49 protein-coding genes and 1 pseudogene (1 of these 50 running past the window's edge) are annotated in these 56,837 nt (G+C 64.1%); 23 read left to right on the forward strand and 27 right to left on the reverse strand.

All coding sequences use genetic code 11. The features are described from left to right. Positions 1-190: 190 nt before the first annotated feature. The 4 genes from QM467_RS15310 to QM467_RS15325 all read left to right on the forward strand — a co-directional run bounded on the left by QM467_RS15310 (position 191) and on the right by QM467_RS15325 (position 7,215). Positions 191-2,503 (forward strand): NADP-dependent malic enzyme, encoded by a 2,313-nt coding sequence (locus QM467_RS15310; RefSeq protein ID WP_283367210.1) that lies wholly within the window; start codon positions 191-193, stop codon positions 2,501-2,503. A gap of 28 nt (positions 2,504-2,531) precedes the next feature. Continuing rightward, entirely contained in the window at positions 2,532-3,866 is a 1,335-nt protein-coding gene (locus QM467_RS15315) for an NAD(P)/FAD-dependent oxidoreductase (RefSeq protein ID WP_283367211.1), read from the forward strand. Between the two features lie 167 nt (positions 3,867-4,033). Next, on the forward strand, positions 4,034-5,854 hold the full coding sequence (locus QM467_RS15320) for a sensor histidine kinase (protein WP_283367212.1): 1,821 nt from the start codon (positions 4,034-4,036) through the stop codon (positions 5,852-5,854). Then, a complete protein-coding gene (locus QM467_RS15325; protein ID WP_283367213.1) occupies positions 5,854-7,215 on the forward strand; it encodes a sigma-54-dependent transcriptional regulator in 1,362 nt (453 codons plus the stop codon). Before QM467_RS15320 ends, QM467_RS15325 begins: the two co-directional genes overlap by 1 nt. Before the next feature lie 148 nt (positions 7,216-7,363). On the opposite strand, the gene QM467_RS15330 is transcribed toward QM467_RS15325, so the two are convergent. Next, positions 7,364-7,666, reverse strand: coding sequence for a hypothetical protein (locus tag QM467_RS15330; RefSeq protein WP_283367214.1), 303 nt, complete (start codon positions 7,664-7,666; stop codon positions 7,364-7,366). A 354-nt stretch (positions 7,667-8,020) separates the two neighbouring features. Here QM467_RS15330 and QM467_RS15335 point away from each other — a divergent pair, with 354 nt between their 5' ends. Beyond that, positions 8,021-8,254 (forward strand): hypothetical protein, encoded by a 234-nt coding sequence (locus QM467_RS15335; RefSeq protein ID WP_283367215.1) that lies wholly within the window; start codon positions 8,021-8,023, stop codon positions 8,252-8,254. Between the two features lie 145 nt (positions 8,255-8,399). Here the strand turns inward: QM467_RS15335 and QM467_RS15340 are convergent, their stop codons facing one another. The 4 genes from QM467_RS15340 to QM467_RS15355 form a co-directional block, all read right to left on the reverse strand. After that, a complete protein-coding gene (locus tag QM467_RS15340) occupies positions 8,400-9,932 on the reverse strand; it encodes an AIPR family protein (RefSeq protein WP_283367216.1) in 1,533 nt (510 codons plus the stop codon). Positions 9,933-10,218: 286 nt separating this feature from the next. After that, the gene (locus QM467_RS15345) at positions 10,219-13,926 is read right to left on the reverse strand and encodes a vitamin B12-dependent ribonucleotide reductase (protein WP_283367217.1); all 3,708 of its coding nucleotides are present in this window, start codon (positions 13,924-13,926) and stop codon (positions 10,219-10,221) included. 436 nt (positions 13,927-14,362) lie between these two features. Next, the gene (locus QM467_RS15350; RefSeq protein ID WP_283367218.1) at positions 14,363-15,103 is read right to left on the reverse strand and encodes an LrgB family protein; all 741 of its coding nucleotides are present in this window, start codon (positions 15,101-15,103) and stop codon (positions 14,363-14,365) included. Next, positions 15,100-15,474: a CidA/LrgA family protein gene (locus QM467_RS15355; RefSeq protein WP_283367219.1), complete on the reverse strand. Its 375-nt coding sequence runs from the start codon at positions 15,472-15,474 to the stop codon at positions 15,100-15,102. Before QM467_RS15355 ends, QM467_RS15350 begins: the two co-directional genes overlap by 4 nt. A 137-nt stretch (positions 15,475-15,611) precedes the next feature. On the opposite strand from QM467_RS15355, the gene QM467_RS15360 reads away from it, so the two are divergent. Together QM467_RS15360 and QM467_RS19930 are read left to right on the forward strand one after the other, a co-directional pair. Continuing rightward, the gene (locus tag QM467_RS15360; protein ID WP_283367220.1) at positions 15,612-16,019 is read left to right on the forward strand and encodes an NADH:ubiquinone oxidoreductase subunit NDUFA12; all 408 of its coding nucleotides are present in this window, start codon (positions 15,612-15,614) and stop codon (positions 16,017-16,019) included. Beyond that, positions 16,019-16,948 (forward strand): DUF2155 domain-containing protein, encoded by a 930-nt coding sequence (locus QM467_RS19930; RefSeq protein ID WP_446737786.1) that lies wholly within the window; start codon positions 16,019-16,021, stop codon positions 16,946-16,948. The genes QM467_RS15360 and QM467_RS19930 overlap by 1 nt, the downstream gene beginning before the upstream one ends. Positions 16,949-16,961: 13 nt before the next feature. On the opposite strand, the gene aat is transcribed toward QM467_RS19930, so the two are convergent. The 4 genes from aat to accB form a co-directional block, all read right to left on the reverse strand. Continuing rightward, positions 16,962-17,633 (reverse strand): leucyl/phenylalanyl-tRNA--protein transferase, encoded by a 672-nt coding sequence (gene aat, locus QM467_RS15370; RefSeq protein WP_283367221.1) that lies wholly within the window; start codon positions 17,631-17,633, stop codon positions 16,962-16,964. A gap of 429 nt (positions 17,634-18,062) precedes the next feature. Further along, positions 18,063-18,494, reverse strand: coding sequence for a hypothetical protein (locus tag QM467_RS15375; protein ID WP_283367222.1), 432 nt, complete (start codon positions 18,492-18,494; stop codon positions 18,063-18,065). Next, on the reverse strand, positions 18,495-19,856 hold the full coding sequence (gene accC, locus QM467_RS15380) for an acetyl-CoA carboxylase biotin carboxylase subunit (RefSeq protein ID WP_283367223.1): 1,362 nt from the start codon (positions 19,854-19,856) through the stop codon (positions 18,495-18,497). It abuts the gene before it with no gap. A 100-nt stretch (positions 19,857-19,956) separates the two neighbouring features. Continuing rightward, positions 19,957-20,472 (reverse strand): acetyl-CoA carboxylase biotin carboxyl carrier protein, encoded by a 516-nt coding sequence (accB, locus tag QM467_RS15385; protein WP_283367224.1) that lies wholly within the window; start codon positions 20,470-20,472, stop codon positions 19,957-19,959. Between the two features lie 326 nt (positions 20,473-20,798). Here accB and QM467_RS15390 point away from each other — a divergent pair, with 326 nt between their 5' ends. The 7 genes from QM467_RS15390 to QM467_RS15420 all read left to right on the forward strand — a co-directional run bounded on the left by QM467_RS15390 (position 20,799) and on the right by QM467_RS15420 (position 27,136). After that, entirely contained in the window at positions 20,799-21,035 is a 237-nt protein-coding gene (locus QM467_RS15390; RefSeq protein ID WP_283367225.1) for a twin-arginine translocase TatA/TatE family subunit, read from the forward strand. Between the two features lie 124 nt (positions 21,036-21,159). Further along, positions 21,160-21,612 (forward strand): Sec-independent protein translocase protein TatB, encoded by a 453-nt coding sequence (tatB, locus tag QM467_RS15395; RefSeq protein ID WP_283367226.1) that lies wholly within the window; start codon positions 21,160-21,162, stop codon positions 21,610-21,612. Beyond that, positions 21,609-22,379: a twin-arginine translocase subunit TatC gene (gene tatC / locus QM467_RS15400; RefSeq protein WP_283367227.1), complete on the forward strand. Its 771-nt coding sequence runs from the start codon at positions 21,609-21,611 to the stop codon at positions 22,377-22,379. The genes tatB and tatC overlap by 4 nt, the downstream gene beginning before the upstream one ends. Before the next feature lie 28 nt (positions 22,380-22,407). Continuing rightward, on the forward strand, positions 22,408-23,829 hold the full coding sequence (gene serS / locus QM467_RS15405) for a serine--tRNA ligase (protein ID WP_283367228.1): 1,422 nt from the start codon (positions 22,408-22,410) through the stop codon (positions 23,827-23,829). 76 nt (positions 23,830-23,905) lie between these two features. After that, the gene (gene surE / locus QM467_RS15410) at positions 23,906-24,658 is read left to right on the forward strand and encodes a 5'/3'-nucleotidase SurE (protein ID WP_283367229.1); all 753 of its coding nucleotides are present in this window, start codon (positions 23,906-23,908) and stop codon (positions 24,656-24,658) included. A 7-nt stretch (positions 24,659-24,665) separates the two neighbouring features. After that, a complete protein-coding gene (locus tag QM467_RS15415) occupies positions 24,666-25,358 on the forward strand; it encodes a protein-L-isoaspartate O-methyltransferase family protein (RefSeq protein WP_283367230.1) in 693 nt (230 codons plus the stop codon). Between the two features lie 179 nt (positions 25,359-25,537). Further along, complete coding sequence (locus tag QM467_RS15420; RefSeq protein WP_283367231.1) at positions 25,538-27,136, forward strand: LysM peptidoglycan-binding domain-containing M23 family metallopeptidase; 1,599 nt, start codon at positions 25,538-25,540, stop codon at positions 27,134-27,136. 165 nt (positions 27,137-27,301) lie between these two features. Here QM467_RS15420 and QM467_RS15425 read toward each other — a convergent pair whose 3' ends face one another. The 5 genes from QM467_RS15425 to QM467_RS15445 are packed head-to-tail and all read right to left on the reverse strand — an operon-like array spanning position 27,302 to position 31,514. Then, positions 27,302-28,525 carry a molybdopterin molybdotransferase MoeA gene (locus QM467_RS15425; RefSeq protein ID WP_283367232.1) on the reverse strand — a complete coding sequence of 408 codons (1,224 nt, stop codon included), beginning with the start codon at positions 28,523-28,525 and terminating at the stop codon, positions 27,302-27,304. 11 nt (positions 28,526-28,536) lie between these two features. Continuing rightward, the gene (gene moaC, locus QM467_RS15430) at positions 28,537-29,028 is read right to left on the reverse strand and encodes a cyclic pyranopterin monophosphate synthase MoaC (RefSeq protein WP_283367233.1); all 492 of its coding nucleotides are present in this window, start codon (positions 29,026-29,028) and stop codon (positions 28,537-28,539) included. After that, positions 29,025-29,837 (reverse strand): indole-3-glycerol phosphate synthase TrpC, encoded by an 813-nt coding sequence (trpC, locus tag QM467_RS15435; protein ID WP_283367234.1) that lies wholly within the window; start codon positions 29,835-29,837, stop codon positions 29,025-29,027. Before trpC ends, moaC begins: the two co-directional genes overlap by 4 nt. Before the next feature lie 16 nt (positions 29,838-29,853). After that, complete coding sequence (trpD, locus tag QM467_RS15440; protein WP_283367235.1) at positions 29,854-30,906, reverse strand: anthranilate phosphoribosyltransferase; 1,053 nt, start codon at positions 30,904-30,906, stop codon at positions 29,854-29,856. 5 nt (positions 30,907-30,911) lie between these two features. Then, positions 30,912-31,514, reverse strand: a complete 603-nt coding sequence (locus tag QM467_RS15445) for an anthranilate synthase component II (RefSeq protein WP_283367236.1) — start codon at positions 31,512-31,514, stop codon at positions 30,912-30,914. Positions 31,515-31,682: 168 nt separating this feature from the next. Here QM467_RS15445 and QM467_RS15450 point away from each other — a divergent pair, with 168 nt between their 5' ends. Next, complete coding sequence (locus QM467_RS15450) at positions 31,683-32,060, forward strand: HesB/IscA family protein (RefSeq protein ID WP_283367237.1); 378 nt, start codon at positions 31,683-31,685, stop codon at positions 32,058-32,060. An 82-nt stretch (positions 32,061-32,142) separates the two neighbouring features. After that, the gene (locus QM467_RS15455; RefSeq protein WP_283367238.1) at positions 32,143-33,024 is read left to right on the forward strand and encodes a Dyp-type peroxidase; all 882 of its coding nucleotides are present in this window, start codon (positions 32,143-32,145) and stop codon (positions 33,022-33,024) included. Here QM467_RS15455 and QM467_RS15460 read toward each other — a convergent pair. Genes QM467_RS15460 through QM467_RS15470 form a run of 3 tightly spaced genes read right to left on the reverse strand, consistent with a single transcriptional unit; the run spans position 33,021 to position 35,570 of the window. Beyond that, entirely contained in the window at positions 33,021-33,761 is a 741-nt protein-coding gene (locus QM467_RS15460) for a methyltransferase domain-containing protein (RefSeq protein WP_283367239.1), read from the reverse strand. The genes QM467_RS15455 and QM467_RS15460 overlap by 4 nt on opposite strands. Then, positions 33,751-34,380, reverse strand: coding sequence for an alpha/beta fold hydrolase (locus QM467_RS15465; RefSeq protein ID WP_283367240.1), 630 nt, complete (start codon positions 34,378-34,380; stop codon positions 33,751-33,753). Before QM467_RS15465 ends, QM467_RS15460 begins: the two co-directional genes overlap by 11 nt. Next, on the reverse strand, positions 34,377-35,570 hold the full coding sequence (locus QM467_RS15470; protein WP_283367241.1) for an aminotransferase class I/II-fold pyridoxal phosphate-dependent enzyme: 1,194 nt from the start codon (positions 35,568-35,570) through the stop codon (positions 34,377-34,379). Before QM467_RS15470 ends, QM467_RS15465 begins: the two co-directional genes overlap by 4 nt. A gap of 49 nt (positions 35,571-35,619) precedes the next feature. Here QM467_RS15470 and bioB point away from each other — a divergent pair. After that, positions 35,620-36,615 (forward strand): annotated as a pseudogene (gene bioB / locus QM467_RS15475) (biotin synthase BioB); the annotation flags it as partial. A gap of 14 nt (positions 36,616-36,629) precedes the next feature. Here the strand turns inward: bioB and QM467_RS15480 are convergent. After that, positions 36,630-37,907: an adenosylmethionine--8-amino-7-oxononanoate transaminase gene (locus tag QM467_RS15480; protein ID WP_283367242.1), complete on the reverse strand. Its 1,278-nt coding sequence runs from the start codon at positions 37,905-37,907 to the stop codon at positions 36,630-36,632. Here QM467_RS15480 and bioD point away from each other — a divergent pair. Further along, on the forward strand, positions 37,900-38,562 hold the full coding sequence (gene bioD, locus QM467_RS15485) for a dethiobiotin synthase (RefSeq protein ID WP_283367243.1): 663 nt from the start codon (positions 37,900-37,902) through the stop codon (positions 38,560-38,562). The genes QM467_RS15480 and bioD overlap by 8 nt on opposite strands. 186 nt (positions 38,563-38,748) lie before the next feature. Here the strand turns inward: bioD and QM467_RS15490 are convergent, their stop codons facing one another. The 4 genes from QM467_RS15490 to QM467_RS15505 all read right to left on the reverse strand — a co-directional run bounded on the left by QM467_RS15490 (position 38,749) and on the right by QM467_RS15505 (position 44,167). Continuing rightward, the gene (locus QM467_RS15490) at positions 38,749-38,892 is read right to left on the reverse strand and encodes a hypothetical protein (protein ID WP_283367244.1); all 144 of its coding nucleotides are present in this window, start codon (positions 38,890-38,892) and stop codon (positions 38,749-38,751) included. A gap of 227 nt (positions 38,893-39,119) precedes the next feature. Then, positions 39,120-40,251 (reverse strand): peptide chain release factor 2 gene (prfB, locus tag QM467_RS15495; RefSeq protein WP_283367245.1). Its coding sequence is split into 2 segments (ribosomal slippage): positions 39,120-40,181 and positions 40,183-40,251, totalling 1,131 coding nucleotides; the frame shifts between segments, so codons are not numbered across the junction. Between the two features lie 122 nt (positions 40,252-40,373). Further along, a complete protein-coding gene (locus tag QM467_RS15500; RefSeq protein WP_283367246.1) occupies positions 40,374-42,770 on the reverse strand; it encodes a penicillin-binding protein 1A in 2,397 nt (798 codons plus the stop codon). A gap of 164 nt (positions 42,771-42,934) precedes the next feature. Further along, the gene (locus QM467_RS15505; RefSeq protein ID WP_283367247.1) at positions 42,935-44,167 is read right to left on the reverse strand and encodes an N-acetylmuramoyl-L-alanine amidase family protein; all 1,233 of its coding nucleotides are present in this window, start codon (positions 44,165-44,167) and stop codon (positions 42,935-42,937) included. Between the two features lie 9 nt (positions 44,168-44,176). On the opposite strand from QM467_RS15505, the gene QM467_RS15510 reads away from it, so the two are divergent. Next, positions 44,177-44,485 (forward strand): hypothetical protein, encoded by a 309-nt coding sequence (locus QM467_RS15510; protein ID WP_283367248.1) that lies wholly within the window; start codon positions 44,177-44,179, stop codon positions 44,483-44,485. 588 nt (positions 44,486-45,073) lie between these two features. Continuing rightward, positions 45,074-48,211, forward strand: coding sequence for an Rne/Rng family ribonuclease (locus QM467_RS15515; RefSeq protein WP_283367249.1), 3,138 nt, complete (start codon positions 45,074-45,076; stop codon positions 48,209-48,211). A 47-nt stretch (positions 48,212-48,258) separates the two neighbouring features. Here the strand turns inward: QM467_RS15515 and QM467_RS15520 are convergent, their stop codons facing one another. From QM467_RS15520 to QM467_RS15530, 3 genes are all read right to left on the reverse strand, one after another. Continuing rightward, positions 48,259-49,128, reverse strand: coding sequence for a LuxR C-terminal-related transcriptional regulator (locus QM467_RS15520; RefSeq protein WP_283367250.1), 870 nt, complete (start codon positions 49,126-49,128; stop codon positions 48,259-48,261). A 327-nt stretch (positions 49,129-49,455) separates the two neighbouring features. After that, complete coding sequence (locus QM467_RS15525; protein ID WP_283367251.1) at positions 49,456-51,759, reverse strand: NADP-dependent malic enzyme; 2,304 nt, start codon at positions 51,757-51,759, stop codon at positions 49,456-49,458. A gap of 126 nt (positions 51,760-51,885) precedes the next feature. Next, positions 51,886-53,157 (reverse strand): hypothetical protein, encoded by a 1,272-nt coding sequence (locus tag QM467_RS15530; RefSeq protein WP_283367252.1) that lies wholly within the window; start codon positions 53,155-53,157, stop codon positions 51,886-51,888. Between the two features lie 206 nt (positions 53,158-53,363). Between QM467_RS15530 and QM467_RS15535 the strand changes: the two genes are divergently transcribed. Next, complete coding sequence (locus QM467_RS15535; RefSeq protein ID WP_283367253.1) at positions 53,364-53,678, forward strand: rhodanese-like domain-containing protein; 315 nt, start codon at positions 53,364-53,366, stop codon at positions 53,676-53,678. Between the two features lie 6 nt (positions 53,679-53,684). Here the strand turns inward: QM467_RS15535 and QM467_RS15540 are convergent, their stop codons facing one another. Further along, positions 53,685-54,554, reverse strand: coding sequence for a UDP-2,3-diacylglucosamine diphosphatase (locus QM467_RS15540; protein ID WP_283367254.1), 870 nt, complete (start codon positions 54,552-54,554; stop codon positions 53,685-53,687). A 104-nt stretch (positions 54,555-54,658) separates the two neighbouring features. Between QM467_RS15540 and QM467_RS15545 the strand changes: the two genes are divergently transcribed. After that, positions 54,659-55,585, forward strand: a complete 927-nt coding sequence (locus tag QM467_RS15545) for a DMT family transporter (RefSeq protein ID WP_283367255.1) — start codon at positions 54,659-54,661, stop codon at positions 55,583-55,585. 70 nt (positions 55,586-55,655) lie between these two features. Then, positions 55,656-56,273 (forward strand): helix-turn-helix domain-containing protein, encoded by a 618-nt coding sequence (locus QM467_RS15550; RefSeq protein WP_283367256.1) that lies wholly within the window; start codon positions 55,656-55,658, stop codon positions 56,271-56,273. 357 nt (positions 56,274-56,630) lie between these two features. Here the strand turns inward: QM467_RS15550 and QM467_RS15555 are convergent, their stop codons facing one another. Beyond that, on the reverse strand, positions 56,631-56,837 hold the end of the coding sequence (locus tag QM467_RS15555) for a hypothetical protein (protein WP_283367257.1). The gene runs 1,206 nt beyond the window's last position; the window shows 207 of its 1,413 coding nt (coding positions 1,207-1,413); its start codon lies beyond the right edge, outside the window — the gene reads right to left on this strand; it ends in the stop codon at positions 56,631-56,633.

Consider the following 56,837-nt stretch of genomic DNA (forward strand, 5'->3'; position numbering starts at 1 on the left):
TCGCGACAAGATGAAGGCGGTGCTGTCGGGCCAGTCCGACTCGGAAATGATCCTCGAGGAAGCCTCGCTGGAAACATCGAAAGAAGAGGTCGCCGCCGCCTGAACCCGATCAGGTCCACACGGCGCGGAATAAGCCGCGCGGGGGCCGCAGTCGCGATCTGACTGAATCATCACGAAGGAAAAGGCGGCCATGTCGCAGAATCTCAAGGACGCAGCCCTGGACTATCACCGCTATCCGACGCCCGGAAAGATTTCCGTCGTGCCGACGAAAGCCATGGCGAACCAGCGCGACCTCGCGCTCGCCTATTCCCCCGGCGTGGCGGAAGCTTGCCTTGCGATTGTCGAGGATCCGGACCAGGCCGACGAGATGACCTCGCGGTCCAATCTCGTCGCGGTGGTCACGAATGGCACGGCGGTGCTCGGCCTCGGCAATATCGGCCCGCTCGCGGGCAAGCCTGTCATGGAGGGCAAGGGCTGCCTCTTCAAGAAATTCGCGGGCATCGACGTGTTCGATATCGAACTGGCGGAGAATGATCCCGACGCGCTGATCGAGACCGTCGCCCGCATGGAGCCGACCTTCGGCGGCATCAATCTCGAAGACATCAAGTCGCCGGAATGCTTCTACATCGAGAAAAAGCTGCGCGAGCGCATGAAGATTCCGGTGTTCCATGACGACCAGCACGGAACGGCGATTGTCGCGGCGGCCGCGATCCTGAACGGCCTCCAGCTGGTGGGCAAGGACCTCGACAAGGTGAAGCTGGTCGCCTCCGGCGCGGGCGCGGCGGCGCTGGCCTGCCTCGACCTCATCGTCAGCCTCGGCCTGCGGCGGGAGAACATCACCGTGACCGACGCGAAAGGCGTGGTCTATGTCGGACGCGGGGACGCCATGGACGAGAACAAGGCGCGCTACGCTGTTGAAACCAACGCGCGCACGCTGGCTGACGTCATGGAAGGAGCCGATGTTTTCCTCGGCCTTTCGGCGGGCGGCGTGCTCAAGCCGGAAATGGTCCAGAAAATGGGTCCCGATCCGCTGATCTTCGCCATGGCCAATCCGACGCCTGAAATCCTGCCCGAGGAGGCGCTCGCCGTGCGATCTGACGCGATCCTTGGCACCGGGCGTTCGGACTATCCGAACCAGATCAACAATGTCCTCTGCTTCCCGTTCATTTTCCGAGGCGCGCTGGATTGCGGCGCGACGACGATCAATGAGGAGATGAAGATCGCCACGGTGCGCGCGATCGCGGAGCTGGCCCATGCCGAAATTCCGGAGGCCGTCGCCAACGCCTATGGCGGCGCCGGCCTGCGCTTCGGGCGTGACTATCTCATTCCGACGCCTTTCGATCCGCGCCTTATCGAAATCGTCGCGCCGGCCGTGGCGAAAGCCGCGGCGGACTCGGGCGTGGCGCGCCGGCCGATCGCCGATCTGGCGGCCTATCGCGAAAAGCTCGGGCGGTTCGTCAACCTGTCCGGCAATGCGATGCGGCCGGTGTTCGCGCTCGCCAAGAAGCGCCCCCGGTCGGTGATCTATGCCGAGGGCGAGGACGAGCGCATTCTTCGGGCCGCGCAGGTGGTAGTGGACGAGGGCGTTGCGCGGCCTTTGCTGATCGGCAGGCCCGAGGCGATCCGGCAACGCATCGAGGATTTCGGCTTGCGCCTGAAGCTGGGCGTTAATTGTGATCTGGCCGATCCCAACGATCCGGACGTCTATCGGCCTGCGGCACAGGACTATTACGCCACGCACAGCCGGCGCGGCGTATCGAACGCCTCCGCCCGCGGCCAGATGCGCGCTGGCGGCGCCTTGCTGGCGGCGACCCTGCTGCGGCTGAGTAAGGCCGACGCCATGCTCTGCGGCGTCACCGGGCGCACCTCGGATCATCTGGACGTCATCCGCGACGTCATCGGACTGCGCGAAGGCGTTCGGACGCTCGGCGTCATGCAGATGCTGATGCTGCAGGAGCGCCAGCTCTTCATCTGCGACACCCATGTCAACGAAAACCCTTCCGCCGAACAGATCGCGGAGATCGCCATCATGGCCGCCGAAACGGTGCGCCGTTTCGGCCAGACCGCGCGGGTCGCTCTGCTGTCGCATTCGAGTTTCGGCAGCTCGAACGCGACGAGCGCGGCCAAGATGCGCCACGCCCGGGAAATCGTGCTGTCGCGCGAGCCGACGCTGATGATTGAAGGCGAGATGCGCGGCGACGCCGCCCTGTCGCCGGCCATTCTCGACAACGCCATGCCGGAATCGGACTTCGAGGGGCCGGCGAATATTCTGGTCATGCCGAACATCGAAGCGGCCAATATTTCTTATAATTTGCTTCGGGTCGCGTCCGGAAACGGCATAACCGTCGGCGGCATATTGATGGGCGCGGCGAAACCGGCTCATATCCTGACGCCTTCGGCCACAGTCCGCCGCATCGTGAACATGACCGCGCTCGCTGTCGCCGATACCGCAGCCCAGGAAACGTCGCTATCGCCCGTCGCCGCCACACTGGTTCCGGCGTGAGCGACGCGAGCCATCATCGGAGCGCAACATGACCGACGCAGGACCGCGTTTGGAACACGGCCATCGTGTCGTCATCGTCGGCGGCGGCGCCGGCGGCCTCGAACTTGCGACGAGGCTCGGCGACAAGTTCGGACGCAGCGGCGTCCTCGACGTTTCGCTGATCGAGCGAAGCCGCACCCATGTCTGGAAGCCGAAACTTCACGAAATCGCGGCGGGCAGCATGGACATGTCGGCGCATGAGGTGAACTATCTCGCCCATTCGCACTGGCATGGCTTCCATTATCGCATCGGCGAGATGATCGGCCTCGACCGCGCGCGACGCGAGGTTCATGTGGCGCCCTATCTGGATTCGGAGGGCAGGGAGGTCACGCCGGAACGCTCCTTCGGCTATGACACGCTGGTGATCGCGATCGGCAGCCAGAGCAATGATTTCGGCACGCCGGGCGTGAAGGAATTCGGCATGAAGCTGGAAAGCCAGGACGACGCGGCGAAATTCCACGAAGCCATGGTCAACGCCTGCATCCGCGCCCATGCCCAGCAGACGCCCCTGCGCCCGGAGCAGCTGAAGGTTGCGATCATCGGCGCCGGGGCGACCGGCGTTGAACTCGCGGCGGAACTGCATCGGACGACGCGCGAGGTCGTCGCCTATGGCCTCGACCGGGTGGATCCGGACAAGGACCTCAAGGTCACGCTGCTGGAGGCGGCGGACCGCATTCTGCCGTCGCTGCCGCCGCGTCTGTCGGCGGCGTCGGAAGAATTGCTGGCCGGCCTCGGCGTGCAGGTTCTGACTCGCGCCAAGGTCGCGCAGGTGTTGCGCGATGGCGTCGAGCTGGACGACGGGCGCGTCATTCCGGCGGAACTCGTGGTTTGGGCCGCCGGCGTCAAGGCGGCGGATTTCCTGAAGGATATCGACGGTCTCGAAACCAACCGCATCAACCAGCTGGTCGTCAGGCCGACTCTGCAAACGACGCGCGACGACAATATTTTCAGTTTCGGCGACTGCGCCGCCTGCCCATGGATTGGGCGCGACGCCATCGTGCCGCCGAGGGCGCAGGCCGCGCACCAGCAGGCCTCGCATCTCTACGCCCAGTTCAAGCGCATGCTTGCCGGCAAGCCGTTGCAGGATTTCCAATACCGCGACTTCGGCTCGCTCGTCTCATTGGGCGAATACAGCACGGTCGGCAACATGATGGGCGGCCTGATCGGCGGAAGCCTCATGGTCGAGGGACTGTTCGCGCGCATGATGTATCTGTCGCTCTACAAGATGCACGAGCTGGCGCTTCACGGCCCGGCCAAGGCGACTCTCGACACGATGGCGCGCATCATCACGCGGCGCACAGAGCCGCATGTGAAGCTGCATTGAAGCCCGGTGGCGGGGACATGGCGCGCCAGACCCGCGCCGCAAGTCCTTGCGACGAATGGCCCGCCCATAGACATCTTCTCCTCCCGAGAAACGCGCGCCATGATGGGGCTGCCAGGCCGCGCCGGACCCGTCGGCCTTGTCGCCCGGGAAGATATTGGATCATTCCGATGAGGAGCCCGCCGTCGTCCGTTTCCGCAGGCGCCGCCACCGCGCCCTGGGGTTCGACGCGGCGGCTTTGCCGGCGCGCGCTGTTCGCGGCGGCCAGCCTCGCGCTGGTGGCCCTCGCTGGCTGGCTCGGCTACGCGTTCGCCCTGCGCCTCGGGTTGCAGCGCCTCCACGAACTCGCCGTGCAGCGTCTCGAAGTGGAGGCGACCCGGCTCGACGGCGAGCTGGCGCGTTTCGAGTTCCTGCCCTCGCTGCTGGAGGCGTCGCCCAACATATTCCAGCTGCTCGACAACCCGGACAATGCGGATCTTCAGCGTTCGGCAAGCGTCTATCTCGAATCGATCAACGCCGTGGCGGGCGCCGCAAATCTCTATATCGTCGACGCCGCGGGCCTGACTCTGGCGGCCGCGGATTTCAACCAGCCCGGCACGCCGCTCGGCCGGAGCCTGTCCTTCCGTCCCTATGTCGTCGACGCGCTGGGGTCAGGCCGGGGGCGTTTCTTCGGCGTAGGCATCACCAGCGGGCGGCCCGGATATTACCAGTCCTACGCGTTGTCGGCAGGAGGGAAAACGCGCGGGGTGGCGGCGGTCAAGGTCAATCTCGATTCGATCGAACGCGGCTGGCAGGATGGCGTCGGCGATATTCTGCTCGTGGACGAGCATGACGTCGCCATATTGGTGTCGCGCGACGATTGGCGCTATCGCCCGATCCGGCCCTTGTCATTGCACGCGCTGGAGGAGATCGCCAAAGCGCGGCCCTATGGCGGCGCCGATCTGAAGCCGCTCGGATGGGTCGAGAAGGCCGAGGTCGGCGACAATTCGGCCCGCATTGTGACGGGTGACGGCCACGCCTTCATGACCAGCGCACGCAAAGTCAATGGCGGGGCGTGGCGTCTGATCGTTCTGGACGACGAAGCGGCGACCCGGCAAAAGGCGCTGCTCGTCGGCGGGCTGGCCGGGCTCAGCGCGGCGGTGCTGCTGCTGGCGCTGAAGATCGCGGACCAGCGCCGACGCGAAACTCGCCAGAAGCTGGCGAGCCGCGCCGCGCTGCAGGCGGCCAATGACATGCTCGAAATCAAGGTGCAGGAACGCACGGCGGCGCTTCGCGCGGCGCAGGGCGAACTGGTGCACGCCGGCAAGCTCGCAACACTCGGGCAGATGTCGGCGGGCATCGTTCATGAACTGAACCAGCCGCTCGCCGCGATCCAGACGACGGCGGACAACGCCGCCGTGCTGATGGAGCGGGGCCATTATGACGACGCCCGCGACAATGTCGCCCGCATCGGCGCCCTCATTCGCAGGATGGGGCGGCTGACCGGACAATTGCGGGTCTTCGCCTATAAGTCGGACGATCTGCTCGAAGAGGTCAATATCGACAAGGTTCTCCAGTCGTCGCTGTCTCTTCTGCGCGCGCGCATCAGGGACGCAGCGATAGAGGTGACCACATCGGTCGATCCCGGCCTGCTTGTTGTCGCCAACGAGGCGCGGCTGGAGCAGGTTTTCACCAATGTGCTCGCCAACGCCATCGACGCGGTCGAAACCGTCGAGGAAAAAGCCATCGACATTCGCGCCGCGCGGCAGGGCGGCGAAGGCGTCATCGTCATCGCCAACAACGGCCCCTGCGTTCCGCCCGACATGCTCCCGCGCCTGTTCGAGCCCTTCGTGACGTCGAAGCCGCCGGGCAAGGGGCTGGGGCTTGGCCTGATGCTTTGCGACCATATCGTTCGCTCCTTCGGCGGCAGGGTGACTGCGCGCAATCTCGCCCCGACAGGCGTCCAATTCGTGATTGAGATCCCTGTTCGCGACTCTGCGGAGGGCGTGTGATGATCGACCAGCTTTCGATCGGCGTGATTTATGTCGAGGACGACGACGACGTCCGCATCGGCGCCGTCCAGGCCCTCAAGCTTGCAGGAATCGACGTGCTGGCTTTTTCGTCCGCCGAACGGGCGGCGCCTTCAATCCGCGTGGACATGCCCTTCGTCGTCGTCTCCGATGTGCGCCTTGGCGGCAAGAGCGGGCTGGAGTTTCTGTCGAGCCTGCGCCGGACCGATCCCGAGCTTCCGGTCATTCTGGTCACGGCGCATGGCGATATTTCCATGGCTGTCGCGGCAATGCGGTCAGGGGCCTATGATTTCATCGAAAAGCCCTGCTCGTCGGAGCAGCTGGTCACGGTGGTGCGCCGCGCCGCCGAAAAGCGGCGGTTGACGCTGGAAGTCCGCGCGCTGCGATCCGAACTCGCCGACCAGCGCGGAATCGAGAAAACCCTGATCGGGCGCTCGCCGCAAATCCAGAAAGTCCGGCGGCTCATCTCGACCCTCGCGGCGGCGAGCGTCGATGTCATGATCTATGGCGAGACGGGAACGGGCAAGGATGTCGTCGCCAATTGTCTGCACAATCACAGCGCGAGACGGAGCGCCCATTATGTCGCCGTGAACTGCGGCGGACTCCCTGAGTCCCTCGTCGAGAGCGAATTGTTCGGCCATGAGGTCGGCGCCTTCACCGGCGCGATCCGCCAGAGGATCGGCAAGCTGGAATATGCCAATGGCGGCACGCTTTTTCTCGATGAGATCGAGAGCATGCCCTTGAGCGTGCAGGTGAAATTGCTGCGTGCGCTTCAGGAGCGCACGATCGAGCGGGTCGGCTCGAACAAGCCCATTCCGTTTGATTGCCGCATCGTCGCCGCGAGCAAGGCGGACCTGCTTCAGTTGAGCGAAAGGAAGCTGTTCCGCTCCGATCTCTATTACCGGCTCGGCGTCGCCTTTATCGAATTGCCGCCTTTGCGCGAACGCCGCGAGGACATCACGCTGCTGTTCGAACATTTCACGCTGGAAGCGGCGCGACGGTTCGAATGCGACGCGCCCATTGCCGATGAAAAGCTGGTCTCGCGGCTGCTGTCCTATGCCTGGCCGGGAAATGTCCGCGAGCTTCGCAATGTCGCCGACCGCTTCGTGCTCGGCGTCCTGAACGACACGATGATCGGGACCCCGGAACTCGGAGCGGCCGATCATTCCCTGCCGCGCCAGCTCGAAACGGTCGAGCGGGCGATCGTGGAAGACGCCTTGCGGAGAAAGAAAGGCGATATCAACGCGGCGGCGACGCTCCTGAGCGTCCCCAAGCAAACCCTCTACGACAAGATCAAACGGCTCTCGATCGACGTTGAGGCGATCAGGGGGCATGCGGGGTGAGGGGCGCCCGTCGTGCGGCAGTCTGGCGGGACGCCGTCGCCACGCAGCGGATAGCCGCGGCGGCGGCCCGCCGGTCGCCGCCGAAGCTCATTCTTCCCCAAATCTTATGTTACCGGTAGTATGTCAGCGTGCTTCAACGTGGAAGCGATCAGCTGTAAACTCGACTCGTACTGGGCAGGACGCTGCGAATACGCTCGCCTTCGACCCACGTGAAAGCGGCGGCGTCGTCAGCCACCTGGATCTCCTGCTCAACGATCAATTGATCGCAAAGCATGACGCAAATCGCGTCGATGGGCGCGGTCGTGTCGTTTTCCTCGGTCATGCGGTCGATGGAGATTTCGCCCATTTCCTCGCCGTCGACCATGTGGATGATGAAGACTTCCTCGTGGCCGGGAATGCCATGGGCGTTCACCCGGAAGGTTTCCCCCTTGTATTGAAATTCACGGATCATCTCTCTGGTCCCTACAGCGCGTTATTCAATTCGGCCTTCACGGCCGTTTTACGAGGCGCGACGGTCGATGCCCTCTCTCAGCGCGCCAAGACCAGAGATTTAACATGATCGAGGGGAAAACGGATGACCAAAGCTTTGGCATGGCGATGGCGCGCGGGCGTGTCGGAATCCCGTCAAGGACGCCGCAGACGGGTGATTAATTGGCGAGCAGTTGAGCGGTCGTTTACCCGGCGCCAGCAGCGATACAATGCGCGCTCGGAAGGTGGTCACATAGATGTGAAGTCTTGTCGGTCGATATTCGTTTGCGCTGGCAAAACCCGATTTTATGCTCGACGCCCTTCGGGGAGCGAATTCGTGCAGGCGACAATGACGGCCGCGTTTTTTGTGACGAGCGATCTCGATCTCGCGCTGACGAGAGTCGCGGAGGGCCGCCCCGTGCTCTATTGCGGCCCGCATCAGGGCGTGTTCCGCTTCGAAAGCGTCAAGGCCGTCGCGCTGAGGCGCTTTCGCGCCTCACCCCGGCGCGGCCTGCTCGGCCTGCCCGAGGGCCAGGAAGCCGCCTTCCGCAGATTCCTCGCTGGCGTGTGAGGGGCGGTCCTCTCGTCGTCGCGAGCGCGCGCTGAGGAGGATACGCGGGGCAGGGCCGTCGATCTCACTGTCCGGCTATCAAATAGCGCAATTCATTATCAATTCATCGTAATTCCGCAGGAATATTGGCACGTGAGTCGAGTGTTCAGAATTCAAATTGTATTTGCGTTGCGGTTTTCATGCCACCTTTGTCCTCCGTTTCAATGATCCGATTCAAATCAATGACTGAATTGGCGGAGCGAAAGAGTCTATACGAGGAGGAAGTGGGGTGGCTAAGGACGAACCGATTTACAAGTGTGATTGCCTCGTCGATCAAACGAATCGCAGTCGGCCCATCAGTTAATTCGTTGCCCCGTCGTCGCATTAGTTCGCCAACGACGAATAGGACGTGAAAATGGCCTTCGATAAGCCAACTTTCATCATACGAACTTCGGTTTATCCCCTTCTGAATAGTAATGGCGATCTGCCTTCGGCGTTCAATAATCTCGTGGCAATGGTGTGCAGCAATTATCAATTCAGCCGTAGTTAGGTTGGGATCGAACGCTTCGTTGAAGAGTTCATCGAATACGTCCTGCGAATCTGTTTTTGCCTTTGTTGGAAGCCCACGCGCATAGGATAAAAGCAACTGCCCTGCGCGCGCCGCATCAATCACTTTTAGTGAATCGTCTTTTGACTCTTCTCCTCGCTTTCTCCGGTAAAAATACCCAAGATTATTCAGCGTCGCTGCGATTTTTTCTTGAATCGGTTCGAAGGCCCGCAAATCTCTTCCAAAAATACGGCTCTGAGTGTTGCTGGAAATCGCGATTTGCTCGATAAAGTTCCTATCAGTTGATACAATTAGCTTTATGATAATGGAGCCCTGCAATGTATTCAACGGCTCGTTGCCGACGGCATGGATTACTTTTGCTGTCTGCCCTCCATTGACGATTTTAGGATTAACAAGTGTGATGGGGAAACAACCATTAACATTTCCGATAAGTTGATCGCAAATTATAACGGCACCATTATTCATAAACCAAAACTGTTCATATTTGCTGTTAAAAAGAGAATTACGTATTTCTTTGTTGACGGGGTTTTCCAGGCTAAGGAAATAGCGAACATTATCGGCGATTAGACGCTCGTCGAAGACAGCTTTGTCTCCCATATGAAGGAAATGAAAAAAATCGGTGAGTGCAACGGAAAATAAAAACCCTTCGTGTCCACCTTCAACATGTTTGGCAATCGAATTTCCGAGTGGAAGAAGCTTTTTTCGAAATTTTGGCTGAACGGATCGAACAACACCATGGGCGAGTTCATAAAGGCCATGCTCGATCAAATTGATCTGGTGCCGTTCAAGCGCCGCCGTTAGCCGGACACGCTCAGCATGTGCCAATGTAAGCTGGTTTGAGAAAAGCCGCACAGTAATTCTGTAGCCTTCTCCGGATCCAACCAACTCCCAGATTTCGCGTATTTTTGTGGCTAAGGCGGCATTTGCCGCAAGAAGCAACTCATCACGGTGGTGCAGAAGGTCATCTATGAATGAAATTAGCTTATCAATTTCATCGCCGGGGAAGTTGTTTTTTGTTTTTTTGAAATTTGCGACGCATTTACAAGAGCAAATATTGATTACACGATTATCATCGTCAATATATATTATATCTACTCCGCGATCATGACCGCCATCGACGACGACGCTCATGACTTGATCTCGAGGGACGCTGAAAATCGTTTCAGTTACATATCTAGCGAATGCAACACCTCTAGTAGTGCTGAATTCCAAATGCGATTTTATCCCGCTCTCAACGAGTCCAAAGTCAACAAGGGATGGACTGCTCGATGAGGAGACCAATTTTACGGTCAAGTGAAACCCCTTTATATCGTCTTGGTCGGCTTAATGCATCGTTGTCGGCCTAGGTTGTAACACGGGCGGATCGTTCTGCCCGTGTTCTTCTCGTGTGAAAATTTCTACTCGGCAACCAATTGGTTCAGCTGCACCCGGTCGTGCTGCCGCACGTATCGCACTTCAAGCACGTCCCATTCCGTACGAGCGTGAAATTCGCGCATTCCGGGCAGGCTTCGCCGATATAGCCTTTCATGCGGGCTTCGGCGCGGCGGTCGAGGGCTTCGTCGGGCAGTTTTACCGGGGGCGTCCAGGTCAGCGTGTCGAGCAGGCTCGGCGCGGTCGGCTCCGCGAGGGCGTCGCTCTTCAGGGCCGTCGCGCCGACGCTCACCGCCGCCACGGTCGGCGTCCTGGCCGGTTCCGCCGGGCTGGTCGTCTGCACCAGCATCAGCTTGTCGGTCTTGCCGCGCACGAGGCCGCGCGACACGAATTTCGACGTTGTCGAAGGCTGGCCGGACTGCGGCGGGCGGCCCTGCTCGTCGCCCGTGCCCATCGCGGTATGGCCGATGTCGGAGGGGTCGACATGGGCGAGATCGTTGCGGCCGAGATAGGAGATCGCCAGTTCGCGGAACACATAGTCGAGGATCGACGTGGCGTTCTTGATCGCGTCATTGCCCTGCACGAAGCCCGCCGGTTCAAAGCGGGTGAAGGTGAAGGCGTCGACATATTCCTCCAGCGGCACGCCATATTGCAGGCCCACCGAGATCGCGATGGCGAAATTGTTCATCAGGCTGCGGAAGGCGGCGCCTTCCTTGTGCATGTCGATGAAGATCTCGCCGATGCGGCCGTCCTGATATTCGCCGGTGCGCAGATAGACCTTGTGGCCGCCGACGACGGCTTTCTGGGTATAGCCCTTGCGGCGGTCGGGGAGCTTTTCGCGCTCGCGGCGGCGCTCGACGCGCTCGATGATGCGCTCGACGATGCGCTCCGCGACCTGGGTCGCGCGGGCGGGCTGGCTCTGGGCGATGAAGGCCTCGAAGGCGTCCTCGTCCTCCTCGTCGTCATCGGCGATGAGCTGGGAGTTGAGCGGCTGCGACAGTTTCGAGCCGTCGCGATAGAGCGCATTGGCCTTGAGCGCGAGGCGCCAGGACAGCAGATAGGCCGCCTTGCATTCCTCTACCGTCGCCTCGTTCGGCATGTTGATGGTCTTGGAGATCGCGCCCGAAATGAAGGGCTGCGCCGCCGCCATCATACGGATGTGGCTCTCGACCGAGAGATAGCGCTTGCCCGTGCGCCCGCACGGATTGGCGCAATCGAACACCGGCAGGTGCTCGACTTTTAGGTGCGGCGCGCCTTCCAGCGTCATCGCGCCGCAGACATGGACATTGGCGGCGTCGATCTCGGCCTTGCTGAAGCCGAGGAAGGGCAGCAGCTCGAAGGACGGGTCGTCGAGCTTCTCCGGCGGGACCTTGAGCGTGTTGACCAGGAATTCCGCGCCCAGAGCAAATTTGTTGAACACGAACTTGATGTCGAAGGCGCCGGCGAGCGTGTCATGCAGCTCGGCGAGCTTCTCGGGGGTGAAGCCCCGGGCGGCCAGCGTCGCCTCATTGACGCCGGGCGCCTGCTTCAGGCTGGCGTGGCCGACGGCATAGGCCTCGATCTCGGCAATCTGCGCCTCGCCATAGCCCAGAGCCCGCAAGCCTTCCGGCACGGCGCGGTTGATGATCTTGAAATAGCCGCCGCCGGCGAGCTTCTTGAACTTCACCAGGGCAAAGTCCGGCTCGATGCCGGTCGTGTCGCAATCCATCACCAGGCCGATCGTGCCGGTGGGGGCGACGACGGTGACCTGCGCATTGCGATAGCCGTGCTGCTGGCCAAGCTCCAGCGCCTTGTCCCAGGCCGCATGGGCGTGGGCGACGAGGGTCTGGTCGGGGCAGGAGGCGCCGTCGAGCGGCACCGGCGCCACGGCGAGCTGCTCATAGCCTTCGTTCAGGCCATAGGCGGCGCGGCGATGGTTGCGGATGACCCGCAGCATGGCTTCCGAATTTTCGCCATAACGGGCGAAGGCGCCGCGCTCGCCGGCCATTTCGGCCGAGGTCGCATAGCAGACGCCCGTCATGATCGCCGACAGCGCGCCGCAATAGGCGCGGCCCGCGGCGGAATCATAGGCGAGGCCCGACGACATCAGCAGCCCGCCGATATTGGCGAAGCCGAGGCCGAGCGTGCGGTAGTCATAGGAAAGCTGGGCGATCTCGCGCGAGGGGAACTGCGCCATCAGCACCGAGATTTCCAGCACGACGGTCCACAGCCGAACGGCGTGCTCATAGGCCTTGACGTCGAAGATCTTGGTCGTCGGATCGCGGAACTGCAACAGGTTCAGTGAGGCGAGATTGCAGGCCGTGTCGTCGAGGAACATATATTCCGAGCACGGATTGGAGGCGCGGATTTCTCCGCCCGCCGGGCAGGTGTGCCAGTCGTTGATGGTGGTGTGGAATTGCAGGCCGGGATCGGCCGAGGCCCAGGCGGCATAGCCGATTTTATCCCAGAGCGCCTGCGCGGAAAGAGTCTTGGCGACGGAGCCGTCGGTGCGGCGCGTCAGCTTCCAGTCGCCGTCCTGCTCAACAGCCCGCAAGAAGCCATCGGTAATGCGGACGGAATTATTGGAGTTCTGGCCGGAGACGGTGAGATAGGCCTCGGAATCCCAGTCTGTATTAAATTCGGCGATGTCGAAATCGCGGAAACCCTGCCGGGCGTATTGAATGACGCGCTTGATGAAGGAATCGGGCGCCTGGGCGCGGCGGGCGAGCTTGATCTCGCGCTTCAGGGCCGGGTTCTTCTCGGGGTCGAAGCAATCGTCGCCGCTGCCGTCGCAATTCACGGCGGCCTTGAACACGGCCTTCATGTGCTTGCGCAGGATCTTCGATCCGGCGACGAGGGCCGCGACCTTTTCCTCTTCCCGCACCTTCCAGTCGATGAAGGATTCGATATCCGGATGGTCGGCGTCCACCACCACCATCTTGGCGGCGCGGCGGGTCGTGCCGCCCGATTTGATGGCGCCCGCGGCGCGGTCGCCGATCTTCAGGAAGGACATCAGGCCGGAGGACTTGCCGCCGCCCGAAAGACGCTCGTTCTCACCGCGCAGTGAGGAGAAATTGGCGCCCGTGCCGGAGCCGTACTTGAACAGGCGCGCCTCGCGCACCCACAGGTCCATGATGCCGCCTTCATTGACGAGATCGTCTCGGACGGACTGGATGAAGCAGGCGTGCGGCTGCGGATGCTCATAGGCCGAATTGGAGGCCGTCAGCTCGCCGGTCTGGTAATCGACATAAAAATGCCCCTGGCCGGGGCCATCGACGCCATAGGCCCAGTGCAGGCCGGTGTTGAACCATTGCGGCGAATTGGGCGCGGCGATCTGGCGCGCCAGCATGAAGCGCATCTCGTCATAAAAGGCGCGGGCGTCTTCCTCGCCGTCGAAATAGCCGCCCTTGAAGCCCCAATAGGTCCAGGCGCCGGCGAGACGGTCGAACACCTGCTTGGCGGAGATTTCGCCGACGACGCGCTCTTTTTCCGGCAGCAGGGCGAGGGCGTCTTCGTCCGGGACCGAGCGCCACAGGAAGGAGGGGACGGCGTTTTCCTCGACCCGCTTCAGGCGGGCCGGAACGCCGGCCTTGCGGAAATATTTCTGCGCGAGCACGTCGCTGGCGACCTGGCTCCAGGCGGCCGGGACCTCGATCCCGCTCTGGGCGAATACGGTCGAGCCGTCGGGATTGCGGATTTCGCTCTTGGTCTGTCGGAACTCAATGTCCTGATAAGGCGATTGATCCGCTTTCGTATAATGCCGTTCGATCCGCATGTTCCGCCCCCCGATTGCGCCCTCGCAGCGCGCGTCTTCTCAACGTCGGTCCTCTGCGCCGAGGCGGAAGCGCCGCATGCGTCAGGGGGCGGGGAAAAGGCTTCCCAGCCAGGCCAGACGAACGCGGCAAACGACACGCCAAGGAATGAAAGCAGCGCAAGACCGCCGCCCTAAAGGAGCGCGCGTCCGTCACATCCCGGCGCGTCGCCGCCATTTCCGCTGAACCCGCGAGGCTGGAACCGGTTGCGCCGATTCTTCAACCCGTGGGGAGCGCTGGCTGCGTCGCCGGGATGATTGAAGCTAACGCCGGCGCTAGTGAGGCGTCAAGATATAGTGTTGGATTTTACGCATCCCACTACAATTTGGGGATTCTGGGGACAAGTTCAATAAATTCTTAAGAAAATTTTGCATTTTGCCGCGACTTGGCCTAGCGGCCTCACAGTCCCAGCCAGGGCTGGAGAATCGGCAGAATCACGCTGGTCAGGGCGCCGTTGAGCCCCATGGCGATTCCAGCGAAGGCGCCCGCTGTCGAATCGATGTGAAAGGCGCGGGCTGCGCCGACGCCGTGCGAGGCGAGCCCGGCGGCCATGCCGATGGCGGCGGGGTCCTTGATTCGCAGCAGCTTCATCAGTGGCGAGAGAATCATCGCGCCGAAAATGCCAGTCGCCATGACCAGGGCGGTGGTGAGGAACGGCGCGCCGCCAAGTCGCTCCGACAAGCCCATGGCGATGGGCGAGGTCACGGATTTCGGCGCCAGAGACGCCGCGATCTCATGCGAGGCGCCGAGCAGCTTGGCGATAGCCACTACGCTGACGATCGCCACCACAGAGCCAACGCAGAGCGAGGCGGCGATTGGCAGGGCGGTCGCGCGCACGCGCTCGAAGTTCCGGTAGAGCGGCACGGCGAGGGCGACGGTGGCCGGGCCGAGCAGGAAATGGATGAATTGCGCCCCGGCGAAATAGGTCTCGTAATTGGTCCCGGTCGCCTTGAGCGCGACAATGATGAAAATCGTGGCCAGAGCGACCAGATTGACCGCCGGATGGCGGTTGAACGCCACCGAAATGTGGTCTGCGACGATAAAGGCGAGGAGGGTCAGCGTCAGCCACGAGAGCGGGCTGGTCGACAGATAGACCCAGACTTCGGGATGGGGCGCGAGCAGCGCGGGAATGGGAATCATGACTTGGCGCCGGCGAGCAGGCGGAAGGTGAGGGCCGTCGCGGCCATGGCCAGCGCCGTGGAGATGGAAAGGGCCAGGACAAGTGTCAGCGCATTGGCGACGAGCAGGTCGAAATAGCGCATCAGGCCGACCGAAGCGGGCACGAACAGCAGGGACAAATGGCCAAGCAGTCCATCGGCGGCGGCGCCAAGCTGTTTGGGAACGTCCGCGTTGTTCCCGCCGCCCTTGCCGCTGCCGCCGCCGCGCGCCACGAGGGCCGCGAAAAGCAGGAACATGCCGAGCACGGGGCCGGGCAGGGGCAGGGCGAAGGCGCGGACGATGAACTCGCCCAGCAACTGGCAGCCGAATATGCCGGCGAAAGCGGCGATCATTTTTCCCTCCGGGGCGGAATCAGATTTTGCTTGGGGACGCGCCACTCTAGAACAATGAACGACTGGACAGAAGCGCCCGACGCGGCCATAGTCCGCCGCGATCGGAGTCAGGCCGGACTGAAACGGGATTTAGCGCGATGAAATGGCTCGTCCAAACATTCACCTGGTGGAATGAGCAGTCGCTCGGAACGCGGCTGCACACTTGGCGGCATGGCGAGCGCGTCGGCGAAGACCAGTTCGGCAATGTCTATTACCGTTGGCGCGATGGCAAGATCGACCCGGCGCTCGGCTTCAACCGCCGTTGGGTGATCTTCAAGGGCGAGGCCGAAGGCTCCAAGATTCCGCCCGGCTGGTACGGCTGGCTCCACCACACGAGCGACGAACTTCCCGCCGAGGCGGATTACAAGCCGCGCGAGTGGGAGAAGCCCTACGCGCCCAACCAGACCGGCACGCCGAACGCCTGGCGGCCGCAGGGTTCGACCCTCTCCGCCGGCGCGCGGCCGCAGGCCACCGGCGATTATCAGGCCTGGTCGCCAGAGGCCTGATGCGCTTTTCCCGGTCCTTCGTCTCCCGGTCGTTTTTCTGCGCTCTGGGCGCGGCGCTGCTGGCCCCCGCAGGGGCGCGCGCGGATCAGGTGCGCCATCCCACCGCCATATTCGCCGGACTCGACAAGATCACCGGCCGCATCATTTCCTTCGACGTCGCGATCGACGAGACGGTGCAATTCGGCACGCTCCAGATCACGCCCAGGGTCTGCCTGACGCGGCCGCAGACCGAGGCGCCGTTGACGGAGGGTTTCGTCGAGGTGGACGAGATCGACGCCGCCCGGACCTCGAAGCGGATCTTTTCCGGCTGGATGTTCGCCGCCAGCCCCGGCCTGCACGGCGTCGAGCATCCGGTGTATGACGTCTGGCTGAAGGATTGCAAAGGCGGCGTCGATGTCACGGCCTCGCCGGCCAACGCCCAGCCCAATCCCAATGCGCCGCCGCCCGCCAACGCCTCGCCGGCGAAAGACGGCGCCGCCGCGAAAAAGCCCCGGCGCACGATCGAGCCGCAGGAACCGGTCGAACCGACCATGGATAGTCTGCCGCCGACCAATTCTGACGCGCCGCCGCCGGCCGACGATCGCCCGACCAATGCTCCGGCCAATGGGAATGGTTCGCCGGACGGCCTTGGCGCCCCGATCGAAGTGGGACCGCCGCCCGGAGCTCCGAGGACGAGGGCGCCCGCCAATGACCAGAGCGCGCCCGCCGCGCCCGATCAGGGCTTTGGCGCCCCCGGCGACGCCCCGCCGCCGCCCGCGCCCAAGCCGCCGAAGCCGAAGCGCAAGCCGCCCATCGACCCGAACGCCGCGCCCCCGGCCGGCGGAACCGCCGCGCCGGCGGCCCCCTCTGCGGCTCCGGCGCCGCAGCCGCCGCAGCAAAAGCCGTCGGGCCCGCAGGAGCTGCTGGAGAAAATTCCGTTCTTCCGCTAGCGATGGGCGGCGCTCAGGTGCCGTTGCGCACGAGAGCGAGCACCTTCCCGGGCGGCAAGAGCGGGTCAAGCCGCGTGAAATCGCCCTGGATCTTCAAGGCGGCTTCGAGCTTGTGGCGATATTCGTCGCGGGAAATTTCCACCGCGCCAAGGCTCTCCAGATGCGGCGTGATGAATTGCGCGTCGAGCAGCGTGAAGCCCCCCCGACGCAGCCGCGCGACCAGATAGGCGAGGCAGACCTTTGAGGCGTCCGTGACGCGGTGGAACATGCTTTCGCCGAAAAAGGCGCCTCCGAGCGCCAGGCCATAAAGCCCGCCCACCAGTTCGCCCTCGCGCCAGGCCTCGATCGTGTGGACGAATCCCAGTTCGAACAATTGCCCGAACAACTGGGCGATCGTGGCGTTGATCCAGGTGTTTTCACGACCCGGGCGGCTTTCCGCGCAACCGGCCAGCACGCCGTTGAAATCCTGGTCGATACGGATCTCGAATTTCTTCGCGCGAATCGTCTTGGCGAGGCTTTTCGAGACGATCAACCCATCCAGCGGGAACACGCCGCGCTCTTTGGGGTCGAACCAGAACAACGCGTCGTCCCCGGCGTCCTCAGCCATGGGAAACAAGCCCGCGGCATAGGCGCGCAGGAGAATGCGCGGTGTGATCGGTTCGGACTTGGGCTGGCGCGGGCGCATGGCTTATTCTCGTACTCGACCGCCGCCGCGACAAGCTTGATTTCGCAGACGGAAACAATGCCAAAGGCTTATTTCACATGTTACAGGCGGCGCCGCTGGTCCCGCCCACCTTGCCTGTGCCGCAGCGGAGGCCGCCGCCACTGGTCGCGCGGCGGATTGGCGTCCGCAACAAGCTTTCTACCTGGCCGCGCGAGGCCTTCGAGGCGCCAGTCTGGCGCTCGCGCCTTTTTGCGCCGACGTGCTGTTGGTCAGCGATCCCGCCGGGGCGCGCCATGCGCGCAACGAGGCGGCGGAGAAATACCGTCGCATTTCCAGGCCCGCTATCGCATCGCCCTCATCGATGACAAGCCTGTTCTGCCGATTGGAACTGCGACGATTTCGCCCAGCCGCGAGCCGCTGTTCCGGCTGGAGCGGGCCTGATCGGTGCGGTCAGTTCGTCTTGATGATGTGGCCGTCGAGGAAGATGAGCTTGTCGGCGCCGTCGGCGCGCCAATAGACATAGGCGTCGGGCTGGCCCCAGCTCGGGCTCAGCCATCGGGCGCCCAGAACGCTCTCGTCATTGGGGCAGGGCGCGAACAGCGCGAAGCCTTCCAGTTTCAGCCGCGCTTCCAGCGCTCCGGCGTCGGAGCCGAGTGGGAAATTCTTGCGCAAGACCTCGCCGAGCGCGGCGGGCGGGCGAACGCCCTGTTTCCGGCGGGCGTCCTGTTCATAAAGCGAGCGCGCCGGACAGGGCGCGCCGCGCAGCCCGTCGTCGGGAAGGCCCGCGATCAGCGCGGGAACCGGCGTGTTCGCCGTTCGGAACAGCCAGAAGGCTGCGCCGGCCAGCGCGACAATTGCGACGAGGGTCGCGATCAGGCGCACTCAGGTTTCCGGGTCGTCCATGCCGCCGGCGGCAAGGAAATGCTCCAGCCAATGGATGTCATAGGCGCCGTCCTGAATGTCGGCGTTGCGCACCAGGGTGCGGAACAGGGGCAGGGTCGTGTCGATGCCGTCGACGATGAATTCATCCAGCGCGCGGCGCAGGCGCATCAGAGCCTCGATGCGGGTGCGGCCCTGCACGATCAGCTTGCCGAGCAGCGAATCGTAATAGGGTGGGATCGTATAACCCTGATAGACCGCCGAATCGACGCGGACGCCGACGCCGCCGGGAGGGTGAAAATAGAGGATCTTGCCGGGCGAGGGCCGGAACGTGACCGGATTCTCGGCGTTGATGCGGCATTCGATGGCGTGGCCACGCAATTCGAGATCGGACTGTGTGAAGCTGAGCGGCGCGCCCGCCGCGATCTTGATCTGCTCCACCAGCAGGTCCAGCCCGGAGATCATCTCGGTAATGGGATGCTCGACCTGGATGCGCGTGTTCATTTCAATGAAATAGAACTCGCCGTTCTCGTAAAGGAATTCAATGGTGCCGGCGCCGGAATAGGAAAGCTTGCGCATCGCCTCGGCGCAGATTTCGCCGATGCGGTTGCGTTCGTCCTGGTTCAGCGCGGGCGAGGGGGTCTCTTCCAGCACCTTCTGGTGGCGTCGCTGCAATGAACAGTCGCGCTCGCCGATGTGCACCGCATTGCCCCGGCCGTCGCCGAGAATCTGAATCTCGATATGGCGCGGTTTTTCGAGATATTTCTCGAGATAGACCGCGTCGTCGCCGAAGGCCGCCTTGGCCTCCGTGCGGGCGACCGAAAGCGCATCGGGCAGATCGACAGCCGTGCGCGCGACCTTCATGCCGCGGCCGCCGCCGCCGGCGGCCGCCTTGACCAGCACCGGAAAGCCGATCTCCAGCGCGACCTTCATGGCCTCGTCGTCGTCGGTCACGCCGCCTTCCGAACCGGGCACGCAGGGAATGCCGAGCGCCCGCGCGGTGCGCTTGGCCTCGATCTTGTCGCCCATGATGCGGATATGCTCGGCCTTGGGGCCGATGAAGGCGATGCCGTGATCGGCGAGGATTTCGGCGAATTTGGCGTTTTCCGACAGGAAGCCGTAGCCGGGATGGACGGCGTCGGCTCCCGTGATCTCGCAGGCCGCCAACAGGGCAGGAATGTTGAGATAGGAATCGCGCGCGGCGGGCGGGCCAATGCACACCGATTCGTTGGCCAGCTTGACATGCATGGCTTCCGCATCGGCGGTGGAATGCACCGCGACGGTGGCGATGCCCAGCTCCTTCGCCGCGCGAAGGATACGAAGGGCGATTTCGCCGCGATTCGCGATCAGGATCTTTTCGAACATCTTGTTCTCATTTTTTACGCCGCCGCCGAGGAGATTTCCGCGAATCCCTGCCCCTGTTCCGATGCGGGCGCGCCGCCAGCATCCTGGCCGCGCGCGGCTGTCAGGAAATGACGAGCAGCGGCTGGTTATATTCGACCGGCTGCGCGTCTTCGATCAGAATGGCGGTGATGGCGCCCGACTTGTGCGCGACAATGTCGTTGAAGGTCTTCATGGCCTCGATCAACAGGACCTTCTGCCCGGCAGTGACATGGGTGCCGATTTCGATGAAGGGCTTCGAATCCGGGCTCGGCCGCAGATAGGCGGTGCCAACCATCGGCGATTTGAGCGCGTCGGCGTTGTCCGCGAGCGCGACGGGCGCCTCGGCTGGCGCGGCAACTGGATGGGCCGCAACCGCGGCCGGCGTCGCGAGGGGCGCAGGCGCCGTCGCATAAACGGGAGCGGGCGCCGTGGCCTGACGCGCCACGCGAATGCGCAGATCGCCTTTTTCGACCTCGATTTCGGTGAGGTCGGTTTCGCTCAGCAAGGTCGCTATTTCGCGGACGAGTTTCGCGTCGATCTTCTCGCCGGTCTCGCCGGAACGGGCGGGCTTGATGGCGGAGGAGCTGGTTCTACTCATTCTTAATCGGCCTTGGCTATGGGGCGGGTTCGGATTTCTGGCGCCCAATCCGAAGCGCCGTCTCGGGCGGCCTCGGCGCGGGTCGGCCGGCCCCTGTTTCTATTCCTGGTTTCGATTCGCAGCTTCATTTCGAAAATTGTGACGATTCTCAGCGTCCGGTCATAAGCTTTTTAGCATGGCTTTGAAAGAGTCATCGTTTCGGCGCCTTCTTGGCCATAAATATCCCCATATTTCGGCGCGGCTTGTTTTTGCCGATGCGGCGCACTAGGTTTGCCGCAACACGCGCGATCCCTCGCGTTCAATCGGGTTTCGAAAGGTTTGTGGTCATGGGCAGTTTCTCCTTGCCCCATCTGCTGCTGCTGGGTGTCGTGGTGCTCATCCTTTTCGGCGGCAAGGGCAAAATCTCCGAAATCATGGGCGACGTCGCGAAGGGCATCAAGTCCTTCAAGAAGGGGCTGTCCGACGAGGAGGCCCCGGCCAAGCCCGGGGAGCCGCCGCGCACGATCGAGCACCAGACGCCGGCGACCGTCGACGCCCAGCGCGACGCCAACAAGGTCGGCTGAGCCGTAGCGTCCTTGAGGCCGGTTCTTGAGGCGAACTCTCGGAAAATCGTGTCAAACATTTGATTTGACGGTCACTTACCCCTGAGCGATCGGCAGGCGCCGCGCGATTGCCAGAGAGGGCTCGATGTTCGATTTCGATGTGGGCAAGCTACTGCTGATCGGCGTCGTGGCCCTGATTTTCATTCCGCCCAAGGACCTTCCCAACGCCCTGCGGCAGCTTGGCCGCATCATCGGGCAGGCGCGGCGCATGGCTTCTGATTTCCAGGGCCAGTTCAGCGAGGCCCTCCGCGAGGCGGAGCTGTCGCAAATCAAGGACGAATTGCACAATCTCAAGCAGAAGGCCTCCGTCGAGGACGCTTTCTCACATGTCGCCGACATGCTGGAGACCAAGGTCGAGACGCCGGCGGCGACGGAAGCGACCGGACCTGAGTCGCCGGCAATCGAGGCGGCTTCGCCGGAACCGGCTCACACCCCAGCGCCGGTTCCCATGCCCCAGCCCGCGCCTTTGCCTGAGCCCTTGCCCGAACCGTCGCCTTTGCCCGAAGCTTCCAAGCCTGGCCAGGGGAGCGCGCCATGACGCAGGCGGACATCGACTCCACCAAGGCGCCGCTCATCGAGCATCTGGTCGAATTGCGCGCGCGGCTGATCAAGGCGCTGCTCGCCTTCCTCGTCGCCTTCGCCTTCTGCTTCTATTTCTCACACGACATCTACAACATCCTGCTGGGGCCTTATGTCTCTGTGGTCGGGGCCGAAAACGCCAAGCTGATCGCGACCCATTTCCTCGAGCAGTTCTTCACCCAGCTCAAATTATCGATGTTTGGCGCGGCCTTCATCGCTTTTCCGATCATCGCCCTGCAGATCTACAAATTCGTCGCGCCGGGGCTTTATTCTCACGAGCGGCAGGCCTTCGCGCCTTATCTGCTGGCGACGCCGGCCTTCTTTTTCCTGGGCGCGCTGCTGGTCTATTACATGGTCATGCCCTTTCTCATCCGCTTCTCGGTGAGCTTCCAGCAACTCGGCGTGAAGGGCGAGGCGACGATCGAACTGCTGCCCAAGGTCAGCGAATATCTCTCGCTGATCATGACTCTGATCTTCGCCTTCGGCGCTGCGTTCCAGCTTCCCGTGATTCTTACGCTGCTCGGCCATATCGGAATTATCGACCAGGCCTTCCTGCGGGAAAAGCGGCGTTACGCCATTGTCCTGATCACCGTGGTCGCGGCCATCCTGACCCCGCCGGACCTGATTTCCATGTGCGCCCTTGTCGTTCCGATGCTGCTTCTTTACGAAGGGGCGGTTTTCGTGGTGGGCCTGATCGAGAAAAATCGTCCCGCCTCCGCCGACTGATCTTTCTCGCTGGAATTTCGAGCCGCCCATGCACGACATCAAATCGATCCGCGACGACCGCGAGGGCTTTCGCGCCGATCTGCTGCGCCGCAAGCCTGACGAAATTGCCGCCGACGCGCTGCTGGACCGCCTGATCGCGCTGGACGACGCCCGCCGCGCCGCTATCGCCGAGGCGCAGAGCGCGCAGGAGCGCCGCAACGCCGCGTCGAAGGAAATCGGCGCCGCGATGAAGGCCAAGGACGCGGCCCTCGCCGACAGGCTCAAGCAGGAAGTCGCCGAGCTGAAAAGCTCGATGGGCGCGATCGAGGCCGAGGAACGCAATGCGATTCTGGCGCTGGAGACCGAACTCGCGGCCATCCCGAACCGGCCGCTGGCCGAGGTTCCGCCCGGCGCCGACGAGGACGACAATGTCGAATTGCGTTGCGTTGGCGGCAAGCCGGTCTTTCCGGAAGGCTTCAAGCCGAAGGAGCATTTCGAGATTGGCGAGGCGCTCGGCCTGATGGATTTCGAGGCGGCGGCCCGGCTTTCCGGCGCGCGTTTCGTGGTCCTCAAGGGCAAGCTGGCGCGGCTTGAGCGCGCGCTCGCCCAGTTCATGCTTGATCTCCACACGGACGAGCATGGCTATCAGGAGGTCGCGCCGCCCGTGCTGGTGCGCGACGCCGCCATGTTCGGCACGGCGCAATTGCCGAAATTCAAGGACGACCAGTTCGCCGCGCTGGGTCTGCTGGGCGTCGAAGGCCTGAAAGATGCGCTGGCTGGCGTCGAGGCCGTGGCCGAGGCGGGCGGCGATCTCGTGGCGCAGGTCGCGGCGACGCCCAGGGCGGATTCCTTCGAGACCGATCATTTCTGGCTCATTCCGACAGCGGAAGTGCCGCTGACCAATCTGGTCCGCGAGCAGATCCTCGACGAATCCGCGCTGCCGCTGCGCATGACGGCGGGCACGCTTTGCTTCCGCGCCGAGGCGGGCGCCGCGGGGCGCGACACGCGCGGCATCATCCGCCAGCATCAGTTTTCGAAGGTCGAACTGGTGTCCATCACCACGCCGGAACAATCCCTGGCCGAGCACGAGCGCATGACCGCCTGCGCCGAGGAAGTTCTGAAGCGGCTCGGGCTGCCCTATCGCGTCGTGGCGCTCTGCACGGGCGACATGGGGTTCGCCTCGCAGAAGACCTATGACATCGAGGTCTGGCTGCCGGGGCAGGACCGCTACCGCGAAATTTCCTCCTGCTCGGTCTGCGGCGATTTCCAGGCCCGGCGCATGAACGCGCGCTATCGCCCCACTGAGGGCAAAGGCACGCGCTTCGTCCATACGCTCAACGGTTCGGGCGTCGCGGTGGGCCGCGCTCTGGTGGCGGTGCTGGAGAATTATCAGAACCCGGACGGCTCGGTGAGCGTGCCGGAGGTTTTGCGGCCCTATATGGGCGGGCTGGAAAAGATTCTTCCCGCCTGAGCCGCGCAATGACTGTTTCCCGCGCCCGCCCGCATGATAAGGCGAGGCGGCGGGGTTTAGAATCGGGCGGGCGGACATGCGCATTCTCATCACCAATGACGACGGCATTCATGCGCCCGGGCTCAAAGTGCTGGAGCGCGTCGCCAAGGCCCTGTCCGACGACGTGGTGGTGGTGGCGCCGGAGACCGACCAGTCCGGCGTCGCGCATTCGCTTTCGCTGTCCGATCCGCTGCGCCTGCGCAAGATCACCGACCGCCATTACGCCGTGAAGGGCACGCCGACCGATTGCGTCATCATGGGCGTCCGAAAGCTGATGATTGACAATCCGCCCGATCTCGTGCTGTCCGGCGTCAACAAGGGCCAGAACGTCGCCGAGGACGTGACTTATTCCGGCACCATCGCGGGCGCGATGGAGGGCACGCTGCTCGGCATCCCCTCGATCGCCCTGTCGCAGTGCTATTCGCCGGACGGCGTATTCTGGGAATGCGCCGAGACCCATGCGCCCGGCCTGATTCGCAAGATCATGGCGCGGGGCCTGCCGACCGGCGTGCTGATGAACCTCAACTTTCCCGCCTGTGCGCCCGATCAGGTGCAGGGCGTTTCGCTGGCGCGTCAGGGGCGCCGCGAGCAGGAATTGATGAAGATCGAGGCGCGCTTCGACGGTCGCGGCAATCCCTATTACTGGATCGCCTTCGAACGGCCGACCTTTTTGCCGGGCGAAGGCACCGATCTCGAAGCCGTCGCCCAGAAGCGGATCTCGGCGACGCCGTTGCGGCTCGACCTGACGGACCGGCCGGCGCTCGATCATTTCGCAGAAACCTTCGTGTGAGGCGCTCATGGGGCCGCTTTCCGCCGCCTCTTCGGTGATTCTGGCTTCGGCGCAGGCGCGGGCGGAGGCCAAGGCGCAATTGCTGCTGCGGCTTCGGGCGCAGGGCTATGCCGACCTGCCGCTGCTGCGGGCCTTGGAGAGCGCGCCGCGCGAGAATTTCGTCGGCCCGGCCTATATTGATCTCGCCATGCGCGACGTCGCCGTGCCGCTCGCCTTCGGCCAGACCATGGAAGCCCCTTCCGCGCTCGCACGGATGATCGCGGCTTTGGCGCCGCGTCCCGACAGCCGCATCCTCGAAATCGGCGCCGGCTCGGGCTATTCGGCCAAGGCCTTGTCGCTGCTCGGGCGCGAGGTTGTGAGCCTGGAATGTTTCGAACGACTGGCGCAGGAGGCCCGCGCGCGGCTGGAGCGGCTTGGCGCGCGCAATGTCGCGGTCGTCTGGGCCGACGGTTTCGAGATCTCGCCGTCCTTGGGGCTGTTCGACCGCATTCTCATTCATGGCGCGTTGGAAGAGGTTCCGCCCAATCTGTCCGGGGCGCTGGGCGAGGGCGGCGTGCTGGTCGCGCCGCGCCGGGCGGCGGATCGCGGCGCCTGCGAGCTGATCCGCCAGACCCGCGCGGGCGGGGAGGGCGTGAGGACCGAGGTTCTTGGCCCCTGGCGCGCGCAGAACCTGTTGCGCGGCCTTTTTCCGAACCATTGAAACATTGGTCCGGCCGAGGCCAAGGCGCATTTTCAGAGGTCATTCATTGGCGCCTTGGCGTTAGGCCTAATCAAATCCTAATCGCGCCCTATTTTCTGAATATCGATTCATCTTAAACGCTCCTTTAACTCAGATTGTTTCTAATGCTCATGTTGGTTTCAGCGTGGGTGGGATGCGTGATGAGGGATAGGGTAAAATCTTCCGGAGGGGCGTTCCGGGTGGCCCTGATCGGCGTGGCCACGATCATGCTCGGCGGTTGCTCCGAGACCGGCCAGTTCGGCAATACATTCGGGTCTCCTTTCAGCAGCAGCAGTCTCCCGCGGCTCGACAAGACCCCGACAGGGTCGGTTACGACGGCGCCCGCGCCGCAGTCGTCGCAATTCGGCGACTTCTTCAAGGAAGCGTTCCGGCCATTCGACGACAATTCCGCCGCCCAGCCGGCGCGTCCGCCTTACGCCGCGCGTCCCGCCGCCGCGCAGGCTCCGATTGTTCAACGCCCCGTTCCGCCAGCGCCGATCGCCAGCGCGCCGCTCGCCGCGCCGAGCGCTCCATCCTTTTCCGCGCCGATCGCCGCCGCGCCCGTCTTCGCCCCCTCGGCTGCCAGGCCTGCGGCGATTGCGCGTTCCGCGCCGAACTCTGTCGGCGGCTGGACCTCGGAAGGCGGCACGCCCGTCGTCGTGGCTCAGGGCGAGAGCGCCGAAAACATCGCCCAGCGTTTTGGCGTGCCGACCGACGCGCTGCTGCAGCTGAACGGCTATTCCTCGCGCTCGCAGGTTCAGCCCGGCGCCCGGCTGGTGATCCCTGTCTATCGCGCCAATGGCGCGCGGACCGCCGCCGCGCCCGCCGTTTCAAGACCTGCGCCGCAAGCCGTCGCTGCGCCAGTTGCGCCGCGTCTCGCCAGCAAATCGCTGGTTGGCGAGGAGGTGGATCAGGTCAGGCGCGCCGCCCCGACGCTCGCAGCGCCCAAGCTCGACGCTGCGGCGCTTGCGGCCGACAAGCGCGCCAAGCTGGCGCAGGCCAAGGCTGAAAAGGCCGCGGCCGCTCAAGCGGAAGCCGCCAAAATCGCCGCAGCGGACGCCGCGAAAAAGGCCGCCGCCAAGACAGCTTCGGCCACCGCCGCCGCCGACGCTGCGAAGAAGACCGCCGCCAAGGTTGCGGCCGTCGCGCCGCTCGCCCAGGTGAAGGGACTCCCCGCGGCTGCTACCGCCAAGACAGTCGCCGTCGCCACAGCCGCGGCCACCCAGGCCAAGCCGGCTGCGGCTCAGTCTGCGACGACTGCCGCCGCTGTCGTCGCTCCCGTCAAGGCCGAGACGACCAAGGTCGCCAAGGCTGAGTCCAAGGTCGACGCCGAGGCCACCGCCAGCCTGCAGCCCGCCTCGACGTCCGCCGTCGCGCCGAGCGACTCGGCCAATCCCGAATTCCGCTGGCCCGCTCGCGGCCGCGTCATTCAGGGCTTCGGTTCGAGCGGCAATGACGGCATCAATATCGCAGTGCCCGAAGGCACCCAGGTCAAGGCCGCTGAAAATGGCGTCGTCGCTTACGCTGGTAGCGAACTCAAAGGCTATGGCAATCTGGTTCTGATTCGCCATCCCAATGGCTTCGTGACCGCTTACGCCAATAATGGCGCGATCAACGTCAAGCGCGGCGACACCGTCAAGCGCGGCCAGACCATCGCGCTGTCGGGCCAGAGCGGCAATGTGTCCTCGCCGCAGCTGCACTTCGAGCTGCGCAAGGGCTCGAAGCCGGTCGATCCCTCGTCCTATCTGGCGGGTCTGTAATACCGGTTGTCATCGGTGAGGCTGAAGCTCATCGCGACGGGTCGTGATCAGTAAGAATAACAAGAGTTCTTTCCCTAACCGCGAGACACGGCCGGGAAAGCAACGGGGCGGCGGGGTCCAATGACAGGCCCACGCCGCCCCGATCCATTTCAGGGCCGATCTAATTCAAGGAATCAGTCGCAGAATGCGAACGAATTCGCCCTTCGCGCATCGGGGCTCCTTCGCCTCGCGGATCAGGAGCGCCCCGGACGCGGCCAGCGCCGAAGTAAGGGACGAATCCTGATCGGGCAGCGGCGTGGCGACGAAGCGCCCTTCATTGTCGCGTTCGAGACTGGCGCGGATATATTCGCGGCGCGCGCCGCCGGCGGGCAGGGCCGCGCCCGCGAGCGCCGGTTCGCTGCGATCCGAACCGGCCAGCGGATCGCCGGAGAGCGCCCGGATCAGCGGCCTCAGGAACAATTCGGCGCAGACGAAAGCGGAGGCCGGGTTGCCCGGCAGCCCGACCACCCGCATTGGGCCGATCTGGCCGTGGATGAGGGGCTTGCCGGGCTTCATATTGACCTTCCAGAAGCTCAGGGCCATGCCTTCGCGGCCCAACGCCTCGCGAACGAGATCGCGGTCGCCGACTGAGGCGCCGGCGATGGTGACGAGAATATCGGCGCCTTCGCGCCGCGCCCGCGCGATGGCCGCCTCGATCTCGTCCGTCCGGTCAGGAACGATGCCGAGATCGAACGCCTCACCGCCCGCCGACTCCACGAGGCCGAGCACAGCGAAGGCGTTGGACGCGACGATCTGGTCGTCGCCGCGCGGCGCGCCGGGCGCTACCAGTTCATCACCCGTCGAGAGCACCGCGACGCGCGGCTTGCGGGCGACGGGCAGGGTCGCATGATCGGCGGTGGCGGCGAGGGCGACATCGGCAGGGCTGAGGCGGCGGCCGCGCCGCAGGAGAATCTCGCCAGTGCGGAAATCAACGCCTTCCGCGCGGACGTTGGCGCCGGCTGCGACGGGCGTTGTTGCGCTCAGGCTGTCGCCGTCGCGGCGGGCGTCCTCCTGGATGAGAACGCTGTCGGCTCCCGCCGGCATGGGCGCTCCCGTGAAGATCCGCACCGCTTCGCCGGGACCGCAAGAACCCAGGAAACCGCGCCCGGCGATGGAGTCCCCGACAATCCGCAGCGGGCCGGCGAAGGCGTCGGCGGCTCGCAAGGCATAGCCGTCCATGGCCGACAGCGCCTTGGGAGGCTGCGTCCGCCGCGCGAAGACGTCCTGCGCCAGCGTCGCGCCGAAACAATTGGAGAGCGGCTTGTCAATGACGGCCAGCGGCCCATTCGCCTCGGAGAGGATCTGCGCGAGGGCCTCGTCAACGGAAAGGATCGGCTTCTTTTCACTCATCGGGGAGAAACTCATTCGGCGCGGAAATAGTCGCCCGATTTTCCGCCGGTCTTTTCAGCCAGCACGATTCCTTCGATCCGCATGGCGCGGTCGGCGGCCTTGAGCATGTCGTAGATTGTCAGGCAGGCGACGGAGACGGCGGTCAGCGCCTCCATTTCCACGCCGGTTTCGCCAAGCACTTTCGTGCGCGCCGCGACGCGCACGCCGGGCAGGGTTTCATCCGGCGCGATCTCGACTTCCACCTTGGTCAGGTTGAGCGGGTGGCATAGCGGGATCAGCTCGTGCGTGCGCTTGGCGGCCATAATGCCCGCGATTCGGGCGGTAGCGAAGACGTCGCCTTTTTTTGCCTGGCCGGAGAGGCAGAGCGCAAGAGTTTCGGGCGCCATGACCACGGCGCCGCGCGCGACGGCCTGGCGCTCGGTGCGCGGCTTGGCCGAGACGTCGACCATATGCGCCTCGCCCGCCGCATTGATATGGGTGAGGCCCGGTTTTTCGGCCGTCATGCCGGCTGGGCGGCCGTGGCGCCGGTCAGAAGGCTGTGCGTCGCCTCGCGCAGGTCGGGCTGGCGCATCAGGGATTCCCCGACCAGGAAGACATTGACGCCGGATTTCTGCAGGCGGGCGATGTCGGCATGGCAGCCGATGCCGCTTTCGGCGACGATCAGCCGGTCCTTCGGCGCGCGCGCGGCCAGCCTTTCGCTGGTTTCGATCGAGACGCTGAAATCGCGCAGGTTGCGGTTATTGATTCCGACAAGGCGCGTTTCGAGCGCCAGAGCGCGGTCAAGTTCGGCTTCGTCATGGGCTTCCGCCAGCACGTCCATGTGGAGGTCATGGGCCGCAGCGTTGAGCGCCTGCGCCTCGCGGTCGCTGACGCAGGCGAGAATGATGAGGATGCAGTCGGCCCCGGCGGCGCGCGCCTCATAGACCTGATAGGGATCGAACAGGAAGTCCTTGCGCAACGCCGGCAGATGGGTCGCGTCGCGCGCGGCGGTGAGATCGTCGAGCTTGCCCTGAAAGGACGGCGTGTCGGTGAGGACGGAAAGACAGGCGGCGCCGCCGGCTTCATAGGCCCGGGCGAGGGCGGGCGGGTCGAACTCGGGGCGGATCAGGCCCTTGGACGGGCTGGCCTTTTTCACTTCCGCGATCAGCGCAGGCAGGCCGGCCTCGACCTTGGCCTCGATGGCGCGCAGGAAGCCTCGCGGCGGGTCGCGGTCATGGGCCTTGCGCTCGAGCGTCGCAAAGGGCACGCGGACCTTGGCTTCGGAGATCTCGGTCCGCTTATAAGCTTCAATTTTCTTCAAAATGTCCGACATGTTTCGACCTTAGCGTCTATTTCGGCGCCTGTGTACCTGCGCTTGCGCTCTCGTTGGAAATTCTTATCAGATTTTCCAGCGTGGCGCGCGCCTTGCCGCTGTCCAGCGCCGCTTCAGCGAGCGCCAGTCCGGCCTTGAGATCGGCGGCCTTGCCCGCCACAACCAGAGCGGCGGCGGCGTTGAGCGCGGCGATGTCCCGATAGGCGTTTTTCGCGCCGTCCAGCACCTCCCGCAGCGCAGCGGCGTTATGGGTTGGGTCTCCACCACGTAAATCACTGAGTGTAGAACGCTTTAGGCCGACTTCCTCAGGCGTAATTTCAAATTTGCGGAACGCGCCATGCTCCAGCGCCAGCACCTTGGTCGGTCCCGTCGTGCTGATCTCGTCGAGCCCATCGGCGCCGTGAACGACCCAGACGACCTCTGCGCCGAGGCTTTTCAGCGTCTCGGCGATGGGCGCCATCCACGCTTCGGAATAGACGCCGATCAGGGCGCGGCGGACGCCGGCGGGGTTGGAGAGCGGTCCGAGCAGGTTGAACAGGGTGCGGGCGCCCAGTTCGCGGCGCACAGGCGCGACATGGGCCATGGCCGCGTGATGGGCCTGCGCGGTCATGAAGCCGATCTGGGCCTCGCGCAGGCTGCGCTCGATGATTTCAGGCGCGATGCCGATGCGGACGCCCAGCTGGGACAGCACGTCGCTCGCCCCGGACAATGAGGAGGCGGCGCGATTGCCGTGCTTGGCGACGGGAACGCCGCAGGCGGCGACGATGATCGCCGCGAGCGTTGAGATATTATAGGTCTGCGCGCCGTCGCCGCCTGTGCCGACAATGTCGACGGCGCCCTCGGGCGCGCGGACCTTCAGCATCTTCGCGCGCATCGTTGCAACCGCGCCGGTCATTTCGTCGAGCGTCTCGCCACGCGCGCGCAGGCCCATCAGAAAGGCGCCGGTCTGCGCTGGCGTGGACTGGCCGGACAGCAGCAGGTCGAAGGCGGCCTCGGCCTCTTCGCGCGTGAGGCGCGCGCCGGAGGCGATCTTGGCGAGGAAGGGCTTGAAGGCTTCGACGTCGGTCACGTTCGTCACCTGGGACGCTTGGCCGCGTTCCAGCTTTTGGCCAGATCGAGGAAATTGCTCAGCAGGGCGTGGCCATGTTCGGAGGCGATGCTCTCGGGGTGGAACTGCACGCCATGGGTGGGGCGGATGAGATGGCTGAGGCCCATGATCAGGCCATCGGAGGTGTGGGCGGTCACGGCGAGTTCGGTTGGCAGCGAGTCGCGGCGCACCACCAGCGAATGATAGCGGGTGGCCTTGAAGGGGCTGGGCAGGCCGTGAAAGACGGCTTCGCCTTCGTGGAAAATATCCGCGATCTTCCCATGGATGGGCGAAGGCGCGCGCACGACCTCGCCGCCGAAGGCCTCGCCAATCGCCTGATGGCCGAGGCACACGCCGAAGATCGGGATTTTCGCGCTGGCTTCCCGAATCAAGTCGAGGCAGACGCCCGCTTCATGGGGGGTGCAGGGGCCGGGCGACAGGACGATGCAATCCGGATCCTCGCCGACGATCTCTTCGACGCTCGCCTGGTCGTTGCGCAGAACCTTCACATTCGCGCCGAGCGCGCCGAGGTAATGCACCAGATTGAAGGTGAAGGAGTCGTAATTGTCGATCAGGGTGACGGATATCATAGCAAACCTCTGCCCGGAAGACCTTTGCCCGGTCCGGGCCTGACGCGCCCTGTATGGAGCGCGAGGCCCGGCGAAGTCAATGCGAGCCTTTAAACGCCGGGCAGGCGATGCTATATCTTCCATTCAGTTATGTTTCGCTGGCGGTTCAGCCGGTTGAAAGGACATGCGATGGCCGTTCGCCCCCTGATGGAAATCACCGACGCCGCCGCGGCGCGGGTCAAGAAGCTGGTCGAAAACGCCGGCGGCAAGGCCATTGGGCTGCGCGTCGGGGTGAAGAACGGCGGCTGCGCCGGCATGTCCTATGTCGTCGAACTGGCCGAGGCGGCGCTTCCCGGCGAATCCGTCGTCGAGGACAAGGGCGCCAAAGTGCTGGTGGAGCCCAAGGCCGTGCTGTTCCTGATCGGCGCGCGAATGGATTTCGTCACCGACAAGCTGTCGGCCACCTTCACCTTCCAGAACCCGAACGAAACGGGCTCCTGCGGTTGTGGCGAATCCGTTTCGCTGACCGCCGCCGCGCCGGAGGTTCTTGAGGAATTCTCGGCCTGATCCAGTGGCTTTTTGTCACGGCGTTTTTGTCATAAGGTTCCGCTAAAGCTAGGTGAATTGCTTCGCTTTTTCGGAGCCGCGCATGAGTCTGACCTTTCAGCCGTCCATCTTGAGCCCGACGCCCGAAAACGGCCGTTCCGCGAGTTATGCGATCCGGTTCGAGAGCGATCCGGCGCCGGCCTTGAGGCGTCTGGCGGAAGGGTTTGATCCGGCCCGGGGCGTCGTCGCCTTCGGCGAGCCGCTGGCTCTGGCTCTGGGCAGGGAAATACCGGGCCTCCGCATGTTCCCGCCCATGGCGAGCGGCGCCGCGACCATTCCCTCGAACCAGCACGCCTTGTGGATTTTTTTGCGCGGCGCCAGCCGTGGCGAGATCTTCGACCTGTCGCAGAAGGTCGCGGCCCTGATCGGCGAGAGCTTCGAACTGGCCGACGCCATCGACACCTTCACCTATGCCGGCGGACGCGACCTGACCGGCTATGAGGACGGCACGGAAAACCCCGGTCCGGACAAGCGCATGGGGGTGGCCATCGCCGGCGCGGACAGTCCGACGCCTTTTTCCAGTTTCGTCGCGGTCCAGCGCTGGGCGCATGATCTGGCGCGATTCAACGCTCATTCGCAAGACCATCGCGACAACGTGATCGGCCGCCGCCTCAAGGACAATGCGGAATTGCCCGATGCGCCCGCAAGCTCCCACGTCAAGCGCACGGCGCAGGAATCGTTCGCCCCGGAAGCCTTCATGTGGCGCCGCTCGCAGCCCTGGGCCTCGAATGAGGGGCAGGGGCTGGAATTCATCGCCTATGGCGCCTCGTTCGATCCGTTCGAGCGGATGTTGGAGCGCATGGCGGGTCTGGAGGATGGGATCGCGGACGCGCTCTTCACCTTCTCGCGCCCCGTCAATGGCGGCTATTATCTTGCGCCCCCGACCAAGGGCGGCCGCCTCGATCTCTCCCTGCTCGGGCTTTAGTCCGCCTGCAGGCTTAGCAAGGCGATGCGGAACGTCGCCTTGAACGGGTCGCTGCGCTGCGCCAGCAGGCGGCGCAGCGCGCCCGCAGGCGCGGGCAGCGCGCCCGGCCGCGATTTATGCGCGCCGGAGCCTTTCAGGGCGCGCAGGAAGACCCGGGCGTCGCGATATTCGGCCGGAAAGTCCGATATTTCGACCGTCGCGCCAAGGCCGTCGGCGAAATCCTCCGGCGGGAAGGCCCAAAGTCCGTCCTCGATCCCGGCAGTGCGCGCGAAGTCGCGCCATTCGCGAAGACTGCCCACGACAGGCGCCGCGACGCAGAGCAGTCCGCCCGGCGCCAGATGGCCACGCCAATGCGCCAGCGCGTCGCGCGGCGCGTCCAGCCAATGCAGCATCATACTCGACAGGATAAGGTCATAGCGCCCGACGCCGTCGAGACGCGCGGCGTCGCGCCGGATCGTTGCGACCTGCGGGAATTTGGCCCGCAGTCGCGCCAGCATGGCGGGCGCCGCGTCGAGCGCGGTCAGTTCCGCGTGTGGCCATTGCCGCAAGGCCAGTTCGGACACATGGCCGGTGCCCGCGCCAAGGTCGAGAATTGTCCTGGGCGCGAAAAATTCCTTCGCCGCTCGCGCGACGAGGGCGCGCGCCACGTCGCGCTGGACCTGCGTCAGCGCGTCATAGCTCTGCGCCGCCGCATCAAAGGCCGCGACAATGGAGGCGTTGGCGGGGTCAGAATTCATGGGCGCGCAAAAATTCTCCGATCGGTCGGGCGCAGAACGCCGGCGCCGTCCAGGGCAGGCCATGACCGCCCGTTGCGCTCAACGCCAGCGCGCCGCCCGATTGCGCGGCCAGATCGCGCGCGGCGGTCGAGGGCGCGAGAAAATCGTCCTCCGCGCCCAGCACGAGCCAGGGTCTGCCGCCCAGAATGGACGTCGCGTCGAAGCCGCCCAGCAAATCCAGTCCTTCCATCAGGCGCTCCTTTTGCGCCGCGCCGCCCGCGGGCGCAATCCCGAGCGAGCGGCGAAAGGCGTCGGCGCAGTCCTGCGGGTCGCGTTCAAGCGAGAGCCGCATGGCGCGCAGCGCCGCCGGGCGGACGCAGCCGCGCCCATGCGCGTCGAGGCAGAAGCGCGCGAAGGAATTGATGGCGACGACGCCCGCCCAATCGCGCTTCTGGCGCAAGCCCCAGAGCAGCCCGGCGGAATGGCCGACCAAAATGTCGCCCGTCTGTAAGGCTGGGATTTCCGCCGCGCCGAAATAGCCGAGATTGACCCGCGCCTGCGCATATTCGCCGAGCAGAGGCGCAAGCGCGTCCCAGATCTCCGGCCCCAGCGCCCAGCCGTGGACAAACACAAGCCTCACGCCTCCACCCCGGCGTAACGCGGCGCAAATTCGGCCAGAGCGGCCGCCAGCGCGTCGATGTCCTCCGGGCGATGCGCCGCGCTGAGCGAAACACGCAGCCGGCTGGAGCCTTGCGGCACTGTCGGCGGCCGGATTGCGCCGACGAGCATGCCGCGCCGCTCCAGCTCCGCCCCCAACGCCAAGGTCTCGGCCTCGCCGCCGACGATGACTGGGATGATCTGGCTCGCGCTGGCCCCGCAATTCCAGCCCTGGGCCGCGAGCGCGCCGCGCAGCTTTTCCGCGAGCGCCAAGAGGTCTTTGCGCTCCTGGGCCATATTCGGGACCAGGCTCAGCGCGGCGTCGATGGCGCCCAGCGCGGCGGGCGGCAGGCCGGTGCTGTAAACCAGCCCGCCGCAGCGCTGGACCAGAAATTCGCGAATGTCCGCCGCGCAGGCGAGATAGGAGCCGAAGCCGCCGAGCGCCTTGCCGAACGTGCCCATGGCGACATCGACCACTTCCGCGAAGTCCTCGCAAAGTCCGAACCCGCGAGCGCCGAACACGCCGGTCGCATGGGCCTCGTCCACATAGAGCAGGGCGCCGAATTCTTTGGCCAAGGCGCCGATGCGGCCAAGATCGGCGAGGTCGCCATCCATGCCGAACACGCTTTCGGTGAGGATGACACAATAATCGCCCTTGGCGCTGCGGACGCGCAAAAGGCTTTCGAGGTGGTCGCAATCATTGTGCTGGAAGCGCATCAGCCGCGCGCCGGAGAGCAGCGCGCCCTGCAGCAGCGAATGATGCGCCAGCCGGTCGGCCAAAATGCTCACGGGGCGGCCCGCGACCTCCCTGTCGGCCAGCGCGGCGACGGCGGTCAGGTTGGTCTGGTATCCAGCGGCAAGCACGAGGGCTGAGGGCTGGTTCTTGGCGGCGGCGAGGCGGGCCTCCAGCGCGGCGAAGGCCGGGTTCTCGCCGGTCACGAGACGCGAGGCGGCGACGCCGGCGCCATATTTTCGCGCGAAAGAACAAGCAGCCTCGGTCAAGGCCGGATGCTGGCTCAGGCCGAGATAATCATTGCTGGCGAAATTGACGAGTTCGCGTCCGCCGCGCCAAATGCGTCCGCCGGGCGCGAGAGTCGCGTCCTGCAACTGGCGCAGGCGGTTCTGCGCGGCGCGAGCTTCGCAATAGGCTCGGTAAATCTCTGTTTTTGCCATTTGCCGCCATTCTGATAAGAGAGCCGCAGGAAAAAGTCACGGGAACGTCATGACGCCCAATCCGCAAAATTCGCAAAAAGCCGCAATCGATCAGGACCCTTGCCGCCACGATTGGAAGCAGGACGAGATCGAGGCTTTGTTCGCCTTGCCGCTGCTCGACCTCGTGCATCGCGCGCAAACGGTCCATCGTCAATATCACGACGACACCATCCAGCTCGCCAGCCTGCTCTCGATCAAGACCGGCGGCTGCGCGGAAGATTGCGGCTATTGCCCGCAGAGCGCCCACCACGCCAAGAAGACCGGCCAGGGCAAGGAGACGATGTTCGACGTCGATTACGTCCTATCCCGCGCCCAGGTCGCCAAGGACGCCGGCGCCTCGCGCTTCTGCATGGGGGCGGCCTGGCGCTCGGTGCGCGACGGCAAGGAATTCGACTCGGTGGTCGACATGGTCAGGGGCGTCCGCGAAATGGGCATGGAGGCCTGCGTCACGCTCGGCATGTTGCAGCCGCATCAGGCCAAGCGCCTCGCCGAGGCCGGCCTGACCGCCTATAACCACAATCTCGACACCAGCCCGGAATTTTACGGCGAGATCATCTCCACCCGCACCTATCAGGACCGGCTGGAGACCTTGAGCCTTGTCCGCGCCGCCGGCGTGGAGCTCTGCTGCGGCGGCATCATCGGCATGGGCGAAAAGGAATTCGACCGCGCCTCTTTGCTGCGCGTGCTGTCGGAAATGAACCCCCATCCCGAAAGCGTGCCGGTCAATGCGCTCGTCGCGGTGCGTGGCACGCCGATGGAAGGCCGCCCCGCCGTGGACGCCTTCGACATGGTGCGCATGATCGCGGTGGCGCGCATCGTCATGCCGAAATCGCGCGTGCGGCTTTCAGCCGGCCGCGCGGAAATGAGCGCCGAGGCTCAGGCCCTGTGCTTCATGGCCGGCGCCAATTCGATCTTCTATGGCGAAAAACTGCTGACCACGGCCAATAATGACGCCGAGGCCGACCGCGAACTGATCGACCGCCTGGGTCTGAAGGTCCAGGAGATTCTTGAGCGCCCGGCTCATTTCGATCTGGAAAGCCAGCCCGGCAGCGTCGAAGAGATCGAAGAGGTCAGGGCGGCGAGCTGATCCTCGCCAATCGTGAAAGCCGGCGTCAGATAGACGATGTCGCCGAACGGGCGGATCCAGAATCCCTGTTCGGCGAAACTCTGGCGCAGGGTGGCGGCGTCGCCCAATGACGCGCATTGCACCACGCCGATCGCGCCTTTGACCCGGACGTCCAGCACGCCCGGGATTTTCTTGCACGGCGCGAGGCCCTCAAGGAGCAGCGCCTCGATCCGCGCGACCTGCTCCAGCCTTGGCTCGCTCTCGAACAGATCGAGCGAGGCGTTGGCGGCGGCGCAGGCGAGCGGATTGGCCATGAAGGTCGGTCCGTGCATCAACGCGCGGGTCGCGTCGTCGGACAGGAAAGCATCATAGACATGGGGGCGGGCCAGAGTCGCCGCGAGCGACAAGGCCCCGCCGGTCAAGCCCTTGCCAAGGCAGAGAATATCCGGCGTTACACCGGCCTGCTCGCAAGCGAACAAGGTTCCCGCCCGGCCGAAGCCGACGAAGATTTCATCAGCGATCAGCAACACGCCATGGCGGCGGCAGGCGTCCGCCACGCGGCGCAACGTCTCGGGCGCATGGAATTTCATGCCGCCCGCGCCCTGAACCAAAGGTTCGATCAGAATGGCGGCGATATTGTGCTTTTCGTGCGCCAGCAGGGCGTCGAAGGCTTGCTCCGAGGCGGCGTCCACGGGCAATTCCGCCAAAATTTGCTTGGGCAGATAGTCCTTGAACAGGCTGTGCATCGATTCGTCGGGGTCGCAGACCGACATGCAGGCCATGGTGTCGCCGTGATAGCCGTTGCGGAACGAGAGCATTTTCGCGCGACCGGACTGGCCTTTGTTGAGCCAATATTGCACGGCCATTTTCATCGCCACTTCCACGGCCACCGAGCCGCTATCGACGAAAAAAACATGGTTCAGGTCGCCCGGCGTCTTTGCCGCCAGCCGCTCGGCGAGCTTCAGCGCCGGCTCATGGACGAGGCCACCGAACATGACATGCGGCATTTTCTCCAGCTGCGTTCTCATCGCCGCCTGAATGTGAGGGTGGTTATAGCCATGGCAGGCGGTCCACCAGCTGGCGATGCCGTCGATCAATTCGCGGCCGTCCTCGAGGCGGATCAGCGCGCCTTGCGTCGAGACGGCGGTCAAGGGCTGGCGGGCGGTCTGCATCTGGGTGTAAGGCAGCCAGACATGTTGCAACAGATCGTTCGGGGGCGGGGTTTTGGGCATTTCTTATTTCATCACCTCGACCGGCACCGGAATCGGCAAGACCTATGTCACGACGGCGTTGATCCGGCTGGCTCGGTCCAAAAACATGAAAGTCGCCGCCTTTAAGCCAGTCATCTCGGGCTTCGACAAGCAGGAAATCGCCGGTAGCGACACCGGTGAAATCCTCGTCGCGCTCGGCGAGGCGCCGACCGACGAGGCCGTGGCCAAAATCTCGCCCTGGCGCTTCTCTGCGCCGCTGGCGCCGAACATGGCGGCGCGGGCGGAAGGGCGGGCGCTTGACTGCGATGCGCTTTTTTCTTTTTCACGCAAGGAATTACAGGAAGAATCTGATGTGACGTTGATCGAGGGCGTCGGCGGCGTCATGGTCCCGCTCGATGATGAAAGGACCGTGTTGGACTGGATCGTCGCGGCGGGCGCGCCGGTCATTCTGATCATTGGAGATTATCTCGGCACGATCAGCCATACCTTGACAGCTTTGGAAGTTTTACGGGCGCGGTCTTTGGAACTGGCGGCAATCGTCGTCAGTGAAGGCGAGGGGGCCTCTGTCGCCTTCGCAATGACTCTGGCCGAGATAGAGGCGCGGGTCGCGCCGATTCCGGTTATTGGATTGCGGCGGGGGGCCGATGGCGAGGCTCTGGCGCCGTTGTTAGCGTGAGCTCCACTGCACGCCGCCTTGCAACGAGGGTGCCCCGGCTGTCCGCGGCTGGACGATAGGCGGCGCGATCTCCGACGACCGGCCGCAAGAAAACATCGCATGTTCATATTTTATTCTGCGCATGTCTTGATCTGCATCAACGCGGTTTTGCCTCCGCAGGTATGTATTAAAGCCTTATGCTTCCAATCATGGCGCGTCGAAGGAAACGATAATGGAAAAACTAGGGAAAATTGCTTCCGCCCCTGTTTCTCGGCGTAAGATGCTGGCGGCGGGCGTCGCCGCCGGGTCGGCTTCGTTGCTGGCGGCGACCGGCGCGAAGGCGATGATCAAGGTTTCCCAGGCTTCCGTCGCCTATAAAAAGGTAGCGACGGGCGATCATAATTGCGGTGGCTGCAAACTTTTCGAGGCGCCGTCGAGTTGCCGGTTCGTCGAAGGACCGATTTCGTCCGATTGCTCGTGCAGGATCTGGTTGAACAAGATCGGTTAAGAATGGAAATTGAAAACGCCACCGGGACGGCTACGCCCCGGTGGCGTTTTGCATTGGCGGAGGCCGCCCTTTAATCCACGTCCTCGACCTTGTCCGGGCCGCCGCCGTGGACGCGCTGGGCGAGCGACGCTTCCATGAAGCCGTCGAGATCTCCGTCCAGAACTTCGTCTGGCGTGCCGGAGACGTAGCCGGTGCGCAGGTCTTTCACCATTTGATAGGGCTGCAGCACGTAGGAGCGGATCTGGTGGCCCCAGCCGATTTCTGACTTGGTGGCGTTGACCTTGTTGGCCTCGGCCTCGCGGCGCTCCAGCTCCTGCTCATAGAGCCTTGCGCGCAGCATGTTCCAGGCGGTTGCGCGGTTCTTGTGCTGCGAGCGCTCCATCTGGCAGGCGACGACGATGCCCGACGGGATATGGGTGATGCGCACCGCGGAATCGGTGGTGTTGATGTGCTGGCCGCCCGCGCCCTGGGCGCGATAGGTGTCGATGCGGCAATCGCTTTCATTGACCTGGATGTCGATCTTGTCGTCGATGACCGGATAGACCCAGGCAGAGGCGAAGCTGGTGTGGCGGCGCGCGTTGGAATCGAAAGGCGAGATGCGCACCAGGCGATGCACGCCGGATTCGGTCTTCGCCCAGCCATGCGCGTTATGGCCCTTGATGAGCAGGGTGGCCGATTTGATGCCGGCCTCGTCGCCCGGCGTCTCTTCGATCAGCTCGACCTTGAACTTGTGACGCTCGGCCCAGCGCGAATACATGCGCAGCAGGATGCGCGCCCAGTCGCAGCTTTCGGTGCCGCCGGCGCCGGAATGGATTTCGATGAAGGTGTCGTTTCCGTCGGCCTCACCCGAAAGCAGGGCCTCGACCTGCCTGCGCTCGGCCTCGGCCTTGACGCCTTTCAGCAGCGCCACGCCTTCCTGCGCGGCGTCCTCGTCGCCTTCCATCTCGCCGAGTTCGACGAGCGTGATGGCGTCTTCGAGCTCGCGCTCGAATTTTTCGAGCGAGCCAAGACGGTCTTCGAGGTCCGTGCGCTCGCGCATCAGCTTCTGGGCGATTTCGGCGTCGTTCCAAAAATTCGGGTCTTCGGACTTGGCGTTCAGTTCCGCGAGGCGGCGCGTCGAGGATTCGACGTCAAAGATGCCTCCTCAGCAGCCCGACTGACTGCTTGATCTGCTCGACGAGCGAAACAGCTTCCGCGCGCATGGGTGATTCCTGACTTTAAATTCGGAGGGGCACTGATAAGGGGCGAAGCGCCGCCTGTAAACCACGAAGGCTCGGCGCCAAGGCGCGGCGGCCCGTAGAGACCGCCGGCGCCGGAGCCATATTCAGTAAAGACCGCCCGTGCCGGAGCCGATCTGCTGATCCGTGCCGGGTCCATGGGCCGTGGCCGGCGCGCCGCCGCCATAGGAATCGGACGGAGACGTGCCGGGTTTAAAGGCTTCCATAATCGAACCGGCGCCGGTCGAGCGCATGCCGGATTTCGCATCGACTGAAATCAGCTTGATGCCCGGCGGCACGCGGAAGGGCGTATCCGGCTTGTTGGCCAGCGCCATCTTCATGAAATCGCGGAAGATCGGCGCGGCATAGAGCGCGGCCTGGGCGGAATCGCCCATTGAGCGCGGCTTATCGTAGCCGAGATAGACGCCCACCGCGAGGTCCGGCGAATAGCCGACGAACCAGAGGTCCTTGGCGTCGTTCGTGGTGCCGGTCTTGCCCGCGAGATGCTTGCCGACTTCCCTGATCGAGACGCCGGTGCCGCGCTGGATAACGCCTTCCATGATTGAGGTGATCTGATAGGCGGTCAGCGGGTCGAGCACCTGTTCGGCGTTGTCCACCAGCTTCGGCTCGCTGTCGGGCTCGAATTTCGGCGCTTCGCAGCCCAGGCATTGGCGCTCGTCGTGGCGGTAGATGGTATGACCCCAGCGGTCCTGGATGCGGTCGATCAGGGTCGGCTTGATGCGCTTGCCGCCATTGGCCAGCATGGAATAGGCCGTGACCATGCGCATAAGCGTGGTTTCGCCGGCGCCGAGCGCCATGGGCAGGTAGGTCGCCATGTCGTCGTAAACGCCGAAGCGGCGCGCGTATTCGGCGATCAGCGGCATGCCGACGTCGCGCGCAAGGCGCACGGTCATCAGGTTCTTGGAATGCTCGATGCCGTAGCGCAACGTATGCGGGCCGTAATTGCCGGACTCGAAGTTTTCCGGCCGCCAGACTTCGCCATTGGGCTGCACAATCTCGATCGGCTCGTCGAGGATGATCGAGGAGGGCGTGTAGCCATTATCCAGCGCCGCCGAATAGACGAAGGGCTTGAAGGACGATCCCGGCTGGCGCAACGCCTGCGTCGCGCGGTTGAAGGACGACTGATCGAAGGAGAAGCCGCCGGCCATGGCGAAGACGCGGCCGGTATAGGGGTCCATGGCGACCAGCGCGCCGGAGATTTCCGGAATCTGCCTCAGGCGGTACTGGCCCGGCTTGCCTTCGAGCGGCTCGACATAGACGACGTCGCCCGGCGCGAAGGCCTGCCGGAACCTCTTGCGCAGGAAGCGGGCGCCGTCGGCGGTGATCGTTCCCGTCTCGCGGACGCGCGAAACCTCGCCGGATTTTTCACGCGGCGGCTGCAGGCCGATGCGCGCGCTCAAGTCGTTGACGTCCAGCACCACGGCCAGCCGCCAGGGCGCAACGTCGCCGAGCGCCGGAACCTGGGCCAGCGCCTGTCCCCAGTCGGCGCCGATGTCGATCTGCTTGACCGGGCCGCGAAAGCCATGGGCCTCGTCGAAGCGGATCAGGCCGTCGGCGAGCGCCTTGCGGGCCATCATCTGCATTTTCGGATCAAGCGTGGCGCGCACTGACAAGCCGCCCTCATAGAGCTTCTTGTCGCCATAGCGGTCGTTCAATTCGCGGCGAACTTCCTCGGCGAAATAGCCCGCCGCGATGGAATTGGGCGAGAGCGCGCGAGGATTGACATTCAGGGGCTCGGCTTTGGCGGCGTCGCCGTCGGCGCGCGAGACATAGCCGTTCTCGATCATGCGCTCGATGACGTAATTGCGGCGCGCGATGGCGGCCTCGCGGTTGCGCCAGGGATTGTAATTGTTCGGTCCCTTGGGCAGGCCGGCGAGATAGGCGGTTTCGGCCAGAGTCAGTTCGTGGACGGACTTGTCGAAATAATTCAGCGCGGCCGCCGCGATGCCGTAATTGCCGAGGCCGAGATAGATCTCGTTGAGATAGAGTTCGAGGATGCGCTCCTTCGAATAGGTCTGCTCGATGCGCATCGACAGCAAGGCTTCCTTGATCTTGCGGTCGAAGGAGCGCTCATTGGTGAGCAGGAAGTTCTTGGCCACCTGCTGGGTGATGGTCGAGGCGCCCTGCATATGCTTGGAGCCCTGGACCAGCACCATCGCCGCGCGGGCCATGCCCTCGGGGTCGATGCCGTGATGGGTGTAGAAATTCTTGTCCTCGGCCGAGATGAAAGCCTGTTTCACCTGGTTCGGAATAGCGTTCGAAGGCAGGAAAAGGCGGCGCTCATGCGAATATTCGGCGAGGATCGACCCGTCGCCGGCGTGAACGCGGGTCATGACGGGCGGCTCGTAATTCTTGAGCTGCGTATAGTCTGGCAGATCCTTGGAATAAATATAGACCAGCGCGCCGACGGCAAGCGCTCCGCCGACGAAGACAATCGCGCCCGTCGCGAAGAGGAAGCCGAGAAACCGGGCGATGAAACGCATTTAATCACCTTTCGCGACGCCTTGGCGGCTGGCCGGCAACAATCTTGCGGAATCGTCCGCTTCCAGCGCGCCTATAGCACCCCCGCATATCGCGGGTCACGCCAAAATTCCCGCTGGTTTCCGGCCATGGCCGGCGGCGCGTCGGGACGAGTCGCTCTTTAGTGTTAGTTGCCGGTGCTTTGTGTCGCTTTGAGGGCGGCGTCGGCGGGCGGCGCGGCCAGGTTCTCAGGCTGGTTTTCGGGCTGCCGCTGGGCGAAAAACGCGTCGATCGCCTTTGCCGCCTGCGCGGCGGCCTTTTCGCGCCATGCCGCCGAGGTCAGGTCGGCGACGTCTTCCTCGTTGGAGAGATAGCCGAGTTCGAGCAGGATGGAGGGCACGTCCGGCGCCTTGAGAACCACAAAACCGGCGGAGCGGCGGGGGTTCTTGTTGAGGCGGGCCGCGACTTTCCAGTATTCGGCGAGCGAACGCGCGACGACATGGGAATAGGCCCGCGTCTCGCGCCGCGTCAGTTCGAACAGGATGTCATTGACGTCGCTTGCGCCTTCCGTCGCGTCTTCGCCGGCGGCGGAGTCGGCCTTGTTTTCATGTTCCGCGACGCGGGCGGCCTCGGCGTCGGAGGCGCGGTCCGAGACGGTATAGACCGTCGCGCCCTGCACTTCATCGCCGTCTCTGGCGAGGGCGTCGGCGTGGACGGAGACGAAAAGCGCGGCGTTGAGACTGCGGGCGATGCGCACACGCTGGCCGAGCGACACGAATGTGTCGTCCTCGCGGGTGAAGACCACGCGATAATTGCCGCTGGCCCGTAATTTGGCCCCGAGCGCCTTGGCGAAATCGAGCACCACATATTTCTCGATGGCGTGTTCGCGGCCCAGCGCGCCCGTGTCCACGCCGCCATGGCCGGGGTCGAGCACGATGATGGGCTTTTGCGCGCCGACGGAAGGGAGCGGGGGCGCGGGAGGAGCGTTTTGCGCGGTGGCGCGGGCCTGCTTCTCGGCGCCCGCACGGGCCGCGGCCTTGAACGCCGCCTCGGAGGCGGGCGCGAGAACCAGAGTCAGCTCGAAGGCGCCGGGCGACGGCGCGCAGCCGGTTGAAACGATGGAAGCCGGTCCGGTCAGGTCCACGACCACGCGAGACTTGCCGGGCGCGAGGCGGCCGAAACGGTAGGACGCGACGAGGCCGGAACCGTGGGCGGCTGTCGCCTTGCTGTTGTCCTTGGCGGCGTCCCGGTCTTTCGTGGACGCCCTGTGACGATGTTTCCGCGGCTCTGGCGCGGGTTCAGGCTGGCCCTCGTGGGGGTCGATCTGGAAATTGACCTCGGGGAGGTCGAGGATCGCGCGGTTCGGGCTGTCGAGCAGATAGGACTCGGCCTGGACGCAGGATTGCAGTGTGAAGGTCAAGCGACTTTCATGGCCCTGAACCTCGCTATGGGCGGCAATAGCGAGGGGCGGCGCCGGTTGCGCGCACAGATCCGCGAAGGGCGCGAGGCCAAGCAAGGCGGCGAGAGCGACAAGCCGGCCAGCGCGGCAACCGGGTTGTCGCTGCGCGGCAAAGCTTGCGTATTGGCGCTCCGGACTTGCCATTGTCATGATTTTCCGAATGTTTCCGACTTGCAGCACGCCTGCCGCACGGCGACGGCGCCCCTCACTCACATCATGAAAATGTTAAGAGGCGTTTACCTTGATAAGCATTCGCCTTGCTCCCAGCTGTGGCAATGAGGCAACAGGCGTGGGAAACTTGCCAAAGTGGCGTTCCTTCGTCTAGAAAGAAAGAGGTCCGGTTCGGGCGCGGCGAGATTCGCGCCAAACGAATTGGGGAAGGCCTTTCCAGCCTCGGCGCGCCGCTGCAGCAGCGGGTGTTCATTCGCGCCGACGCGGCTTGCGCCACAACCCTTTCCGCAGCCGATTTGGACATTGTCCGGCGCGTTATGGCGCCGGAGGCTAGGTGAAGAATTTTGTTAGGGCTCGCAATTGATCTTCGCAGCGGATTTTTAAGCCGCGCGAAGGCTGTCATCGGGAAATTGTTCGGCGCGGCAAAGCGCCGGAACGCTGCGCGTTTCCCTGCGAGCCCGATTTCGCCGGCCTCTCTCGCCACGATCCTCCGGCCGGGCTCCGCCCGCATGGTTTTACGCCGCGTCGTTTCGCGGCCTGCCGCCCATCCACAACTTCGTTCAACCTTCACTCGCAAGGCGCGCCCCGAGCGGCGCGTCGCGGCTTGCGCATTTTCGCCGGTCCGGTCCGATCGGGCCGGCGCGTTCGCGGCAGCCGACGCGGCCTTCAGCCGCGCCTTGCCAACAAGAGTTCACAATGGCCAACAAAATGATCATCGACGCCTCCCACCCCGAAGAGACGCGGGTGGTGGTGCTGCGCGGAAATAGGGTCGAGGAGTTCGATTTCGAATCCGCCTCCAAGAAGCAGTTGCGGGGCAATATCTATCTGGCGAAAGTTACGCGCGTCGAACCGTCGCTACAGGCCGCCTTCGTGGAATATGGCGGAAATCGCCACGGCTTTCTCGCATTTTCGGAAATTCACCCCGATTACTACCAGATTCCGCATTCGGATCGCGCCGCCCTGCTTGAAGAAGAGAGCCGCGCCCACCGCGAGGAAGACGACGAGGATTCCAGCCGCCGCCGCAGCCGCCGCAATCGGCGCGGCTCAGAGCGCCGCCGACCGACTGACGACGAACGGGTGACGGGCGAGCTTTCCAACGAAAGCGAACAGGCCGCGTTCGACGCGGAGACCAATGGCCAGTCCGAGCAAGTCGTCGCTTCGGTCGACGAAAACGCGGCCGCTCAGGCTGAAACCGCCGAATTGACGTCGCCGGAAGAAATTGCGCCCGCGCCGGTCGAGGCGGAAATCACGGGAGCGGACGCCGCCGCCGAGACTCCCGTGGAGCCCGTTACGGAAGCTGCGCCGCAGCCGCATGCCGAGCGGCATGAACTCGCCAGCGATCCAGAAGGCTTCGCCATCGTCGAGGAAGACTCCGCCGACAAGCCGCAAGCCGTGGCCGCCGTCGACGCGAGCGCGGAGCGTTCCGAACCCGAGGCGCCCGCTTTCGCCCCGCACGAGGGCGAGGTTCAGGATCATGACAATTCGCAGGAGTCGGGCGCCGCTGCCTATGCCGCGGAAGACGAAGAAGCCCGCGCCAGCGATTTCCTGAACCGCGAACAGGAAAACGATCGCGCCGCCCCCGATCATGACGAAAATGGCGAGAACGGCGAAAACGGCGAGCAGGACGAAGAAGAAATCGTCGAGCAGCTCGGCGGCGACGCCATGGACGAGACGCCGTATCGCGCGCCGCGCATGCGCCGCCAGTACAAGATTCAGGAAGTCATCAAGCGCCGCCAGGTGCTGCTGATCCAGGTCGTCAAGGAAGAGCGCGGCAACAAGGGCGCGGCGCTCACCACTTATCTGTCGCTGGCCGGCCGCTATTCGGTGCTGATGCCCAATACGGCGCGCGGCGGCGGCATTTCGCGCAAGATCACGGAAGCCAACGACCGCAAGCGCCTCAAGGAAATCGCCCAGGATCTGGAAGTTCCGGAAGGCATGGGCGTCATCCTGCGCACGGCGGGCGCCTCGCGCACCAAGCAGGAAATCCAGCGCGACTTCGAATATCTGATGCGGATGTGGGAGCAGGTGAGGGCATTGACCCTGTCGTCGAGCGCGCCGGCTCTGGTCTATGAGGAAGGCTCGCTCATCAAGCGAGCTATCCGGGACCTGTACAGCAAGGAAATCGACGAGGTCGTCGTCGCAGGCGACGCCGGCTATCGCGAGGCGCGCGACTTCATGCGCCTGCTGATGCCGAGCCACGTCAAGAACGTCCAGTGCTACCGCGATCCGCAGCCGATCTTCGCCAAATGGGGCGCGGAGGCCCAGCTCGACGCTTTGTTCCACAATCAGGTCACGCTGAAATCCGGCGGCTATCTGGTCATCAACCAGACCGAAGCCCTCGTCGCCATCGACGTGAACTCGGGCCGCTCGACGCGCGAGCACAATATCGAAGACACCGCGCTGCGCACCAATCTCGAAGCCGCGGACGAAGTCGCCCGCCAGCTGCGCCTGCGCGACCTCGCGGGCCTGATCGTGGTCGATTTCATCGACATGGAAGAGGGCCGCAACAATCGCGCGGTCGAGCGCCGCATCAAGGAGGCGCTCAAGGACGATCGCGCCCGCATCCAGGTCGGCCGCATCTCGCATTTCGGCCTGCTCGAAATGTCGCGCCAGCGCATCCGCACCGGCGTGCTGGAAGGCTCTTCAGTGGTCTGCCCGCATTGCGCCGGCGTCGGCACGGTGCGTTCGACCGCCTCGGTCGCCGTCCATGTCATGCGCGTGCTCGAGGACGCGCTGATCAAGAGCGCCTCGCATGACATCATCCTGCGGACCCGCACCGATATCGCGCTTTACATCCTCAACCAGAAGCGGTCGCTGCTGCGCCTGATCGAAGAGCGTTTCGGCGTTTCGGTCATTGTCATGGCCGACGACTCGCTCACGGGCGGCGCCTATCACGCGCTTGAGCGCGGCGAACTTGCCGCGGGTCCGTCCGATCCGCTGCGCCGGTTCGATCCGCGCCGTCCGATCGAGGACGTCGAGCCGATCGGCGAAGCCGAACTTGAAGTCGAATTCGAGGAGGAGGCCGAAATCGAGGCCGCCGACGTCGCCGAAGGCGAGACCGCCGAGGAGCGCGCCGACATCGAAAGCCGCCGCCGCCGCCGCCGCCGTCGCGGCCGTGGCCGCAATTTCGAGCGCGATGGAGCGGGCGTCGACGCCAGCGCGCCGCAGCCTTCGGATGAAGGTCTGGAAACCGTCGCGGAGATCAGTGGCGACCTCATGGCCCCCGTCGGCGAAGACGAGAGCGAAGAGGACGGCGCGCGCGAGGGCTCGGACGGCCGTCGTCGCGGTCGCGGAAACTGGCGGCGCCGCAATCGCAGCCGGTCCGGCGGCGAAACGCTGGAAAACGCCGGCGATTGGCGTCCGTCCGAGGAAGCCGGCGCTGAAACGGCGGAAGGCGACGACGCCCTGATCGAAACGCTTTCGGAAGACGCGCAATTTGCGCCTCTGCCGGTGTGGTCGGCAGGCTCGGAAGTTGTCGCGACGGAGTCCGGGGCCGAGATGGAAAGGCTGGAGATCGGCGAAATCGGCGAAGTGCCGCCCGTTCCCGAATTTGTCCAGCCTTCGCCGGTCCAGCAAGCCCCCGTTCAGGAAACGTACGCCCAGCCGGCCTATGTTCACGAAGTGAAAGCTGAAGTTGTGGCGGAGCCCGCGCCCGTTGAGACGGCGCCGGCCCAGTCTGCGCCTGTCGAGGCTTTGTCGCTCGCGCCGGCCGCTCCGGAACCGGCTCCTGCGCCCCGTCAGCCCGAGTTGCCGGTGATCACCGAGGCCGATCCAAACCAGCCCAAGCGTTCCGGCTGGTGGGCTCGCGCCAAGGCCAATCTGACTGGCCGCTGAGCGCGCAAACGAATTTGAGAAAGCCGTGTCGATAGACGCGGCTTTTTTTATTCGCTCCGGCGGTTCAGCGACTTCACCGCGAGTTCGGTGCGGCTGCGGGCGTTCGACTTTTCCATGATGCGGCTGACGTAATTCTTCACCGTGCCTTCGGCCAGCTTGAGCGTCGAGGCGATCGCCCTGTTGCCCTTGCCTTCGACGATCAGCTGGAGAATATCCTTTTCGCGATCGGTCAGCGGTTCCTCGGGAGCGCAATAGGCGGCGCCGTCGCCGCGCGCCGCGCGGCAGATGCGACGGAATTCGTCGATCAGCCTGCGCGTGAGGGCTGGCGCGAGACGCGAATGGCCAAGCGCGACGGCGCGGATCGTATCGAGGATTTCGCCATTGTCGGCGTCATGGGGCAGATAGGCCTGCGCCCCTGCGCAGATGAAATCGAACATATGACCGTCGCCGCCAGGACCAGCCCGGACGATCACCTGTGCGTCCGGGCGCTCCCGCAGCATCTGGCGCACCGCGCCCGGGCCATCGAGCGCCGGCTTCTCATGGTCCAGCAAGACAATATGCGGTTCGCTCGGGCGAGCCTGCTGATCTGCAAGCGCGCCATCGACTGCTGGGCCGACGACTTCAAATCCCGGCTCTCCGTCGATTATGGAAGCGAAGGAGCGCCGATTTGGCATCACGTTTTCGGCAATGAAAATGCGAATTGGCTTTTCTGGTGGCAATGAAACACTCCCGCCGTAAAACACGGCGTGACGACTGAATGGGATCCCCTTGAGCGGAAACCGGCTTTGCGAGACGCTCGTCCCCGAAAAGTCTCTTCGGACATGACGTCGATAGCGTAAAAAAGTTTCATCACCGGGGGTCGAATGACGCGTGGCGTCACCGGCAAGAGACTTCGACCTGACGGCGACGCGCCCCATAGTGAACGCACGAATGGGGTCCGGGTGGCGCGGGACCGAAAATGACGCGGGCGCGCTGTCGGATCAGACCGAAGTTATTGCAGGAAAAATTTAGCGAATTTCTTTTCAATTTGCAATTTGATTAAAAATCAATAGGTTATGATTCGTTTTGCCGCCAATGTTGCTTGCTGGCGATGAAAGTCAGTGTGCGTCATGAGTCGAAATAAAGCGCGAAAACTGGTCGTGACGCCGTTAACACTTGTGGCGAAGTTGTAAAACAGCATCGGGGCCGTGGCTGGCGGGAAGGCTTGCGCGGGCGGTTCATACCCGCGCAGGCCTTTCGGGCGCTCAGGCCATGTCGTGTTCCTGATCCTTGCGCTGCGCCTCCACAACGGCGACGGCGGTCATGTTGGCGATGCCGCGCGCGGTGATCGAGGGGGTCAGAATATGCGCCGGCCGCGCCGAGCCGAGCAGGATCGGGCCGACCGGCAGCGCATCGGTCATCACCTTGGTCATCTGATAGGCGATATTGGCCGAGGACAGATCGGGCATGATCAGCACATTGGCTTCGCCCTTGAGGCGCGAGCCGGGGAGGACGAGATTGCGGACGTCCTGAGAAAGCGCGGAATCGGCCGCCATTTCTCCGTCGACCTCAAGCTCGGGGGCATTCTGGCGAATGATCTCCACGGCTTCCCGCATTTTCGCGGCCACAGGGGAGAAATTGTCCGAGCCGAAATCGGAATGAGACAGCAGGGCGATCTTGGGCTTGAGGCCAAAGCGGCGCACATGGACCGCGCAGAGCAGAGCAGTCTCTGCGATTTCCGCCGCAGTCGGGTCGCGCCGGACATGGGTGTCCGCCATGAAGAACGCGCCCTTGCTGCTGATGAGGAGGCTCATCGAGGAATATTCGGAGACGCCGGGCGCGACGCCGACAATGTCGCGCAAATAGGCGAGCCGCGAGCCGAACCGCCCTTCGAGGCCGCAGAGCAAGGCGTCGGCCTCGCCGCGCGCCAGGGCGAGGGCGCCGATCACCGTCGCATTGGTGCGCACCAGGGTTCGCGCCGTATTGGGATTGATGCCCCGGCGTCCGGCGATGGACAGCAGGGTGGCCACGTAATCATTGTAGCGCCGGTCGTTCTGCGGATCGACCAGCGTGAAATCGCGGTCGACGGCGATGGACAGGCCGAAGGCCTTGATGCGCTTCTCGACCACGGCGCGGCGGCCGATCAGGATCGGCTGGGCGATGCCTTCCTCAACCACCGATTGAACGGCGCGCAGCACGCGCTCATCCTCGCCCTCGGTATAGACCACGCGCTTGGGCGCGGCCTTGGCCGCGAGCATCAGCGGCTTCATGATGAAGCCCGAGCGATAGACCGTGCGCTCCAGCTTTTCCTGATAGGCGACGAAATCCTCGATCGGCTTTTTCGCGACGCCGCTCTCCATCGCCGCGCGGGCGACGGCAGGCGCGATGCGCAGGATCAGGCGCGGGTCGAAGGGAGAGGGGATCAGCGAATCCTTGCCATAGACCGGGGCGACGCCGCCATAGGCGCGGGCGACCACGTCAGACGGGGTTTCGCGCGCAAGGGCGGAAATGGCCTCGACCACGGCGAGCTTCATCGCCTCGTTGATCGTGGTGGCGTGAACGTCCAGCGCGCCCCGGAAAATATAGGGGAAGCAGAGGACGTTATTGACCTGGTTGGGATAATCCGAGCGGCCCGTGCACAGCATGGCGTCAGGGCGGGCGGCCAGCGCGTCCTCGGGCAGGATTTCCGGATAGGGATTGGCCAGAGCGAGGATGAGCGGCGTCGGCGCCATGGTCTTGACCATTTCGGGCTTCAGCACGCCGCCGGCGGACAGGCCGAGGAAAACGTCGGCGTCGGGGATGATGTCCGCGAGCGTGCGCGCGGAGGTGTCCTGCGCGAAAGTTTCCTTGAGCGGGTCCATCAGCTTGTTGCGGCCCTTGTAGACCACGCCCTCGATGTCGGAGACATAGATGTTCTGGCGGCGCGCGCCGAGGGCGACGAGCAGCTCCAGACAGGCCAGCGCCGCAGCGCCGGCGCCCGACGCGACGATCTTGGCTTCCGAGATTTTCTTGCCGGCGAGATTGAGCCCATTGCGAACGGCGGCGCCGACGATGATCGCGGTGCCGTGCTGGTCGTCATGGAAGACCGGAATCGACATTCTCTCGCGCAGGCGGCGTTCGACCTCGAAGCACTCGGGCGCCTTGATGTCTTCGAGATTGATGCCGCCGAAAGTGGGCTCCATCGCCGCGATGGCGTCCACCAGCTTGTCGACGTCAAGCCCCGCGATTTCGATGTCGAACACGTCGATGCCGGCGAATTTCTTGAACAGGACCGCCTTGCCCTCCATCACCGGCTTGGCGGCGAGAGGGCCGATGTCGCCCAGGCCGAGCACGGCGGTGCCATTGGTGATGACCGCGACGAGGTTCTGGCGGATGGTGTAGTCGGCGGCCTTGCCGGGGTCGGCGGCGATCTCCAGGCAGGGCGCGGCGACGCCGGGCGAATAGGCCAGCGCGAGATCGCGCTGGTTGCCGAGCGGCTTGGTGGCTCGGATCTCCATTTTGCCGGGGCGCGGATGGGCGTGGTAGACGAGAGCGCCCGATTGCAGATCAGACGAGATGCGTTCAGTCATTGCGGACCCCCTGCGGTCGTGAACCGCCGTGTCGCGCGATTGTCCTGCGCGATTCGCGTCGGCGTTTCCTTCAACTCAAGTTTAGTCGTCCCGCTCGCGCGGGGCTGTCCCATCGAGAGGGACGCCTCAGAGCCTGGTCCCGGAAGCGGGTTTGGCGGGACCGGACGGGCCGGGCGAGCTTGTGACATCCAGGCGGTTCAAAAAGGCGGACAAGTCTTCGATATGAGCGAAATCATCGAGTTTCAAGGGCGAATCCTTGCCCTTGATCCGAAGTGTCAAGGTTTTTGGATCGCTGATGAATTTGTCGATCGCATGGGCCGCGACGGCGATCACTGCAGCGCCGGAAAACAGCAACGGCGCCTGCGAAACGATCGCGCGCCACTCGGCCTTGACCGCCTCCGGCGGCTTGCGCTGGCTGATCGAGACGAAGGCGACAACCTTGTCGAACAGGCCGGCGTTGCTGATGTCGATCTGCGCCCAGTCGACGAAGGCGTCGCGCACGGCTTTTTGGCGGACATCCTTCTCTCCGGTGAAGAACACTTTCGGGACGCCGGAAAACTGGGCGCTGAGGGCGATCCTGCCGGCGTTTTTGACGTCGAGACCGTAGGTTTTCAGCCGATAGATTTTCGCAGCCGGGTCATAGGCGCCGGCGAACTGAAATTCGCCGGAAAGCTCGGGAAAGCCGAAGGCCGTAAGCGACTCGCCGCCTTTGGATTTCGGCGGCATTTTCAGGCTGATCCCGGTCAGGCTCGCAGCGCCTTCGAGGGGCGCGCCGTCGGAATCGAAGCTCTGGTCGATCGTCGCGGGACCGGTGTGCAGCAGGACGCGGTTGCCGCCCGGCGCGCCGGCGGGCGTGCCCTTGTCCACGGCGGAAAGATCGCCGCTCTCAAGGACCAGATGGGAGAAGCGGAAGGCGGCGACGCCGGGGTCGCCCGCGCGCAGCGCCGCCGCGAGCCCGGGCATGGAGACATGGTCGACCCGGAGGGCGCCGAGGCGCACGGCCGTGTCGCCGCTGTCGTCGGGCAGCACTCCATCCGCCGAGGCGAAGGAGAGGCTTTGCGCGCCGCCATGGGCGATGCTGTCGGCCGCGATGTCGTGGAGGGTGAAATGATCGCCGTTCTCGGCCTGGATTTCGGCCTCGGGGATGGTGACTCGGCTGGCCTGCATCCGCTCCAGCATCGCGCCGAGATCTTCGCGCGACAGCGCGCCGGTGAAGAGGCTGGTCGCCTCCGCCTGGGACAGGTTGCTGTCCTTGATGGCGATGTTCCGGAAGATGATCTTGCTCGTGGGCCCTTTCGCCAACACGGCTTCAGCGATCGTGACGTCCTCGGCCCAGGCTGGCGCGACGGCGAAAGTCCCGGCAAACAGGACCAGGGCGGCGCGAAATGAAAAGGACATGGAGAACCTCCGGGAGGGCAGCTTCGGCGGATTCGCGGCGATTGCCAAGCAGGAGTTGCCCGGCAGGACTTGCGGACCCTCCAACCGCGAATTGCGGAGCCGCGTAACAGACATCGCCGCTGCGTCAAAATTCTGGCATGGAACTGGTATTATCGGCGGAGCCAATTATTTTCCGCACATGAATGTCACGGTTTTGGAGAGAGACGATGGTCGAAGTGGTTACGCGCGAGGAACTCAAGAAAGGCCTGGCCGAAGGGTCGATCGCGCTCATCGACGTGCGGGAGCCCAATGAATTTGCGGCGGGCCATATCCCGGGCGCGCTCACCATGCCGCTCTCGCGCTTCGACCCCGCGCAGCTTCCGCGGGACCCCGCCAAGCGCATCGTGTTCAACTGCCGCTCGGGGAAGCGCACCCTGCAGGCCATTGAAATCGCGCGTCTTGGCGGTCGTCGCGACGCCTGCGCCCATTACGAGGGCTCGATGCTGGACTGGCTCTCGGCCGGCGAGCCGGTCGAAGTCTGAGCGGCTTCAGCCCCTTGTAGCGGCCTTGCGCGCCGTCGCGGTTTCGATCATCGGTTCGGGTAGCGCAAGCGTGACGACCTTTGTCTGCCCGGCGCGCTCGGCTTCCAGCAGGCCCCAATGGATCAGTTCGAGCCGGCCGTCGAAATGCTCGGCGATGGCGGTGCAGGATTCGACGAAATCGCCGGTGTTCACATAGGTCACGCCATCGATCTCGCGAATGACGGCGTGATGAATATGGCCGCAAATGACGCCGTCGACGCCGCGTTTGCGCGCTTCGGCGGCGAGGGCCTCCTCGAAATCGCCGATGAAATTGACGGCGTTCTTGACCTTGAGCTTCGCCCATTTGGAAAAGGACCAATAGGGCAGGCCGAGCTTGCGGCGGCCGGCGTTGAACCAGGTGTTGGTCCAGATCGCGAAGTCATAGGCCCAGTCGCCGAGATGAGCGAGCCAGCGGGCGTGATTGACCACGATGTCGAACTGGTCGCCGTGGACGACCAGCATCTTCCTGCCGTCGGCCGTTTCATGGACAACATGGTCGATCACCTCGACGCCGCCGAACTCCATGCCGAGGAAGTCGCGGGCGAATTCGTCGTGATTGCCGGGAATGAAGACGACACGGGTCCCTTTGCGGACCCGGCGCAGCAGTTTCTGCACGACGTCGTTATGGGCCTGCGGCCAGTGCCAGCCGCTCTTGAGCCGCCAGCCGTCGATGATGTCGCCGACGAGGAAAAGCTCCTCGGATTCGTTATGTTTGAGAAAATCCAGCAACAGATTGGCCTGGCAGCCTCTTGTGCCGAGATGAATATCGGAAATGAACAAGGTGCGGTATTGCTGCGGCGCGTGAGGTTCGGCGTTGATGTCGTGCCTGGCTGTCATGGTCGTGCCCGCTGATGCGTCCTTCCCGTTTGTGCTGCCAGTTTATTGTTGCGAGACGATGACGATGTTGCTTTTGGTCGCAGAATGACGCTCTTGGTCACAGAATGACGCTTGGAATTCTTCTCAAAATCCTCTCGACCCTCGCCTTCACCGCGATGGCGATTGGCGTGCGAATCGCCGCACCGCGGATTCCGGTCGCCGAAATCGTGTTTTTCCGCTCCGTTGTGGCGCTGGCCCTGCTTTTTGCATGGCTGCGGTGGACGGGGGGATTTCCGGGCCATCTGGCGACGCGGCGCCCGCTCGGCCATCTTGGCCGGGGCCTCTCGGGGACGGCGGGCATGTTCGCCAATTTCACCAGCCTCGCGCTGCTGCCGCTCGCCGACGCCACCGCCTATTTCTACGCCTCGCCAATTTTCGTGACGCTCATCGCCGCCTTCGCCCTGCGCGAGAATGTCCACGCCAGCCGCTGGATCGCCGTGCTGATTGGCTTCGGCGGCGTGCTCGCGATGCTGTCGGACCATTTCGGTCTTGCCGATTTCAGCCGGACGATCGGCCAGGAGGGGGTTGGCGCCGTCGTGGCGCTGGCCGGCGCCGCATTTGCGGCGCTTTCGATCATACAGACGCGGCGGCTGGCGTCGTCCGAACACACGGCCGCCATCGTGTTCTATTTCACCTGCCTGACAACGGCGGTCGGCGCGGGCGCGCTACTCGTGGCCCAGTTCGCGCCGGCGCTGCTGGCCTCGCAGGCTTATGTAGCGCCGAACGGCGGCGAATGGGCGGCGCTGGTCGGCGCCGGCGCGATGGGAGGCTGCGCGCAGATTCTGGTCACGACGTCCTATCGCTACGCCGACGCCTCGCTGCTCGCATCCTATGATTATCTCGCCATGATCTGGGCTTTGGCCGCGAGCCTGCTGATCTTCGGCCAATGGCCCTCGCTGGCTGTCGTTGCTGGCGCTGCGGCCGTCGCTGGATCCGGCCTGCTCGCCATTTTGGGCGAGCGCGCCTTCGTGCGTCCGGCGCCAATGAACTGAACAAAGCGTTCGATATTCCAAACAAAATCGGATATTATGTCAAACGGAGCAGGGCGAACGGTTTTTATTCATGGGCGTTGAAGGTCGCGACAAACAAAAGGCGCTGGAGGCGGGGGCCGTGGCGCTGTCAGGGCAGCTGGGCAAGACCGTACAGCGCCTGCGCAAGGCCTATAGCCTGTCGCTCTCCGAGCTCTCGGAACAATCCGGCGTCGCCAAATCGATCATCAGCCAGATCGAGCGCAATGAAACCAATCCGACTTTAGCCACGATCTGGCGGCTCGCTCAGGCGCTCGACGTCTCCATCGAGCGCGTGTTGCAGGACCGCGACGATTCGGCGTTCATCGAGAAGGTCTCCAAGGGCGATACGCCCATTCTCGTCTCCGACGACGGCAAATGCCGCCTTGCCATCACCGGCTGGATCAAGACGGTGGAATGGCTGCAATGCTATGATTTCTTCGCCGAACCGGGCGGGACGCTGGAATCGGAAGCCCATCAGCGCGGCGCCGTGGAATGTCTCACCGTGATCCAGGGCGAATTGCAGGTCGAGGTCGCGGGCGAGGCGGAAATCGTGCGCATGGACGAGACGCTGCGCTACCGCGCGGATCGCCGCCACGTCATCCGCAATGCCGGCGCCGCCCCGGCGCGCGCGGAAATGATCTGCATTCTCAAGGCCGCCGTGATGGAGTGAGGCGGTCTTCTCCCGGTTACGGAAAAAGTCGCGCGTCAGCGAGAGAGATTCATGTGAGCGCCCCCCGCTTCATCCGTTTCGCTGCCGTAAGGCGTCGAACGGATGTTTTACGCCGCCTTGCGGCAGCGTTTCACCGACTCCGGCCCGTCGAGGACAGCGCGCATCGCGACGGGACTCTGAGACGATCAGGTATTTAGTAAATATTATGGTGACGGCGTGCAGGAGCGGCATTGATGTGCCGAGATGGCGTTGCAACAACAATCGAATGGAGCGAGCGCACCGCAAAACGGCCGGCGTCCTCGCATTTCGAGGCGTCGGCCGAGTAATTGTTGAAGCTCTGTCCGCGAATACAAAAACTCAGGCGAAATAGCTTTGGGACTGCACCGTGGATACCCCTGCTCCGAGCACGTCTATAAAGGAATAATTGCCGCCGCCGAGGCTCATCGCGATCCATGTTCCGCTGTGGCCGTCGCTCATGAAGAACGTGGACGAGGCCATGGACGCATCGAAATGCAGATAGGTGCCTTGTCCCGCCACGCCGGTGGCGACCTGAAAATTGGCCAC

The organism is Rhodoblastus sp. 17X3, assembly GCF_030056575.1.
Classification (GTDB): Bacteria; Pseudomonadota; Alphaproteobacteria; order Rhizobiales; family Beijerinckiaceae; genus Rhodoblastus.

Coding starts and splice junctions, on each gene's coding strand:
- QM467_RS15310 (WP_283367210.1), top strand. CDS start 191: ATGTCGCAGAATCTCAAGGACGCAGCCCTGGACTATCACCGCTATCCG.
- QM467_RS15315 (WP_283367211.1), top strand. CDS start 2,532: ATGACCGACGCAGGACCGCGTTTGGAACACGGCCATCGTGTCGTCATC.
- QM467_RS15320 (WP_283367212.1), top strand. CDS start 4,034: ATGAGGAGCCCGCCGTCGTCCGTTTCCGCAGGCGCCGCCACCGCGCCC.
- QM467_RS15325 (WP_283367213.1), top strand. CDS start 5,854: ATGATCGACCAGCTTTCGATCGGCGTGATTTATGTCGAGGACGACGAC.
- QM467_RS15330 (WP_283367214.1), bottom strand. CDS start 7,666: ATGATCCGTGAATTTCAATACAAGGGGGAAACCTTCCGGGTGAACGCC.
- QM467_RS15340 (WP_283367216.1), bottom strand. CDS start 9,932: ATGAGCGTCGTCGTCGATGGCGGTCATGATCGCGGAGTAGATATAATA.
- QM467_RS15345 (WP_283367217.1), bottom strand. CDS start 13,926: ATGCGGATCGAACGGCATTATACGAAAGCGGATCAATCGCCTTATCAG.
- QM467_RS15350 (WP_283367218.1), bottom strand. CDS start 15,103: ATGATTCCCATTCCCGCGCTGCTCGCGCCCCATCCCGAAGTCTGGGTC.
- QM467_RS15355 (WP_283367219.1), bottom strand. CDS start 15,474: ATGATCGCCGCTTTCGCCGGCATATTCGGCTGCCAGTTGCTGGGCGAG.
- QM467_RS15360 (WP_283367220.1), top strand. CDS start 15,612: ATGAAATGGCTCGTCCAAACATTCACCTGGTGGAATGAGCAGTCGCTC.
- QM467_RS19930 (WP_446737786.1), top strand. CDS start 16,019: ATGCGCTTTTCCCGGTCCTTCGTCTCCCGGTCGTTTTTCTGCGCTCTG.
- aat (WP_283367221.1), bottom strand. CDS start 17,633: ATGCGCCCGCGCCAGCCCAAGTCCGAACCGATCACACCGCGCATTCTC.
- accC (WP_283367223.1), bottom strand. CDS start 19,856: ATGTTCGAAAAGATCCTGATCGCGAATCGCGGCGAAATCGCCCTTCGT.
- accB (WP_283367224.1), bottom strand. CDS start 20,472: ATGAGTAGAACCAGCTCCTCCGCCATCAAGCCCGCCCGTTCCGGCGAG.
- QM467_RS15390 (WP_283367225.1), top strand. CDS start 20,799: ATGGGCAGTTTCTCCTTGCCCCATCTGCTGCTGCTGGGTGTCGTGGTG.
- tatB (WP_283367226.1), top strand. CDS start 21,160: ATGTTCGATTTCGATGTGGGCAAGCTACTGCTGATCGGCGTCGTGGCC.
- tatC (WP_283367227.1), top strand. CDS start 21,609: ATGACGCAGGCGGACATCGACTCCACCAAGGCGCCGCTCATCGAGCAT.
- serS (WP_283367228.1), top strand. CDS start 22,408: ATGCACGACATCAAATCGATCCGCGACGACCGCGAGGGCTTTCGCGCC.
- surE (WP_283367229.1), top strand. CDS start 23,906: ATGCGCATTCTCATCACCAATGACGACGGCATTCATGCGCCCGGGCTC.
- QM467_RS15415 (WP_283367230.1), top strand. CDS start 24,666: ATGGGGCCGCTTTCCGCCGCCTCTTCGGTGATTCTGGCTTCGGCGCAG.
- QM467_RS15420 (WP_283367231.1), top strand. CDS start 25,538: ATGAGGGATAGGGTAAAATCTTCCGGAGGGGCGTTCCGGGTGGCCCTG.
- QM467_RS15425 (WP_283367232.1), bottom strand. CDS start 28,525: ATGAGTGAAAAGAAGCCGATCCTTTCCGTTGACGAGGCCCTCGCGCAG.
- moaC (WP_283367233.1), bottom strand. CDS start 29,028: ATGACGGCCGAAAAACCGGGCCTCACCCATATCAATGCGGCGGGCGAG.
- trpC (WP_283367234.1), bottom strand. CDS start 29,837: ATGTCGGACATTTTGAAGAAAATTGAAGCTTATAAGCGGACCGAGATC.
- QM467_RS15445 (WP_283367236.1), bottom strand. CDS start 31,514: ATGATATCCGTCACCCTGATCGACAATTACGACTCCTTCACCTTCAAT.
- QM467_RS15450 (WP_283367237.1), top strand. CDS start 31,683: ATGGCCGTTCGCCCCCTGATGGAAATCACCGACGCCGCCGCGGCGCGG.
- QM467_RS15455 (WP_283367238.1), top strand. CDS start 32,143: ATGAGTCTGACCTTTCAGCCGTCCATCTTGAGCCCGACGCCCGAAAAC.
- QM467_RS15460 (WP_283367239.1), bottom strand. CDS start 33,761: ATGAATTCTGACCCCGCCAACGCCTCCATTGTCGCGGCCTTTGATGCG.
- QM467_RS15470 (WP_283367241.1), bottom strand. CDS start 35,570: ATGGCAAAAACAGAGATTTACCGAGCCTATTGCGAAGCTCGCGCCGCG.
- QM467_RS15480 (WP_283367242.1), bottom strand. CDS start 37,907: ATGCCCAAAACCCCGCCCCCGAACGATCTGTTGCAACATGTCTGGCTG.
- QM467_RS15500 (WP_283367246.1), bottom strand. CDS start 42,770: ATGCGTTTCATCGCCCGGTTTCTCGGCTTCCTCTTCGCGACGGGCGCG.
- QM467_RS15510 (WP_283367248.1), top strand. CDS start 44,177: ATGGCCCTGAACCTCGCTATGGGCGGCAATAGCGAGGGGCGGCGCCGG.
- QM467_RS15515 (WP_283367249.1), top strand. CDS start 45,074: ATGGCCAACAAAATGATCATCGACGCCTCCCACCCCGAAGAGACGCGG.
- QM467_RS15520 (WP_283367250.1), bottom strand. CDS start 49,128: ATGGGGCGCGTCGCCGTCAGGTCGAAGTCTCTTGCCGGTGACGCCACG.
- QM467_RS15525 (WP_283367251.1), bottom strand. CDS start 51,759: ATGACTGAACGCATCTCGTCTGATCTGCAATCGGGCGCTCTCGTCTAC.
- QM467_RS15530 (WP_283367252.1), bottom strand. CDS start 53,157: ATGTCCTTTTCATTTCGCGCCGCCCTGGTCCTGTTTGCCGGGACTTTC.
- QM467_RS15535 (WP_283367253.1), top strand. CDS start 53,364: ATGGTCGAAGTGGTTACGCGCGAGGAACTCAAGAAAGGCCTGGCCGAA.
- QM467_RS15540 (WP_283367254.1), bottom strand. CDS start 54,554: ATGACAGCCAGGCACGACATCAACGCCGAACCTCACGCGCCGCAGCAA.
- QM467_RS15545 (WP_283367255.1), top strand. CDS start 54,659: ATGACGCTTGGAATTCTTCTCAAAATCCTCTCGACCCTCGCCTTCACC.
- QM467_RS15550 (WP_283367256.1), top strand. CDS start 55,656: ATGGGCGTTGAAGGTCGCGACAAACAAAAGGCGCTGGAGGCGGGGGCC.